58 protein-coding genes and 1 riboswitch (1 of these 59 running past the window's edge) are annotated in these 57,671 nt (G+C 44.3%); of the genes, 10 read left to right on the plus strand and 48 right to left on the minus strand.

From position 1 onward, the window contains the following. Window positions 1-22: 22 nt before the first annotated feature. From BBA02S_RS20545 to BBA02S_RS20550, 9 genes are all read right to left on the minus strand, one after another. Window positions 23-199: a hypothetical protein gene (locus BBA02S_RS20545; RefSeq protein WP_156141411.1), complete on the minus strand. Its 177-nt coding sequence runs from the start codon at window positions 197-199 to the stop codon at window positions 23-25. An 11-nt stretch (window positions 200-210) separates the two neighbouring features. Further along, a complete protein-coding gene (locus tag BBA02S_RS04525; RefSeq protein WP_041113133.1) occupies window positions 211-990 on the minus strand; it encodes an ATP-binding protein in 780 nt (259 codons plus the stop codon). Beyond that, window positions 980-2,071 carry a hypothetical protein gene (locus tag BBA02S_RS20950; RefSeq protein ID WP_052477227.1) on the minus strand — a complete coding sequence of 364 codons (1,092 nt, stop codon included), beginning with the start codon at window positions 2,069-2,071 and terminating at the stop codon, window positions 980-982. The genes BBA02S_RS04525 and BBA02S_RS20950 overlap by 11 nt, the downstream gene beginning before the upstream one ends. A gap of 186 nt (window positions 2,072-2,257) precedes the next feature. After that, a complete protein-coding gene (locus tag BBA02S_RS04535; RefSeq protein ID WP_041113132.1) occupies window positions 2,258-3,115 on the minus strand; it encodes an exodeoxyribonuclease X C-terminal domain-containing protein in 858 nt (285 codons plus the stop codon). 300 nt (window positions 3,116-3,415) lie between these two features. Next, window positions 3,416-3,583, minus strand: a complete 168-nt coding sequence (locus BBA02S_RS20170) for a YqaI family protein (RefSeq protein ID WP_082040163.1) — start codon at window positions 3,581-3,583, stop codon at window positions 3,416-3,418. Between the two features lie 307 nt (window positions 3,584-3,890). Continuing rightward, complete coding sequence (locus tag BBA02S_RS04545; protein ID WP_041113130.1) at window positions 3,891-4,127, minus strand: hypothetical protein; 237 nt, start codon at window positions 4,125-4,127, stop codon at window positions 3,891-3,893. Further along, window positions 4,124-4,633 carry a helix-turn-helix domain-containing protein gene (locus BBA02S_RS04550; RefSeq protein ID WP_041100192.1) on the minus strand — a complete coding sequence of 170 codons (510 nt, stop codon included), beginning with the start codon at window positions 4,631-4,633 and terminating at the stop codon, window positions 4,124-4,126. Before BBA02S_RS04550 ends, BBA02S_RS04545 begins: the two co-directional genes overlap by 4 nt. Next, window positions 4,630-4,920 (minus strand): group-specific protein, encoded by a 291-nt coding sequence (locus BBA02S_RS04555; protein ID WP_041100190.1) that lies wholly within the window; start codon window positions 4,918-4,920, stop codon window positions 4,630-4,632. Before BBA02S_RS04555 ends, BBA02S_RS04550 begins: the two co-directional genes overlap by 4 nt. A 67-nt stretch (window positions 4,921-4,987) precedes the next feature. Next, complete coding sequence (locus BBA02S_RS20550; protein WP_052477226.1) at window positions 4,988-5,734, minus strand: phage antirepressor N-terminal domain-containing protein; 747 nt, start codon at window positions 5,732-5,734, stop codon at window positions 4,988-4,990. A gap of 64 nt (window positions 5,735-5,798) precedes the next feature. On the opposite strand from BBA02S_RS20550, the gene BBA02S_RS04565 reads away from it, so the two are divergent. After that, entirely contained in the window at window positions 5,799-6,356 is a 558-nt protein-coding gene (locus BBA02S_RS04565) for a hypothetical protein (RefSeq protein ID WP_041113129.1), read from the plus strand. A gap of 51 nt (window positions 6,357-6,407) precedes the next feature. Here the strand turns inward: BBA02S_RS04565 and BBA02S_RS21235 are convergent, their stop codons facing one another. After that, window positions 6,408-6,542 carry a hypothetical protein gene (locus BBA02S_RS21235; RefSeq protein ID WP_255211742.1) on the minus strand — a complete coding sequence of 45 codons (135 nt, stop codon included), beginning with the start codon at window positions 6,540-6,542 and terminating at the stop codon, window positions 6,408-6,410. Between the two features lie 16 nt (window positions 6,543-6,558). Further along, window positions 6,559-6,798, minus strand: a complete 240-nt coding sequence (locus BBA02S_RS04570; RefSeq protein ID WP_041100184.1) for a helix-turn-helix domain-containing protein — start codon at window positions 6,796-6,798, stop codon at window positions 6,559-6,561. A 152-nt stretch (window positions 6,799-6,950) separates the two neighbouring features. Between BBA02S_RS04570 and BBA02S_RS20180 the strand changes: the two genes are divergently transcribed. From BBA02S_RS20180 to BBA02S_RS04600, 6 genes are all read left to right on the plus strand, one after another. Beyond that, window positions 6,951-7,295 (plus strand): helix-turn-helix domain-containing protein, encoded by a 345-nt coding sequence (locus tag BBA02S_RS20180; RefSeq protein ID WP_041100183.1) that lies wholly within the window; start codon window positions 6,951-6,953, stop codon window positions 7,293-7,295. After that, window positions 7,295-7,768 (plus strand): ImmA/IrrE family metallo-endopeptidase, encoded by a 474-nt coding sequence (locus tag BBA02S_RS04580; protein ID WP_052475272.1) that lies wholly within the window; start codon window positions 7,295-7,297, stop codon window positions 7,766-7,768. Before BBA02S_RS20180 ends, BBA02S_RS04580 begins: the two co-directional genes overlap by 1 nt. A gap of 205 nt (window positions 7,769-7,973) precedes the next feature. After that, window positions 7,974-8,246, plus strand: coding sequence for a hypothetical protein (locus BBA02S_RS04585; RefSeq protein WP_041100180.1), 273 nt, complete (start codon window positions 7,974-7,976; stop codon window positions 8,244-8,246). Between the two features lie 211 nt (window positions 8,247-8,457). Next, entirely contained in the window at window positions 8,458-9,678 is a 1,221-nt protein-coding gene (locus BBA02S_RS04590; RefSeq protein ID WP_041100178.1) for a type I restriction endonuclease, read from the plus strand. A 124-nt stretch (window positions 9,679-9,802) separates the two neighbouring features. Continuing rightward, window positions 9,803-10,009, plus strand: a complete 207-nt coding sequence (locus BBA02S_RS04595; protein ID WP_041100177.1) for a hypothetical protein — start codon at window positions 9,803-9,805, stop codon at window positions 10,007-10,009. A gap of 283 nt (window positions 10,010-10,292) precedes the next feature. Continuing rightward, on the plus strand, window positions 10,293-11,480 hold the full coding sequence (locus BBA02S_RS04600; RefSeq protein WP_041113128.1) for a tyrosine-type recombinase/integrase: 1,188 nt from the start codon (window positions 10,293-10,295) through the stop codon (window positions 11,478-11,480). Window positions 11,481-11,547: 67 nt separating this feature from the next. Here the strand turns inward: BBA02S_RS04600 and glnA are convergent, their stop codons facing one another. The 4 genes from glnA to hflX form a co-directional block, all read right to left on the minus strand. Continuing rightward, a complete protein-coding gene (gene glnA / locus BBA02S_RS04605; RefSeq protein ID WP_041100173.1) occupies window positions 11,548-12,882 on the minus strand; it encodes a type I glutamate--ammonia ligase in 1,335 nt (444 codons plus the stop codon). Window positions 12,883-12,915: 33 nt separating this feature from the next. Then, window positions 12,916-13,317 (minus strand): MerR family transcriptional regulator, encoded by a 402-nt coding sequence (locus tag BBA02S_RS04610; protein WP_041100172.1) that lies wholly within the window; start codon window positions 13,315-13,317, stop codon window positions 12,916-12,918. Window positions 13,318-13,527: 210 nt separating this feature from the next. Further along, window positions 13,528-14,790, minus strand: coding sequence for a methionine gamma-lyase family protein (locus BBA02S_RS04615; protein WP_041100170.1), 1,263 nt, complete (start codon window positions 14,788-14,790; stop codon window positions 13,528-13,530). A gap of 18 nt (window positions 14,791-14,808) precedes the next feature. Further along, a complete protein-coding gene (gene hflX / locus BBA02S_RS04620; protein ID WP_041100356.1) occupies window positions 14,809-16,050 on the minus strand; it encodes a GTPase HflX in 1,242 nt (413 codons plus the stop codon). A gap of 196 nt (window positions 16,051-16,246) precedes the next feature. Between hflX and BBA02S_RS04625 the strand changes: the two genes are divergently transcribed. Continuing rightward, complete coding sequence (locus BBA02S_RS04625) at window positions 16,247-16,855, plus strand: trimeric intracellular cation channel family protein (RefSeq protein ID WP_041113127.1); 609 nt, start codon at window positions 16,247-16,249, stop codon at window positions 16,853-16,855. A gap of 66 nt (window positions 16,856-16,921) precedes the next feature. Here the strand turns inward: BBA02S_RS04625 and BBA02S_RS04630 are convergent, their stop codons facing one another. The 18 genes from BBA02S_RS04630 to BBA02S_RS04715 form a co-directional block, all read right to left on the minus strand. Continuing rightward, window positions 16,922-17,575 carry a CoA transferase subunit B gene (locus BBA02S_RS04630; RefSeq protein ID WP_041113126.1) on the minus strand — a complete coding sequence of 218 codons (654 nt, stop codon included), beginning with the start codon at window positions 17,573-17,575 and terminating at the stop codon, window positions 16,922-16,924. A 13-nt stretch (window positions 17,576-17,588) separates the two neighbouring features. Continuing rightward, entirely contained in the window at window positions 17,589-18,278 is a 690-nt protein-coding gene (locus tag BBA02S_RS04635; RefSeq protein ID WP_041113125.1) for a CoA transferase subunit A, read from the minus strand. Window positions 18,279-18,296: 18 nt separating this feature from the next. Beyond that, entirely contained in the window at window positions 18,297-19,835 is a 1,539-nt protein-coding gene (locus BBA02S_RS04640) for an acyl-CoA carboxylase subunit beta (RefSeq protein WP_041113124.1), read from the minus strand. A 10-nt stretch (window positions 19,836-19,845) separates the two neighbouring features. After that, window positions 19,846-20,628 carry an enoyl-CoA hydratase gene (locus BBA02S_RS04645; protein WP_041113197.1) on the minus strand — a complete coding sequence of 261 codons (783 nt, stop codon included), beginning with the start codon at window positions 20,626-20,628 and terminating at the stop codon, window positions 19,846-19,848. A 5-nt stretch (window positions 20,629-20,633) separates the two neighbouring features. After that, complete coding sequence (locus tag BBA02S_RS04650; protein ID WP_041100160.1) at window positions 20,634-21,542, minus strand: hydroxymethylglutaryl-CoA lyase; 909 nt, start codon at window positions 21,540-21,542, stop codon at window positions 20,634-20,636. 12 nt (window positions 21,543-21,554) lie between these two features. After that, window positions 21,555-21,767 (minus strand): acetyl-CoA carboxylase biotin carboxyl carrier protein subunit, encoded by a 213-nt coding sequence (locus BBA02S_RS04655; protein ID WP_082028222.1) that lies wholly within the window; start codon window positions 21,765-21,767, stop codon window positions 21,555-21,557. Between the two features lie 13 nt (window positions 21,768-21,780). Next, on the minus strand, window positions 21,781-23,139 hold the full coding sequence (locus tag BBA02S_RS04660; RefSeq protein ID WP_041100158.1) for an acetyl-CoA carboxylase biotin carboxylase subunit: 1,359 nt from the start codon (window positions 23,137-23,139) through the stop codon (window positions 21,781-21,783). A gap of 19 nt (window positions 23,140-23,158) precedes the next feature. Next, window positions 23,159-24,784, minus strand: coding sequence for an AMP-binding protein (locus BBA02S_RS04665; protein WP_041100350.1), 1,626 nt, complete (start codon window positions 24,782-24,784; stop codon window positions 23,159-23,161). Window positions 24,785-24,816: 32 nt separating this feature from the next. After that, window positions 24,817-25,959, minus strand: coding sequence for an acyl-CoA dehydrogenase (locus BBA02S_RS04670; protein WP_041100156.1), 1,143 nt, complete (start codon window positions 25,957-25,959; stop codon window positions 24,817-24,819). Window positions 25,960-26,031: 72 nt separating this feature from the next. Then, window positions 26,032-26,670, minus strand: coding sequence for a TetR/AcrR family transcriptional regulator (locus tag BBA02S_RS04675; RefSeq protein ID WP_041100154.1), 639 nt, complete (start codon window positions 26,668-26,670; stop codon window positions 26,032-26,034). A 165-nt stretch (window positions 26,671-26,835) separates the two neighbouring features. Further along, on the minus strand, window positions 26,836-27,777 hold the full coding sequence (spoVK, locus tag BBA02S_RS04680; protein WP_041100348.1) for a stage V sporulation protein K: 942 nt from the start codon (window positions 27,775-27,777) through the stop codon (window positions 26,836-26,838). Between the two features lie 166 nt (window positions 27,778-27,943). Next, window positions 27,944-28,177, minus strand: coding sequence for an RNA chaperone Hfq (gene hfq / locus BBA02S_RS04685; RefSeq protein ID WP_041100152.1), 234 nt, complete (start codon window positions 28,175-28,177; stop codon window positions 27,944-27,946). 37 nt (window positions 28,178-28,214) lie between these two features. After that, a complete protein-coding gene (gene miaA / locus BBA02S_RS04690) occupies window positions 28,215-29,159 on the minus strand; it encodes a tRNA (adenosine(37)-N6)-dimethylallyltransferase MiaA (RefSeq protein ID WP_041113123.1) in 945 nt (314 codons plus the stop codon). Window positions 29,160-29,302: 143 nt separating this feature from the next. Beyond that, a complete protein-coding gene (locus BBA02S_RS04695) occupies window positions 29,303-30,961 on the minus strand; it encodes a glycerol-3-phosphate dehydrogenase/oxidase (protein ID WP_041100148.1) in 1,659 nt (552 codons plus the stop codon). Window positions 30,962-31,121: 160 nt separating this feature from the next. Next, window positions 31,122-32,615 (minus strand): glycerol kinase GlpK, encoded by a 1,494-nt coding sequence (gene glpK, locus BBA02S_RS04700; RefSeq protein WP_041113122.1) that lies wholly within the window; start codon window positions 32,613-32,615, stop codon window positions 31,122-31,124. Between the two features lie 18 nt (window positions 32,616-32,633). Beyond that, complete coding sequence (locus BBA02S_RS04705; protein WP_041113121.1) at window positions 32,634-33,452, minus strand: MIP/aquaporin family protein; 819 nt, start codon at window positions 33,450-33,452, stop codon at window positions 32,634-32,636. Window positions 33,453-33,672: 220 nt separating this feature from the next. Beyond that, window positions 33,673-34,227 carry a glycerol-3-phosphate responsive antiterminator gene (locus BBA02S_RS04710; protein WP_041100142.1) on the minus strand — a complete coding sequence of 185 codons (555 nt, stop codon included), beginning with the start codon at window positions 34,225-34,227 and terminating at the stop codon, window positions 33,673-33,675. A gap of 57 nt (window positions 34,228-34,284) precedes the next feature. Next, window positions 34,285-35,472, minus strand: a complete 1,188-nt coding sequence (locus BBA02S_RS04715; RefSeq protein ID WP_041100140.1) for an MFS transporter — start codon at window positions 35,470-35,472, stop codon at window positions 34,285-34,287. Between the two features lie 188 nt (window positions 35,473-35,660). Here BBA02S_RS04715 and BBA02S_RS04720 point away from each other — a divergent pair, with 188 nt between their 5' ends. Together BBA02S_RS04720 and BBA02S_RS04725 are read left to right on the plus strand one after the other, a co-directional pair. Further along, complete coding sequence (locus BBA02S_RS04720; RefSeq protein WP_041113120.1) at window positions 35,661-36,416, plus strand: MerR family transcriptional regulator; 756 nt, start codon at window positions 35,661-35,663, stop codon at window positions 36,414-36,416. After that, complete coding sequence (locus BBA02S_RS04725) at window positions 36,403-38,145, plus strand: ABC transporter ATP-binding protein (protein WP_041113119.1); 1,743 nt, start codon at window positions 36,403-36,405, stop codon at window positions 38,143-38,145. Before BBA02S_RS04720 ends, BBA02S_RS04725 begins: the two co-directional genes overlap by 14 nt. A 192-nt stretch (window positions 38,146-38,337) precedes the next feature. Here BBA02S_RS04725 and mutL read toward each other — a convergent pair whose 3' ends face one another. The 15 genes from mutL to pgsA all read right to left on the minus strand — a co-directional run. Beyond that, window positions 38,338-40,269, minus strand: a complete 1,932-nt coding sequence (mutL, locus tag BBA02S_RS04730; RefSeq protein WP_041113118.1) for a DNA mismatch repair endonuclease MutL — start codon at window positions 40,267-40,269, stop codon at window positions 38,338-38,340. 28 nt (window positions 40,270-40,297) lie between these two features. After that, window positions 40,298-42,895 carry a DNA mismatch repair protein MutS gene (mutS, locus tag BBA02S_RS04735; RefSeq protein ID WP_041113117.1) on the minus strand — a complete coding sequence of 866 codons (2,598 nt, stop codon included), beginning with the start codon at window positions 42,893-42,895 and terminating at the stop codon, window positions 40,298-40,300. 113 nt (window positions 42,896-43,008) lie between these two features. Further along, window positions 43,009-43,548, minus strand: a complete 540-nt coding sequence (locus BBA02S_RS04740; RefSeq protein ID WP_041100131.1) for an outer spore coat protein CotE — start codon at window positions 43,546-43,548, stop codon at window positions 43,009-43,011. A gap of 195 nt (window positions 43,549-43,743) precedes the next feature. Beyond that, window positions 43,744-44,175 (minus strand): YlbF/YmcA family competence regulator, encoded by a 432-nt coding sequence (locus BBA02S_RS04745; protein ID WP_041100129.1) that lies wholly within the window; start codon window positions 44,173-44,175, stop codon window positions 43,744-43,746. A gap of 1 nt (window position 44,176) precedes the next feature. Continuing rightward, window positions 44,177-45,721 carry a tRNA (N6-isopentenyl adenosine(37)-C2)-methylthiotransferase MiaB gene (gene miaB, locus BBA02S_RS04750; protein ID WP_041113116.1) on the minus strand — a complete coding sequence of 515 codons (1,545 nt, stop codon included), beginning with the start codon at window positions 45,719-45,721 and terminating at the stop codon, window positions 44,177-44,179. A 238-nt stretch (window positions 45,722-45,959) separates the two neighbouring features. Then, window positions 45,960-46,826, minus strand: a complete 867-nt coding sequence (locus BBA02S_RS04755; RefSeq protein ID WP_041100125.1) for a 2-oxoacid:ferredoxin oxidoreductase subunit beta — start codon at window positions 46,824-46,826, stop codon at window positions 45,960-45,962. Further along, on the minus strand, window positions 46,813-48,582 hold the full coding sequence (locus BBA02S_RS04760; RefSeq protein WP_041100123.1) for a 2-oxoacid:acceptor oxidoreductase subunit alpha: 1,770 nt from the start codon (window positions 48,580-48,582) through the stop codon (window positions 46,813-46,815). The genes BBA02S_RS04755 and BBA02S_RS04760 overlap by 14 nt, the downstream gene beginning before the upstream one ends. A 98-nt stretch (window positions 48,583-48,680) precedes the next feature. Next, a complete protein-coding gene (locus BBA02S_RS04765; protein ID WP_156141409.1) occupies window positions 48,681-49,598 on the minus strand; it encodes a dipeptidase in 918 nt (305 codons plus the stop codon). 158 nt (window positions 49,599-49,756) lie between these two features. Further along, window positions 49,757-50,017 (minus strand): stage V sporulation protein SpoVS, encoded by a 261-nt coding sequence (gene spoVS / locus BBA02S_RS04770; RefSeq protein WP_041100119.1) that lies wholly within the window; start codon window positions 50,015-50,017, stop codon window positions 49,757-49,759. Between the two features lie 197 nt (window positions 50,018-50,214). Continuing rightward, a complete protein-coding gene (locus BBA02S_RS04775) occupies window positions 50,215-51,015 on the minus strand; it encodes a TIGR00282 family metallophosphoesterase (RefSeq protein WP_041100346.1) in 801 nt (266 codons plus the stop codon). Between the two features lie 63 nt (window positions 51,016-51,078). Beyond that, the gene (rny, locus tag BBA02S_RS04780; protein WP_041100117.1) at window positions 51,079-52,638 is read right to left on the minus strand and encodes a ribonuclease Y; all 1,560 of its coding nucleotides are present in this window, start codon (window positions 52,636-52,638) and stop codon (window positions 51,079-51,081) included. A 238-nt stretch (window positions 52,639-52,876) separates the two neighbouring features. After that, window positions 52,877-53,923, minus strand: a complete 1,047-nt coding sequence (gene recA / locus BBA02S_RS04785; RefSeq protein WP_041100115.1) for a recombinase RecA — start codon at window positions 53,921-53,923, stop codon at window positions 52,877-52,879. 276 nt (window positions 53,924-54,199) lie between these two features. Next, window positions 54,200-55,498 (minus strand): O-acetylhomoserine aminocarboxypropyltransferase/cysteine synthase family protein, encoded by a 1,299-nt coding sequence (locus BBA02S_RS04790; protein ID WP_041100114.1) that lies wholly within the window; start codon window positions 55,496-55,498, stop codon window positions 54,200-54,202. 97 nt (window positions 55,499-55,595) lie between these two features. Continuing rightward, window positions 55,596-55,707, minus strand: a riboswitch (SAM riboswitch). Between the two features lie 87 nt (window positions 55,708-55,794). Continuing rightward, window positions 55,795-57,039 carry a competence/damage-inducible protein A gene (locus BBA02S_RS04795; protein ID WP_041100112.1) on the minus strand — a complete coding sequence of 415 codons (1,245 nt, stop codon included), beginning with the start codon at window positions 57,037-57,039 and terminating at the stop codon, window positions 55,795-55,797. Window positions 57,040-57,226: 187 nt separating this feature from the next. Next, on the minus strand, window positions 57,227-57,671 hold the 3' portion of the coding sequence (gene pgsA, locus BBA02S_RS04800) for a CDP-diacylglycerol--glycerol-3-phosphate 3-phosphatidyltransferase (RefSeq protein ID WP_041100110.1). It continues 134 nt past the right edge of the window; the window shows 445 of its 579 coding nt (coding positions 135-579); the start codon falls outside the window, past its right edge; it ends in the stop codon at window positions 57,227-57,229.

Here is a 57,671-nt window from a genome sequence, read left to right on the forward strand (position 1 = left end):
TTCACTTTTCTTTTAACTGCCATCAACTGACTTCCTTTCCAACCAGACGCTTAACTTCTTCAAAGCGTTTCTTGAAATCTGCCCGATGTTTCTCCCAAACCGCATCTGGCATTGGCCCACAGTTCGGACAAGGCTGAACAAACATCAAAGATCCACTGCCGCCTTTATCAACATAAGTGCCGTTGCATAATTTACACATTGCGTCTCCCCCTATTCGAGTAATAAGTCTAGTAAGCTTTCGTTTTCTTGCTTAGCTAACTTTCTCCGTATCTTTTCCTCTGGCATGTGAACCGGAAAGGTCATTTTATCGATGCGATCACTAATGCGGCCGGCAGGATAAGTGTTATCCAGCTCATCTATTTCGAGATTGCTGGTAAACAAAGTAATCTTTTTATTTTGAAGCCGGTAATCTAGAATTCTAGTAAGCGTCTCTTCCACCCAATCACTGGCCTTTTCAACGCCTATATCATCAAGCAGAAGCACCTTTACAGTCTTGGCGGCATCAATAATATCTGATGACTTCATGTTGCTATTGCCACCCATAGTGTTTTTAATTTCGCCTAACAAGTCAGCTGTAGGAGTATAAAAAACGGACAACGGATTTTCTTCTGTATCGTGTACTTGGAGCAAAGCATTTAGGATACTGCAGCCCAGTCTACTTTTGCCGCTGCCTTTCACCGAACTATAGAAGTAGAGCCCTTTTCCCTGCTGGGACAGCACATCGAACTTTTTTACAAAATTAGCAGCTATTTTCTTTGCCATGGCCGCTTTTTCTTTAGATTGCTGCTCAGAATAAAGATTAATATCAAAAGAATTAATCGTTACTTTTTGAAATTCTTCCGGTATCCGTGCCCACTTCACTTTTCTACTCAAGGCACGAATCTCTTTACATTGGCACCTTCTCATAAACTCTTTATTTTCTTGATGATCCTTAATCCATATAAGCCCTGTTCCATCACATTTCTTGTAGGGACAATCATCAGTAATCAACGTTAACGTCTCGTATCGTTCCCCCAGCAAGTCCTTTTTTTCTGGCCAATTCTTCGAGTCTTTCAGCTTCCGCGCGAGTGCTGGATTGCTCCGCTCCAACTGCTGTAGCAAGTTGCTCATCATTTCCATTCGCGATAACTCCCTTCTTATTTTTTAAGATCATTAACCCGCGTCTTGCTTCGTGTTCTTTTGTATTTCGAAGAATTCCTAACGTATACTGTTCGCGTTTATCATCATGCTGTTCAACGTGCTTCCAGAGGGCATAATGTAGTTGGTTTATACTGTACTTGCTCAACTTCTCAATGTGCTTAGCCAACAAAGCAGCTGAAATAGTGCAAGTTTGGCGGGTAAGGCGAATACATTCAAAATAAGAGATTAGTATTTTCTTAGACATACCAGCTGGCAAAGCGTTGGTTCGCAAAGCGAAATCAACAAAGATTTCCATATCGTCAGCGGAAGTTAAATTCATGCTTTTCACGTTCGCTTCGGTGATATATTCTTTTAATGTTTTATTGATGTTTATATTGCTGTTAATAATGCTGTTTATAAATGCTGTTATAGTATGTGGAATCTCATGAGGTTTCTCTTGTGTGTTCTCATGTGGATTCTCTTGTGGATTTTGATTTTTTGACATGCCTTCCTCCTTACTCCCACAAGGGTTTTCAGACTCTCCCTCATGTGGATTCTCTTGTGGTTCCTCATGTGGATCTCCTTGTGGATTCTCTTGTGGATTTTTTGACTCTTTTTTTACCTTTTCTTTCTGGTAAGTAGCCAGTGATTGAAACTCTTTATAATGGCAGACAGTGATCAGCAGCCCTCTTTTTTGTGGCAGTGTTTCCATCTGGATATAATTCATTCTTTCTAGCCGATCTAACGACCCTTTAATGATGTCTCTTGACCATCCAATTTCTTTCGATAGGTTAGTCAAGATAATGATTGTTTGACCGACTTCACAACGGGCAGAAGCAGCATAATTAGCTTCTTCCATTAGCATTTGGTAGAGCAGCTTGTCCTTTATAGTCTTAAACTGCAATCGGGGCTGGATGACGAACCCCGATGACGCTTCTATGACTTTTTCCAACCCCGATCACTCCTCAAAATTTTCTTTCACATTCAACAAATCCATTTGCAATCCTCAGAATTTTTCGATCCGGATAACTGGTACTCATATACCTTTTGATGTTTTGGAGGTACTCTGCGTTTGTAGAAGCTTTAGTTTTACACCAATCAGGAATGACTACTTTATAAAGAACATTGTTATTAAGCATCACAGGTCAAAAGGAAGATCCTCATCTCTAATTACAAAAGGCTCATTATCAAACTGCTGATTTCTCGTATTGTTGGTCATAGATTCTTTTGAATTTGCTCCTTTGGATGTGTGACTACGATCCTGTTGTTGAGGCGGCTTCTGTTGTCGCTGGTTTGAACCTTTTTCCACGACTGCAGCAAACATGATTTCAATAGCTTTCTTAATCATGGCATCTGTTCGATCCTGACCAGCTAACCACTCAAGATAGTCTTTATTTGATCGATAAATCTCCCCGAGTGTTTTTCCTTTGTGTTTACCAAATTTCAGCTTTATGGCGCCGGCATCCTGTGGTGTCATGGTTTCAATTTGTTCCTTTTGGAGATAACCTTGCATATCCTCCGCGTCCTGCGTAAACAATTCTGATAAACTGGCAATGGTTAGAGTGGCATCAATTTGCGCTCTCTTCTTGGCCATTTTCAAGCATGTATTAGCCATGGAATATGGATCTTGCTTCACATACTTTTTTTCACGAGTATTGCAATGCCCGACACCTTCCGTGATCTTCATTTCATTCTTATAAATTCGGCAGCACACAGTGAAAGCGAAAAAACCTTTATCATAATCCTGGATACGTTCAACCACTTCGTATTCGCTTGTGACACCAAAGAGCATTTGAATCTTTTCTGCTCCCGGTTTCAGCAATGTAGGCTTACTAGTACCAGGGATAATTCCATAATCATGATTTGCTTTTAATGTGTTTTGAACGACTAACTGAAATTGATTAATTTTGGCTAATGTATTCTGTACAGCACCTAAATCCACTGAATCAATCAGGGATAATGATGAATTTTGCTGGGAGGCTGCTAAGTTAGACATTCCTAGCTCGCCCCCTTTTTCAAGACATATATATTGATTAATTCTTCATACTGCTTAGATAACGTAACCAAATCATCATGCGAGCCAATGTGGGCTATTGCATGTGTTAAACCGATGTATGTCATATTTATTGCTTGACTATCGGCCATTTCTGGACAAATCTTTTTTGTATTTAAAAAAGATGATTTCAAGCAAATATTCATTATATTCACTCCCGCTTTACTGGCACTGTAGATCGTGTTACAATGACAGTAATTACATATTTGAATTTTTTTGACTCCTGCCGCTAACAGGGGTCTTTTATTTTGCTTGTTTTTCTATAGCGCCTAAGTGCGTGACCATATAATCACCTAAGTTGTGACTAAGAACGATTTCTCCGCCTGGCATGATGAAATATAAATCCTTAGTACATATTTCTTCACCAAACAAATCTTCAATCGGATGATCTGTCACCTTTTCAATATTCATCTAGTTCACCCTCTTTCTGATGGATGATGTCCATCGAGCCGACCAGGAAGGAAAATGAAGGGATGAAGGTGGATAGGAGGCCCTCCCGATCAGCTCGATGAGCACCAAAATAGTGCCCATCAGTTCAAAAGTGTGGTATACTTAAGTTGTCCAAGTACTTTCATGGCGGTAGGCTTTCCTAGAGCTTGCCGCTTTTATTTTTGATCTCTTTTGGTTTCTTCTGTTGCCAGGCACCAATAGTAGCCGAAGACGAATGATGTGAATATTCCTAACCCGATCAATATCTCTGTTTGCACGGTTCATCCTCCTAACCAATTCTGGCCACCCGTTCTGCTAAGATTCCTTGTTCTCTTAAACGCTGGACCACTTGTTCTAACTGCTGTCTGTTTTCGTTTGCTGCTTGTAACTTTTTCAGTTCTCTAATTGAATCTAGAAAGTCAAATACTGTCCGTTCAGCTTCCTCCAACTCTCCTTTAATCAAGCATTCTTCCATTCTGTAAATAAAACTGTGTGCACATCGTTTTTTTTTCGTTTCTATTGTCATTTTTCGTATTTCCTCGCTTTCAGACTGACTCTCCATTTTTGAAATGCTCGTTTCATAGAAAGTTCATTTTCCTTACAAAGAGCAGCGACTAGATTTGTCATACTGGCTGCCGCATCGAGTAATTCTCCTATTAACTCATTCATTTCTTCTTCCGGCCGTTGATCAGGCGGACTGAACCAACATGTTTTCTCCACCCGTTCAATAGCTTCGACTGTTTCTTTTTTTACTAGATGAGCCATGGCTGCGGCCCTTCTCTCAATCGCCGGTCCATCTAGAAAAGGCATACTCACGTACCCCGTTGTTTCTTGCCATGTTTCGAAATAAAACTGTGGGTCATCAAGCGCCCCCGAAATTCTTGGGTACATGTCCTTCGGAAAGTTTCGTGCACCTGTTTCATACTTAGCGATTGATTCTTTTGAAACTGGAATTTCTTCCATAGCAGCCAAGGACTTTTGAGAATGGCCTGTCCGCTGTCGGGCTTCCGCAATTTTCTGCCCAATTGTCATGCCATATTCCTCCTCTTTCCAGATTGTTTTTGTTCATCAAACCAGGAAAGCAAAAATGCTTCCGCCTGTTCAGCAGGAAAATACCATTTGCCTCCAAGCTTGAATTTTTCAAAGCGTGGATCAAAGAAGAATGTATTCTGGATTGTGTTCCAACTCATGCATGTTCGCCTTTTTAATTCTGCGGTATCCCAAAACACGAGATCCTTGCTCGCTTTCTCCAGCTTCTTTCGCACTTCTTCTCGGTAAATTTCTTGCAAAGCTTCTTCATCAACCGATACTTTAATCAAAGCGCTCCCCTCCCTTTTGTACTTGTTTATTTATTTTTGAAGTACATAAAATCTAGTAAACTTGTAATTAAGAAACACGACGAGGAATCCAGTTTTCTACATAACGAATAGCTGACTGCAGTTCCCGTTGCTTTACATCTTTATAGGAAGCAACAGCAAAGCGATCTTTGATTTCGCGGTAAATTTCACGGAATAAACTAGGCCGCTCGGCTGGATCGTCGCAAAGCTCATACACTTTTGAAGCAACTGCTTTTTGCAGACGTCTCTGTTCACCAGATGTGAGAGTGATCTGTTCTTCGACTTTTTGATCGATTTGAGTAACTAATTTTCGAATTTCATGCTGCTCTTCTTTGATTGCTTGAGTATCTTCAACCAGATCAGCAGTAGTACGAAGAACGGTAACCAACGCTTGATCTTTCGACATCGGTACAACGTTTTCGGATGGCATAAATGCTTTCGTTAAAACATCTTTTGCTTTCAACTGATAGGACACTACTTTGTTTCGAATGACTTCATCAGAGATGATGCCAGCGTTAATTTTCGCTAACCACAAGGGCATAAATTCGAGATCAATACAAAGTACATCTTGAACACCACTATTTGTAGGGAGTTGCATTTTTGCAATACCTTGAACCAGCACTGGATCGTCGCTTAGTTTCCTCGTTTGGTTTTGATATTGGCCTTCTGTTAGCTGCATTCCTTGGCAAACCCATTTAACGGCAGCATAGATTTTCTCGTTGTTCGCTTTGACGACCACAATTTCATCACCATCAAAGCGGACGGTTTTTTGTTCAACTAGTTGTAATTGATTCAATCTGATTCCTCCTTAGTGTCCCTCTCCTCCTGTGGTAATATTTTCATGGAAAGGGGGTGAGAAAATGTTAGAGACATTTAAATCTTTTTCTACAGTTGTAGTTACTTGGTTGAGTATTTTGTTGACAGTTTGGTTTGCCTACTATACTTTTCGTTATCAATCAACAACATCTGTGAAAAAGGAGCAGCTTTATAAAGTGTATTTGCCAATGTTCACTTTAATGGAACCATTTCTTTATAAAGAAACTAAAGATGTTGGCATTCACCAACTAAACAACTTGTTATCTAAATTAAATAAAATTTGTGAATCACATTATGAATTAGTTGATCCTCGAATCATTTCGTATATTAGAAAGATTAACCGTTCTATCCGTCATTCGGACTATGATGAAGTAGAGGTTAATAGAATGTATAAGAGACTTTGTTCAAAAATTGATTATGGTTTCGAATCTACAAGGAAACGGTTAGGTCTCCCAGTTAGGAATGTTTATTACAAGCTAGATGAAAATCAATACGAAGATAAATTAGACCTTGCTCATTACCTTTTTTTAATTACTTGGAAAGGACTCATCTTCATATTGATAATGCTATTCTTAACTAATTGGATAATTAATATAGCTTAATGCATTAGCATATAGATACCTGTAGCTACTATTAGAATGCCAACCCATTCTTTAAAAGACAGTCCTATAAACATAAAGTAAGGTCTCCCTTCTGAAAATATTTTTAGCCGCCGTTGCCGCGGTGGCTTTCTTTTCTAAATCTGCAACTCGTTTTTCAAGAGTGGTAATGCGTTGCTCTAAGCTCACTTGATCACTCCTTTTGTTAGCTGACTTCTTTCTTTTTCTTCGATTCGTATATTTTTTTCTCAAAAAAATTTTCAATCGGCTCCTCTAATATGTCAGCAATTTTGAAGAGCATATCAGCCTTCAGCATGCGTCTACCTAACTCATATCCATTGTAAGTTTGCACCGGAATACCTAGCTTCTCAGCAATAAACACTTGTGTAATCCCTTTAGATTTCCTAATTGTTCTTAAATTTTCATAAACTTTAATTTTTCTCACCCCCCAAAAATATACGAAATGAAGAACTTATAACTCCATATTAATTCTTCGTTTCGTATAAGTCAACCATTAAATATACTTTTCGTATAAAGATTTTATTCATATTGAAGAATATAGTACAATTTGGAATATACATAATGGAGGATAAAGCAATGACTTTAGGTGAAAGATTACGATCTTTAAGGGAGAAAGCTAACTTAACTCAAAAAGAATTAGCTTCCCGCTTAAAAGTTCCCAACCAAAACATTTCTAATTATGAGCGCGATTTTCGCCAACCTGATTATGAGACATTACAAAAGTTAGCCGACTTCTACGATGTGACTACAGATTATTTATTGGGCAGGACAAATACCCCCTCCCCACACCAAGATCTAGCTGCACACCGTTCAGATGACCATATGGATGACTTGCCAGAGGAAGCTATTCGGGCAATAGAGGAGTACAAGGACTATATCCGGCAGAAATATGGAAGAAAGAATAGGGACGGGGAGTTCTGATGCGTTCGATTGAAACATCGCAACTTCTCAAAGTTGCTCTAGATGAGGGAATAGTCATTGAATACTGGGACTTCCCCCCTCCCTTGGAAGCTGTGTATTTGTTTGAACCTGGTCTTCCTCCAAATATAGGTTTGTCAAAACGGATTTTAGAAACACCTGCTTATTTCCGGTGTGTGTTAGCTGAAGAGTTAGGTCATCACTTCACAACAGTTGGTCCTTGTATCTCTAGACAAACTATGAGTTACCACAAAAGGTTAAATGTGAGTAAAGTAGAATATAAAGCAATGAAGTGGGCGGCAGAGTTTTTAATACCTTTCAAAGACATTAAGAGAGCAGTATTGTGGGAGTGTTATTGGACTCAGCATCATCTTGCTGAATATTTCGATGTAACTTTGGAAATGATCAAATTCAGATTAGGACTTCCAGATGTAATTGAATTAGTTAAATACACAAAAGCTGCAAAATATGGATAAAAACACCCCTACACGCTATAGCGTGTCTTTATTTTAACTATTACATGGGATTATTTTCATAGTCTGTATATATTAATATTCAATGTAATAAGATGGTCGAAAGAAATTTCGATAGAGAGATCGGCGTTATATTTATATATTGCTGTTAACTAATAAGATTTACATTCTCATTTGCATATTCGACCTACATAAAAAGGTGGCTATTATGATTGATATTCTCCTAAATATAATGGTTTTGCCGATTATAGTCGTTATAGCAATTGTGTTTATAGCTCTAATATTAAAAGAAATTTTCTTATATTTTTTTAACAAATCAAATGAGTGGCGAAGAGAAAAAAGGATTAGTGAGAATCGGGGAAGATCTATTTACCGGCCGAAAGAAAAAAAGGAAACTCAGCAAGTACCCGTTTATAAAAATTGGGCAGTATGGCTATTTGTATTATTAGGGTTATTATGGATTCTTGGTACATTTGATTGAAAAAATAAACTAACTAACATAGGTATTTTTCTTCACAGCAAAAGATATTACAAAACGATTTAGTGTGAAGGAATTTAAAGTAATTTCAGTCAAGGCGGATGAAAATATCTGTATTACAACTAATACTATGCCATGCCATGCGTTTTGCTTTAACCATTGAACGATACTGGTTTCGCAGTCCGCTTGGATTAAGAAAAGGAGTGTAGGTACAATGAATCTTAAAGAAACGCTAGAAATGTTAAATAAAGTTGCTACCGATAATAAAGAACTCATAAAGAACGAAGAATCAACCAAGCAATTTTTGATCTTACCTCTGCTCAGAGGACTAGGATATGATACGTATAGCCCTCAAGAAGTGACACCAGAATTCACAGCAGATTTTCATAAAAAGAATGAGAAAGTAGATTATGCTATTTTTATAAACCGTGAACCAAAAATTTTTCTTGAGGCTAAGCCGGTAACGAGTAAAATTACTAAAAATGCTCCACAGTTAAGCAGATATTTCAGCACTTTTCCTAGTGTACGACTGGGAATCCTGACAAATGGGATAGAATATCACTTTTTCACTGATTTAAATAATGCTAACATAATGGATTCTAAGCCTTTTTTTGTTTTTAATATAACTAACTATAACGAAGAAGATTTCAGCTACTTGATTAAGTTTTCCAAAAATCTTTATGATTATGAAAGTATAAAAAATCTTGCTGAATCTATGATGTACTCCCAAGCCTTCAAATCAGTTATCAAAGAGATTTTTGAAAATCCAAATGATGATTTTATTAAGTTTGTGATAAAAGAAAGATTTAAATTTAAGGTCACTCAACAGTTTATAAATACTGCGCGTCCATTAGTTCAAAAATGCATTCAAGAATCTTTGGCTGAGATCATTAGCGAAAAATTCGATATTAACCAAGCAATGCAGGAGGCAGCTCCAGAAGTTGAAGAAGTATCACAAGTCGATAAGAAAGTCTATTATTCTATGGAAGAACTTGAATCGTTAGGTTCGTTCGAAGAATTTGGAGGCGTTAAGGTAGTACTGCCAAACTCTGAATCTTATAAAAAACTATTAAAGATACCTAAAGAAGAATATTCTGTAGAAAGAGGAAACCCTCTGAGCGACTTTTTTGTTTCATCAGTTCTTACACAAGGTAATACAATTGTTGGCTACTTGATTGGCCAATATTATAACCAACAAACTGATATTACACTATACACAGTTAAATCTAATGAAATTGCTAACTTCTTGAAAGAAAATCCGATAGTCAGAGAAACCGGATTTATTAATGCACGACTAGGCTTCCGAACAAATAAGATTACAAATGAAAAAACTTACTACTTGAAAAGTTGCCTATCCAACCTTTCGTTTAGAGACATCCCGAATCTTGTATCAAAGGTTGAAAATATCGATGAATTTTTTAATAGTATTCAATAGTTAATTTTCAGTTCTGAAAGTAATGTTGTCGCAGAGTTTCATATAAAAAGGTTATTTAGCCCTCTTTGGGCTTTTCTTTCACACATAAAAAGAACATACATTCGCACAAAAGGAGAGATTTAACATGATGTCTGAATTTGAAATGAAACGTTTAGAGAAGATGAGACGCGAAGCCTTAAAGAATCCCAGCAAGCACGAATGGATTAAAATACCGGTGTTCGAAAAAATTTATATGATCGGCGATGAATTGTATGGTGAATTTAAAGGAGACAAAACACCGAGGAGAGTAAAGGATTACACTATTGGTGCTTGCCGATCGAAGAAGGATTAACTTTTTTACCTTCTCGCAGAACGTACATTCTTTTTTATAAAACAAAGTTTAAAGCATTGGCTATGAAACTTGTATTTCTCCCAGAAGATTTCGGAAACTTCTAACCGCTATTTATGGCTATTGCCTATCTTTGAATATTAACTGTCCTTCTGACATGTAGCTATTAGTACACACTATAAAGCATATTTCTCACTGCGCATAGAAAGATCGTGACGACTGTACTTCCCCTCATCTTGAAGGTGTACAAGTTAACTACTACGCTTAAACTAAAAGGAGAATAGATATGGCGAGTTTTAAAAAGATTGGAAAAGAAAATTGGATGTTTCGCTTCAAATATAAAGATCCAATAACAGACAAACAGCGTGAAATAAAAAGACAAGGCTTTCGAACAAAACTGGAAGCCGTTAAAGCGTATGAAGAAATAAAGAGAAAGATTGACTTAGGCTTTGATTCCGCCAGCGATGAAAAGTTAGCGGAATTTCTGGACTATTGGCTAAAAGAATACAAAAGCGGAAAGGTCGCTAAAAATACGTATCGCATTCACGAGCGCAATATCAAAAATCATATTGTCCCTTACTTTCAAAATATCAAGCTGTCGGATGTAAGCCACGTCCTTTACCAGAAATTTATCAACCATTTGATCAAGCAAGGATACAGCAAGCGTACGGTTGAGATCATACATGGAACGATGTATAGCGCAATGAAAAAAGCACGGCGATTAAAGAAAATTCAAGACAACCCATGCGAGGATATTACGATCTATTCGGTAAAAGAGAAAAGAAAGAAAGATAACCCGACTGACTTAAAATTCATTCCGTATGAAAAAATCGATGACTTTTTAGAGGCAGCATTAATGGATAACCCAACTTACTATTTATTCTTTCGTTTTCTAATTGAAACCGGAATGCGTAAAGGCGAAGCGCTCGCTTTACAATGGAACTGCTTAAATCTAAATGAAAGCCGCATTAAGGTTGAACAAACACTGGATTACGAAGCAAAATCGGATGATGAACTGTTTGATGATACAAAGTCCTATCACTCTACTCGAGAGATACCTATCACAAAAAGATTGGCTGCGGAGTTAAAGACGCACAAAATACGGCAAAACGATCAAAAGCTACGTTTTAAGGATCATTACTATCACGACCTAAATTTGGTGTTTTGTCGCGAAGACGGCTCCCCTCTTTCAAAATCAACCTTGTTCAGTGCTTTTAGGAGAATCTTAAATAAATCCGGCCTTCCTAATTTAAGTATTCACAGCTTGCGGCATACACACGCAGTATTGATGCTAGAATCCAATGTAGAGATGAAATTCATCCAAGAGGCTCTTGGTCATAGCTCTATGCAAATTACTAGCGACGTATATTCTCATGTCAGCAAAAAAATTGAAACAGATGCTATTGAACGTTTTGAAAAATATACAGAAAATATTATATTGGGGGCAGAAAAGGGGCAAGAATCAAAAGGCTGACACTCCATATAATGTTTGCCCCCAAACAAAAACCCCTTAAAGCCAGATGGCTCAAGGGGTTTCACTATTAATACATTTGCATATATTGCTCGCGTTCCCACGGATGAACTTGTGTGCGGAACATATCCCATTCAATTTCTTTGGCTTCGATAAAGTGCTCGAGGATGTGTTCGCCAAGAGCAGCTTGAATCACTTCATCTTTCTTCAGCATGCGAAGAGCTTCTGCCAATGTACCCGGCAGGTCTTCTACACCCTCCCGCTCTCTTTCTTCTTCATTCATTGTGTAAATGTTGCGGTCTACTGCAGGCGGTGGCGTCATGGCGTTTTTGATGCCATCGAGACCCGCTTGCAGAAGGACAGCCATTGCCAAATATGGGTTCGCTGCCGGGTCCACGCTGCGCACTTCCACGCGCGTGCTCATGCCGCGTGCGGATGGAATACGAATCAACGGGCTGCGGTTTTGTCCGGACCAAGCAACATAACAAGGCGCTTCATATCCTGGCACAAGACGCTTATACGAATTGACCGTCGGATTAGTAATCGCTGTGAATCCTTTAGCGTGCTTGATTGTGCCCGCGATAAATTGGTAAGCTGTTTCACTCAACTGCAGCTCGCCTTTTTCATCATAGAAAGCATTTTTTCCTTCTCTAAATAACGACATATTGCAGTGCATGCCTGATCCGCTTACGCCGAACAGCGGTTTTGGCATAAAGGTTGCGTGTAAGCCATGCTTTCTCGCGATAGTTTTAACAACTAGCTTAAATGTTTGAATATCATCGCAAGCTGTTAAAGCATTGGCATATTTAAAGTCAATTTCATGTTGTCCTGGCGCCACTTCATGATGAGAAGCTTCAATTTCAAAGCCCATTTCCTCCAGCTCTAAAACAATATCGCGGCGGCAGTTTTCGCCAAGGTCCGTCGGCGCTAAGTCAAAGTACCCGCCATTATCGTTAAGTTCTAAAGTCGGCTCGCCGTTAGCATCCAGTTTAAACAAGAAGAATTCCGGTTCAGGTCCTAAGTTGAAGTTTGAAAAACCGAGTTCTTCCATTTCTTTTAACACACGCTTTAAATTGCTGCGCGGATCTCCAGCAAATGGTGTGCCATCAGGCATGTAAATATCACAAATCAAGCGGGCTACCTTGCCTTTTTCCGCTGTCCACGGAAATACAACCCATGTATCAAGGTCCGGATACAAGTTCATATCAGACTCTTCAATGCGCACGAAGCCTTCAATAGAAGAACCGTCAAACATCATTTTATTGTCCAGCGCTTTCGGCAATTGGCTCACTGGGATTTCAACGTTTTTAATCGTTCCTAAAATATCAGTGAATTGCAGGCGGATGAACTTAACATTTTCCTCTCTTGCTAAATTGATAATGTCTTCTTTTGTGTACTTGCCCATAAAAATAATTCCTCCTTATGATTTGGCACTATTTTAATGAAAATAACGAAATCGGTCTCCGGATGGGAGATCGTTTCGGTAAAAGCGACCGGCATTAATAAATTCCTTGCGCAACAACCTTCTGACTTCTTCGTCTGTAGAAACTTTTTTATCTTGCTCTAACTCGGCTTTTAACGGATTATGTACGCTCTCATCTTCCTTCAATAAGATCTTTTTGATTCCTGCCATGTTAATTCCTTCATCGAGCAGATCCTTAATTTCAAGCAAACGATCAATATCATATAAAGAAAAGAGCCGGCGATTGCCTGCAGTCCGTTCGGGACGAATCAGTTGATGTTCTTCATAGTAGCGTATTTGCCTGGCTGATAAATCGGTTAGTTTCATGACCGTTCCTATCGGGAATAGCGGCATAGAACGCCTGATTTTGCTGTTCATCAATGATTCCTCCTTTCTTCATGTCCTTTATTTTATACCCCGTCAACTTATATGTCAAACCCATGTTAGGTTTTCTTACATGAAAAATTTTCACAAAATGAATTTCGCTCCTATCTGCTTTTCTTTGCAGACAAATAAGGACAACACAAGCATTTTTCTATAACCATAAAAAAAGCTGCAAAAACATAAAGTGTTTTTGCAGCCTCGTTCTTACAATAGCTTTTTCTCAATTAAATGATTTAGCGCATAACATACAGCAATTTTTACATGTGAATAAGTGAGGCCCCCCTGCACATAGGCAGCAAACGGCGGGCGCAGCGGACCATCAGCAGAGAGCTCGATACTCGCCCCCTGAACAAATGTTCCTGCAGCCATAATGACATCGTCTTCATAGCCCGGCATGTAGCTAGGATAAGGCGTCACATGGGAATTAACCGGGGAAGCCTGCTGAATGGCCTGGCAAAAAGCAATCATCTTCTCCCGGTCGTCAAACTGAACCGCCTGGATAAGGTCTGTTCTTTTTTCATGCCATTTCGGAGTCGTATTCATGCCCATTTTTTCAAGCATCGCAGCAGTGAAAACCGCTCCCTTTAAACTTTCGCCTACAACGTGAGGGGCGAGGAAGAAGCCCTGATACATCTCTTGCAAGCTGTAGAGGCTGGCGCCCGCCTCTGCTCCAATCCCCGGGGAGGTCATCCGGTAAGAACAACTTTCCACATAATCGGCTTTTCCTGCTATGTAGCCGCCGGTTTTGGCAAGACCGCCTCCTGGGTTTTTAATTAATGAACCTGCCATCAAATCAGCGCCAACATGACAAGGCTCCTTCTCTTCTGTGAACTCCCCGTAGCAATTGTCAACAAAGACAATCACGTCACTTTTTACTTTCTTTACAAACTGAATCATTTCTTCTATATCCGTCATCGTGAATGAAGGCCGGACAGCATAGCCTTTCGAGCGCTGAATGCCGATCATCTTCGTATTCGGCTGAATGGCTGCCTCAATGGCAGCGTAATCCGGCCGGCCGCTCGCCCCCAGCGGAACACTGCGGTAGGAAATGCCAAATTCCTTGAGCGACCCCGTTCCCTTGCCGGAGATTCCGACAATTTCTTCCAGCGTATCATACGGATCACCCGTAATATAAAGCAGTTCATCACCTGGACGCAATATGCCAAATAAAGCAATGGAAATGGCATGTGTACCCGAAATAATCTGCGGGCGGACGAGGGCCGCTTCTCCGCCGAATACGTCGGCATAAATGTTTTCAAGCGTATCACGGCCGGTGTCATCATAACCGTAGCCGGTCGAAGGGGTGAAATGAAATTCGCTTACCCGATGCTTTTTGAAGCTTTCCAGCACACGGAATTGATTGAATTCAGCCGTTTTTTCGATCTTGCGATGCACTTCGGCAATTTGCGCTTCAGCCTCCTCGGCAATTGGCTGAATAGTTTGTCCTTGTGTTAATAATTCAAACATACCTGCTCTCCCTTTACATTATATGTATTTACTAATTTCCCCAGCAATCGGATGATCCTTAAAGGCAAATCCTTTCACTCGGTACACTTGCTCTTCTTCATCGAATAAGATGGAGTCTACAATCGTTTCTGTTTTTAGCTGGGCGAGCAGTTTGCCGGCAGAAGCCGGAATTCGCCCGTTATACGAAGTCATCTGCTCCCTGATCATCCTTTCGATTACTTCCTTCAGCTTTAAGCGATCCGCTTCATTCACCGCACTGATCAAGATGTTTGCAGAAGCGGAGGAAGGAACAAACTCTTCATGCTGGATATCCCTCTTATTATACACTGTCAGTTCAGGCAAATGATCCATTTCTAATTGCTCCAGCAGGCTTCGCACTGTCTCTTGATGCTGCATCAAATCAGGGTTTGCACTATCCACAACGTGCAGCAGCAAATCGGCTTCACTCACCTCTTCAAGTGTAGAGCGGAAGGCAGCGACCAGCGTTGTCGGCAAGTCTTGAATAAAACCTACCGTATCAGTTAAAATCGCTTGATAGCCGCTCGGCAAAACCAATTTGCGTGTTAAAGGATCAAGCGTGGCAAATAACTGGTTTTCCTCCAATGAATCAGCCGCCGTTAACCTGTTAAACAAGGTAGACTTTCCGGCATTTGTATAGCCGACAAGCGCAATTTGAAACGCCCGGTTCTTTTTGCGCCGGCTTCGATACCGTTCACGATGATGGACGATTGTATGCAGCTGCCGCTTAATTTCATCAATGCGCCGGCGAATATGGCGCCGGTCGCTTTCCAGCTTTGTTTCGCCCGGTCCCCTCGTTCCAATACCTCCGCCAAGACGGGAAAGGGCAGTTCCTTGTCCGGAGAGCCGCGGCAGCAAGTATTGCAGCTGGGCAAGCTCCACCTGCAGCTGTCCCTCTCTTGAACGGGCGCGCCGAGCAAAAATATCAAGGATTAATTGTGTCCGGTCAATCACTCTAGCCGAAAATTCCGCAGATAAATTTCTGATTTGGCTCGGAGACAGCTCGCCATTGAAAATAATCAGATCCGGCTCCAGCTCCTCTTCCAGCCTTTTTAACTCTTCCACTTTTCCTTTGCCGATGTAGGTGCCCGGATGAATGCGCTCTCTCTTTTGTGTGATCATCGCTAACGATTCGCCTTGCGCCGTTTCTATCAATGATTTTAATTCTTGCATGGAATATAAAAATTGTTCGGTATCATCGGTCAACTGACACCCGGCAAGGATCACTTTCTCTTTCTCCATTTTTGTCAATTAGTTTCCTTCTTTCCTTTATCATTTTCTTCCATCCATCTTACCAAAAACCAGACTAAAATACGAATTGCCGGGCATTCACTAATAAAAACAAATTTTTTTCCTCTTCTGAAAAGATAAGCTGGTTCTTTAGCCATTCCAATACTATAATAAATTGCCGGGAACACTTTCGTAAGGGGGAACTTCTGTGGAATTTACTTGGGATATTTTTACAGTTATCGGCACAATCGCATTTGCTATTTCCGGAGCGATTGTGGCAATGGAAGAAGATTACGATGTATTTGGAATATATATATTAGGCATGATTACGGCTTTTGGCGGCGGAGCTATCCGCAACTTATTAATCGGGGTACCTGTTTCCGCTTTATGGGAGCAAGGAGACTTTTTCCAGATCGCCCTCTTATCGATTACGGCGACTATTCTTTTTCCGCATAATATGCTTAAGCACTGGCCGGTATGGGGAAACTTCTTTGATGCGATCGGTTTATCCGCTTTTGCCGTGCAAGGTGCTTTGTATGCAGTCGGCATGAATCATCCGATCAGCGCCGTCATCGTAGCGGCAGTCCTGACCGGCAGCGGCGGCGGACTTGTGCGTGACCTGCTGGCGGGCAGGAAGCCTGCTCTTTTGCATAATGAAATTTACGGTCTGTGGGCTGCACTGGCAGGCCTGCTCATCGGACTGAGCATCACAACTGCACCCGTTGAGTTGATCATACTTTTTATAGCGATTACCGTTCTCCGGGTATTATCTTATAAATTAAAATGGAAGCTGCCAAAGAGGGAACTTCATCAATAAATGAGAAAAAGGGACCGTCCCGAAAAGTCATTTTTCATGACCTTTCGGAACAGCCCTTTTTCTTTATCAAAAAGCATTCAGCTGTACGCTTTCTGAAACAGTCAGTTCCGCTTCCGTGCATTCAAGAATTTCCTCTACCGAATATCCTTCGGCCACCTCCATAAGCTTCAGGCCGGCTGGCGTGACATCCATAACTGCTCTGTCTGTTATAATGCGCTGAACGACTCCTTTGCCGGTTAAAGGAAGCTGGCACTCTTTTAAAATTTTAGATTGGCCATGCTTATTCACATGATCCATAATCACAATCGTTTTTCGGGCACCATGAACAAGATCCATGGCTCCTCCCATTCCTTTGACCATTTTTCCGGGAATCATCCAGTTAGCCAAATCACCGCTTTGGGAAACCTCCATACCGCCCAAAATAGCCACATCAATATGGCCGCCGCGGATCATCGCAAAGGATTCAGAACTATCAAAGTAAGCCGCTCCGGAGATCGCTGTTACTGTCTCTTTTCCGGCGTTGATTAAATCGGCATCTACTTCTTCTTCCTTCGGATAGGGACCTATGCCAAGCAGACCGTTTTCTGACTGCAGTACGACTTCTTTGTTTTCCGAAATAAAGTTAGCAACTAATGTCGGCATTCCAATGCCTAAATTCACGTAATCGCCGCTTGCAATCTCCTTTTCTGCACGCCTTGCAATCTTCTCTCTTGTATCCATCCATATCCCTCCTTTATTGGCGAGTGGTTTTTCGTTCAATTCGTTTTTCCTGATCTCCCTGAATCAAGGCCTGCACGTAAATGCCTGGTGTATGAATATGATCCGGTTTGAGCTCTCCGGTTTCCACAATCTCCTCTGCTTCCGCGATCGTCACTTTTCCGGCAGCCGCAATCATCGGATTAAAGTTTCGGGCAGTTTTATTATAAAGAAGGTTGCCTTTCTTATCTGCCTTCCAAGCTCTCACTAAACTGAAATCGGCAGTTAAAGCTTCCTCAAGCAAATACTCTTTTCCGTTAAACTCCCGTACTTCCTTTCCTTCAGCAATAGGGGTTCTCACGCCGGCTGGTGTATAAAAAGCCGGGATGCCGGCACCGCCAGCCCGGATTTTCTCCGCCAGCGTCCCTTGAGGCGTTAATTCTACTTCTATTTCTCCTGCAAGCATTTGCCGCTCAAACTCTTTATTTTCTCCAACATAGGAACCAACGATTTTTTTAATCTGTTTATTCCTTAATAACAGCCCAAGCCCCCAGTCATCTACTCCACAGTTATTGGAAATGATCGTTAAGTCCTTCACTCCAGAGTCAGCAAGCGCTTTAATCAGGTTTTCAGGTATTCCGCATAAACCAAAGCCGCCAACCATCACCGTCATTCCGTCTTTAATGCCGGACACCGCTTCCTGAAAGCTCGTGTAGATTGTTTTCATCCCGTTTCCCTCCTTTTATTAAACAGGATTTACTCCATGTTTACGATCAGTGAACACCATATACTTAGACATATAGACATCGAGCCGGGCGGAAAGTTCCTCGCGAAGCCGGTTCGGTTCCACTACACCGTCAATGATTAACTCAGAGGCTAGGCGATAAATGTCAATGTCTTGCCGATATTCTTCTCTTTTTTCATTGATAAAGGCGGCGCGTTCTTCCTCTGGCAATGAAGCAATCTTATTTGCATAAACGGCATTAACTGCAGCTTCCGGCCCCATTACCGCAATTTGCGCTGTCGGCAGCGCCAAGCAGCAATCCGGCTCAAATGCCGGACCAGCCATGGCATACAAACCAGCCCCATAGGCCTTACGGACAATGACGGTCAGCTTAGGCACTGTCGCCTCACTCATGGCAAAAATCATTTTGGCTCCATGACGGATAATTCCGGCCTTTTCGACATTGGTGCCAATCATAAAGCCCGGCACATCGGCCAAGAATAAGAGCGGAATATGGAACGCGTCACACAAGCTAATAAACTTAGCCGCTTTATCAGCCGAATCATGAAACAGCACTCCCCCTTTTACGCGAGGCTGGTTGGCGATAATGCCGACCGGCTGTCCGTTGATCCGGCCCAGCCCGGTAATCAGTTCAGCGGCAAATAATTTCTTAATTTCACAGAAACTATCTTCGTCGACCAAGCGTTCAATCAACTGATGCATATCGAACGGGGCATTTTGATTTTTGGGAATAAGCTCTTCGATTGATTTTTCAAAAGCAGCCGGCATTTTGGGCTCTTGAGGAGACGGTTTCCCTGTGTAGTTATCAGGAAAATAAGTTAAATATTTTTTCGCATATTCAATCGCTTCTTCTTCTGTCTTAGCAAGCACATCCCCGCAGCCGGAAACTGAGCAGTGCATTTTCGCGCCGCCCATTTGTTCAAGCGTTACTTTTTCGCCAATAACCATTTCCGCCATGCGCGGCGATCCGAGATACATGGAAGCATTGCCCTCCACCATGACCACAATGTCACAAAAAGCAGGAATATAGGCTCCCCCGGCAGCGGAAGGTCCAAATAACAGACAAACTTGCGGCACTTTTCCGGATAATTTCACCTGATTATAAAAAATGCGGCCGGCTCCTCTGCGTCCCGGAAACATTTCCAGCTGATCGGTAATCCTGGCTCCCGCTGAATCGACAAGATAAAGCATCGGGCACCGCAGCTTTTCCGCTGTCTCTTGGATACGGATAATTTTTTCTACCGTTCTCTTGCCCCACGATCCTGCTTTCACTGTTGAATCATTGGCCATCACACATACTGTGCGCCCATTTATTTTTCCAACGCCCGTTACAACGCCATCTGCCGGCAAATCCCCGGCAAGCACGTTGGCAAATAATCCGTCTTCTGCCTCTAGCCCATTATCAAAAAGCAGCTGCAGACGGTTCCGGACGAACAGCTTGCCCTGCTCCTTGTTTTTCTCATGATATTTCTCCTGTCCGCCCGTTAAGACCGATTCCAGCTTTTCTTGGTAGTCTGTTTTTACTCCCGTTTCGTTCATTGCTGTCTCCTCACTTTCCTCTGTATGTTGGTGTCCGCTTCTCTGCAAATGCTTGCAGTCCTTCAAGCCTATCCTCTGTCGGAATAAGTGTGTTATACGCCAGCTTTTCAATTTGCAAACCTGTTGCAATGTCGGTCTGCATTCCGTGGTTAACTGCCGTTTTTGCCTGGAACAATGCAAGCGGCGCATTCACGGCCATCTCCTTCGCCAAATGAACAGCCGTTTCCAGCAAGCTTTCCGGAGAGGCAATATGTTCCACAAGACCAATTTGTTCCGCCTGATTAGAGGTAATCCGCCGGGCGGTAAAAATCAATTCCTTGGCTTTTCCAACTCCAATCAGCCGCGGCAGTCTTTGGGTGCCGCCGGCTCCCGGAATAATTGCGAGCGAGGTTTCGGTTAATCCCAATTTTGCATGGCTGGCTGCAATTCGGATATCACAAGCTAAGGCAAGCTCAAGCCCTCCTCCAAAAGCCGCCCCGTTGATAGCGGCGATGACTGGCTGCGGCAATGCTTCTACTTCATTGATCACTGAACCAATCAAGCCGACAATGTGCCGCACCTGCGCCTCGTCCATTCCCTTTCTTTCTTTTAAATCGGCACCTGCGCAAAACGCTTTTTCACCCGCCCCCGTCAAGATCACCACACGGATTTTCGGATCATTCTTCATATTGTAAAGAGCGTCGTGAAGGTCGTATAAAAGCTCTTTGGATAAGGAATTAGCGGCCTGTGGACGGTTGAGTGTCAAGACGGCAATCCCTTGCTCCAGCTTTTTTAATTGAACCGTTTCACCCACATGCTTCACCCTCTCTCTGCTTTGCGGTATAGTTCCAGTTGCCTGCTCGTTAACGATCTTCCAAGCAAGGATTCCATCAGCTCTCCGGCCTCAAGCAAACGCTCCATTTGAATCCCTGTTTCAATGCCCATCGCCTGGAGCATGTAGAGTAAATCCTCGGTCGCTACATTACCGGAGGCACCCTTGGCATACGGACAGCCGCCTAATCCTCCTAAAGAGCTGTCAAACGTATGAATGCCCATTTCAAGAGATTTTGAAATGTTCGCCAGAGCCGTGCCTCTTGTGTCATGAAAATGCATAGCAAGACGGTCATTAGAAAATTCAGGAATCAATACCTCCAGCAAGCGCTCTACATCCGGAGGTACAGCAACGCCAATCGTTTCGCCGAGCGACAATTCATCAATTCCCATATCAAACAACCGGGCGCTAATCTCTCTAACTTGTTCAGGCGAGATAGCACCTTCATACGGACAGGCAATAACGGTCGATAAATATCCGCGCACTGTTTTTCCAGACGCTTTCGCCTCGGTTACTACTTCTTTCAGCACCGGCAGCGTTTCGGCAATGGACTTGTTAATATTGTTTTTGTTATGTGACTCGCTGGCTGACATGAATACGCTGACTTCATCTACACCCGCGTCAAGCGCTCTTCGCAATCCGTGCCTATTCGGAACGAGGGCTGCATATGTAATGCCCGGCTTTCTCTGGATGGAAGAGAGAACCTCCGCAGCATCTGCCAGCTGCGGAATCCATTTTGGATGAACAAAAGAAGTGACTTCAATATAGGACAGCCCGCTTTCTGAAAGCCGGTCGATCCAAGCTGCCTTATTTTCTGTACTCACTTGATGCGGTTCATTTTGCAAACCATCGCGGGGCCCTACCTCTTTAATGATCACTTTTTCAGGAAGTTTCAAGGGATGTTCCTCCTATTCCACATCAACGAGGCGATCCGCTTCGTTGACAAAATCTCCTTCACTCACATGGATTTTTTGAACGGTGCCGTCTTCCTCAGCGGCAATAGGAATTTCCATTTTCATAGATTCTAAAATGACGACATCCTGGCCCGCTTTCACTTCTTCCCCTTCCGCTACAAGAACTTTCCATACGTTTCCTGCCATACTCGCTTGTACTGTTGCCACGGCTATCTCTCCTTTAATTCGTTGTTGTTAATTCCGGCAAATAATATTGGTTCACAAAATCAGTCGTTGTGATCCCTGCTAAAAACTGCTGATGGCTGATGACTTTTCTCAGCATCGGCAAATTCGTTTTAATGCCTTCAATTTTATATTCATCCAACGCTTTTTGCATGCGGCGGCACGCTTCCTCCCTTGTCGGTCCCCACGCAATCAGCTTGCCGATCATCGGATCATAAAAAGGGGTAACGGCGGAGCCTGATTCAACCGCACATTCATGGCGGATTCCTTCCCCTTCCGGCAACTCCAGCGCAGTAATTTGTCCCGGTGAAGGGAAGAACGTTTTCGGATCCTCTGCATAAATGCGCACTTCAATTGCATGCCCGCTGCGCTTTACTTCCTCGCGTGTCAATTGCAGCTTCTCGCCGGCTGCCACTTTTAGTTGCTGTTCTACAAGATCAAGGCCGGTGATTTCCTCTGTGACTGGATGTTCCACCTGCAGGCGGGTGTTCATTTCAAGAAAATAAAAGTTTTCTTCTTTATCAACTAAAAACTCAATCGTTCCTGCATTCGTATAGTCAATATGATGGGCTGCCTTTACTGCGGCATCCAGCATTTTCGTTCTCGTTTCTTCACTGATAAATGGTGAGACAGCCTCTTCTACTACTTTCTGGTTGCGGCGCTGAATCGAGCATTCCCGCTCCCAGAGAGGGATGATATGGCCATGGCTATCTGCAAGTATCTGTACTTCCACATGGTGAGGCTCTTGAATATACTTTTCCAAAAACATATCGCCGTTGCCAAAGAATGATTCTGCTCTTTTTTTGTTGCCTGCAAAAGCCTTCACCAGTTCTTCTTCGGAATGAACCAGCTGCATTCCAATACCGCCGCCGCCTGCTGACGCCTTCAGCATAAGCGGGTAGCCGACAGACTCCGCTGCTGCTTTTGCCTCCTCTTCATCCTGGAGAGCAACGTTGATCCCTTCAATAATCGGAACACCTGCCTGCTTCATTGTTTTCCGCGCTTCAATTTTGCTGCCCATCGCAGCTAGAATCGCCGGCGCAGGACCAATAAAGGCCAGCCCCTCATCCAAGCACTTTTGCGCAAAAGACGCATTCTCTGACAATAAGCCATAGCCCGGGTGAACAGCCTCTGCCCCGCTTTTCTTAGCGATGCGTATCATTTCATCAGCGTTTAAATAACTGAGATTCACCTGGGGCTTGCCGATGCAGTACGCTTCGTCTGCCTCCCGGACAAACAAAGCGTTCTCATCTGCCTCGGAATAAACCGCTACCGTTTTTACTCCCATCTGTTTACATGTACGAATAATACGCGAGGCAATTTCGCCGCGGTTAGCAATTAATATTTTAGAAAACAACTGGATCGCTCCCTCCGTTTTACTTCAATAAGCTCATCGATTGTTCACGCAATTTAAACTTTTGGATTTTTCCAGAGGCTGTCATCGGATACTCCTTTGTAAACCGAATATGTTTCGGGATTTTGTGGCGGGAAATTTTGTCCTTAAAGTAGTCTTTAATTTCATCCGCAGAAGCTGTTTCTCCCTCCTTGAGGATAATCCAGGCTATTAATTCCTCCCCGTATTTTTCATCCGGCACTCCTATGACTTGTGCATCCAATATTTTTGGGTGAGTATACAGGAATTCTTCAATCTCGCGCGGATAAATATTTTCGCCGCCGCGGATAATCATATCTTTTAAACGGCCTGTCACCCGGATATATCCATTCTCATCCATCACGGCGAGATCCCCCGTGTGAAGCCATCCTTCTTCATCAATCGCTTCTTTTGTAGCCTCGAGGTTGTTGTAATATCCCTTCATGACATGGTAGCCCCTCGTACACAGCTCCCCCTGCCTGTTGGGCGGAAGCTCCCTTGATGAACCAGGTTCTACAATTTTGACTTCCACGTCCGGCAGCGCCCTCCCCACTGTTTCGACGCGCAGCTCTACCGGATCATTCGTCCTTGTCTGTGTAATCACCGGCGAGGACTCCGTTTGGCCGTAACAAATGGTGATTTCCTCCATATTCATCATATTCATGACAGCCTTCATGACCTCTACCGGACAGTTAGAGCCTGCCATTACACCGGTACGAAGGCTCGATAAATCATAGTTTGAGAAATTCGGGTGATTAAGCTCCGCAATAAACATCGTCGGCACCCCATGCAAAGCCGTGCATTTTTCCGCTTCCACTGTTGTCAGCACTGCTTCCGGATCAAACTCCTGCACCGGCACCATCGTGGCTCCGACAGTAACGCAGGCCATTGTTCCGATCACGCATCCGAAACAATGAAAAAACGGGACAGGAATACAAAGGCGGTCTTGCTCTGTTAACTCCATGCAGCCGGCAATATGAAAAGCATTGTTAATCAAGTTGCTGTGTGTCAGCATGACGCCTTTCGGGAAACCGGTCGTTCCGGATGTATACTGCATATTAATGACTTCATCCGGTTCGAGCTCGGCTGTCCGCGCATCCAGCTGCTCCTCGGTCACTCGTTCAGCCAGTTCTAAAATATCCGCCCAATTGTAGGTGCCGCTGTATGTTTTCTCACTTAACACCACCACGTTTTTCAGCAGAGGCAGCCGTTTCGATGATAGTTTCCCAGGTTCAGATGAATAGAGCTCTGGACAAATTTCATAGATCGTATCGATATATGAATTTCCGCGGTAATCTTCAATCAAAACGAGCGTCTGGCTCTCTGACTGCTGCAGCAAATACTCAAGTTCAGCGGCTCGGTAGTTCGTATTGACCGTTACTAAAACGGCGCCCATTTTTCCCGTGGCAAATTGCAGGGTCACCCATTCAGGCACATTTGTCGCCCAAACAGCTATGTGTTCGCCTTTATCAATGTCAAGCGCCATTAAACCGCGGGCAGCTTTCCGGCATAGCCGATCAAATTCGCTGTATGTGTACCGGAGATTGCGATCTGGATAGACAAGTGCTTCATGTTGCGGAAGTTGTTTGGCTCTTTTCGCTAATAGTCCTCCGACTGTTTCTTGGATCAATTCGCTCATTGCACCCTTCCCCCTCTTATCTTTTAGCAGCCGAGATGACGCGCAATTACTAGGCGCTGAATTTCCGATGTTCCTTCCCCGATTTCCAGTAATTTCGCATCGCGCAAAAATCTTTCTACGTCATATTCCTTCATATAGCCATAACCGCCATGAATTTGGATTGCCTGGTTGCTCGCACGAAAGCTCGTTTCTGAGGCAAACAGCTTAGCCATCGCTGCTTCCTTGCCAAACGGCTTTCCTTGATCCTTCAGCCAAGCGGATTTGTGTACAAGATTCCGGGCTAATTCCACTTCTGTCGCCATGTCCGCCAGCTTGAATTGAATCGCTTGGAATTTAGAAATCGACTGGCCGAACTGCACACGTTCTTTTGCATATTGAAGAGCTTTTTCCAATGCAGCTTGTGCAATTCCCACGGCTAAGGCGGCAATAGAAATCCGTCCGCCGTCAAGGGTGTATAAAAACTGGCTGAAGCCTTTTTGACTGTCTCCAAGAAGATTTTCTTTCGGCACACGGACATTTTCTAAAACAATTTCACACGTATTCGACGCGCGGACCCCCATTTTGTCGTAGTTGCAGGAAATGGTCACTCCCGGCGCATCCGCAGGCACAATAATAGCCGAAATAATGCTTCTGCCGTTATCCTTCTTGCCCGTGACAGCGGTTACAATAATTTGCCGTGCAAAACCGGCATTTGTAATCCAGCATTTCTCGCCATTAATCACATATTCATCACCGTCCAGCACAGCTTTTGTTCTTGTACCGCCGGCATCCGATCCGGCATTCGGTTCAGTTAATCCAAAAGAACCTAATGTTTCTCCTTTCGCCATCGGCACAAGCCATTCCTGCTTTTGCTCTTCAGTTCCGAAATAAAAAATCGGGCTGGCCCCCAGGCTGATGGCCGCTGCGTAGCTGAGCCCTGTGCCGCCGCAGGCTTTGCCAATTTCCTCTACTGCAATCGCATAAGAAACCGTGTCACCGCCAGATCCTCCGTACTCTTCTGGAAAAGGAATGCCAAGAAGCCCGAGCTCCCCCATCTTTTTAAAGGCCTGTTCGTTAAAGCCTGATGTTTTATCCAGCTCCTGAGCGTATGGCTTAATCTCTTTTTCGGCAAAGCTTCTGACCATATCCTTTAACATTTGCTGCTCTTTCGTTAATTCAAAATTCATGTGAAGTCCCCCTTGTTTTCCATTGGTTTGAGACAGACTAGTCGGTCTCTATGAGCTTTTATAAAAGCCAGTTTAATTGTTAACCGGCTGGCTGTTTAGTAAATAGGCTTGAATATCTTGGTGTTCCATCCCCTGTTTTGTGACGAGCGCATGGACAAGCAGGTCGTTGAATATGCCGCCAATCTCTTCGATGGACAGCTCTCCTTCTTTCTTGAACCATTTATATGTCCAGTTTACCATGCCGATAATCGCCATTGTCGTAATCTCCGCTGACACTTCCGGCCGAAAATCGCCGCTTTTTTGCCCCTCTTGGATAATCTGTAAGATGATCTTGCGGTATTCATCTCTCTTCTCATTGATTTTCTCCTGAAAATCTCCCTTTAGATAGGTGCTTTCCTGATAGAAAACAGTAATGTGCGGCTTATATAAATCAAATACTTTTGTAAATGATAAAATAACCGCGCACAGCCGGGAAACAGGTGTGCTGTAATCAGCATATGCCTGTTTTGCACGATCAAGCACATACGAAATAAAAATATCATGAATGTGGTACAGCAGTTCGTCTTTTGACTTAAAGTTGTGGTAAAACCCCCCCTTAGAAGTACCGCATTCGGCCACAATCTGGTCGACAGTCACTCCATGGTACCCATGCTTTTCAAACATCACCAATGATGTCTCTAGAATTCTCTCTTTTAATGGTTTTTTTTTCATGTTTTATCACCTTTGCTTAGATAGTATCATAACAAAAACTGGATTGACAATTATTTTGTCAGAAAATAAAAAATAATTTATTCGATTTTTTTGTCTGAAGTCTTGTTTTATCAACAACAAAACCGCCGGAGAAAACGGCGGTTTTGCATCAGACAAATCTCTTTCTTACCGTTCGTTTAATTGAATATCCCGCGAATCAATCAGCATTAACTCTTCATATTTATAGTTGTTCTCATTCAGCAATCGGACCGCCTGGGCACGAGTGGCTTTTTCAATCAAGTTGCGTACATACCTGCCATTGGAGAAGGTCTGCTGGCTTCCTTCCCGGACATGGGCAAAGTGCTCGCGCAGTTTCATTTTTGCTTCTTTGCTGAATCTGTATTCTTTTTCCGCCGCCATTTTTTCAGCAATCGACATCAACTGCTCAGGGCGGTAATCCGGAAATTGAAAAACGAGCGGAAAGCGGGACTCCAATCCGGGATTCAGCGTAAAAAAGTGGTTCATCTCCCTCGGATATCCCGCTAATATTAAAATAAAATCATTTTGCTTGTCTTCCATATGCTTAACAAGCGTATCGATCGCTTCTTTTCCGAAGTCTTTTTCCCCTCCCCGTCCGAGTGAGTAAGCTTCATCGATAAATAAAATGCCGCCCATCGCCTTCTTAATTAAATCTCTCGTTTTTTGAGCCGTATGCCCAATATATTCACCGACGAGATCAGCGCGCTCTGCCTCTATTAGATGGCCTTTCGATAAAACTTTCATTTCAAAAAATAACTTTCCGATAATGCGGGCAGCTGTTGTTTTTCCAGTTCCCGGATTTCCTTTAAACATCATGTGCAGCACTTGTTTTCCGGCTTTCAATCCTTTTTCTTCCCTTTTTTTACTTATGAAGATCCAAGCATAAATTTCCCGGATCATTTTCTTTAATTCTTCTAGTCCTACTAACGCATCCAGTTCACTTTCTACCTTCTTCAATACCGCATGCTCAGAAGAACTGGACCACATATAAGGCCGCTCTTCAGAGACTGGCTGCTGGATGCGGTCATTTTTGGTGTGCAGCACAACATTAATTTGTCCGTTATCTTTCATACGGATCGGCTGCTTCATCTCTATCACCCCACCAAGCTTGACGGAGGCCGTCGCATATTGTCTTTTTTTGCGCTTTCCCAAGAAATAATTTCCCTCTTTACAGTCTATTCAGGCCGCAGGCAAACATACGTCTTTCTGCATATAAAAAACGCGTACAGGGGACTGTACGCGTTTAAAGAACATTTTATTCTTGATCTTCTAAAGAAATTTGTACGTTTCGTTGAGGAGCAAATGTAGAGATAGCGTGCTTATAAACGAGCTGCTGCTTTCCATCCGATTCAAACAGAACAGTAAAATTATCAAAACCTTTTATGTAGCCGCGCAATTGAAATCCATTTAATAAAAATACAGTGACGAGTGTTCCGTCTTTTCGAAGCTGATTCAGAAATTGGTCTTGGATATTAATCCCTTGTTTCATATCTTTTCCTCCTCTTTCTATCTATACTTAATTAATTCTATTTTAAATGCAGCTTTCCTGCTATAAAACCCGAAATTTCTTTTATTTTTTCCGGACGCTTCTCCTCATCTGACAAGTCAAACCAGTTGACATCCATTTTATTCCGAAACCAAGTGAGCTGCCGCTTGGCATAATTCCGCGAATTTTGTTTTAATTGCTCGACGGCGGCTTCTAATGTTTCCTCGCCTCTTAAATAACTGAACAGCTCTTTATAGCCGATAGCCTGGACGGCTTGACCGCTGCGAATCCCTTTATCCCAAAGGGTTTTCACCTCTTCAAGGAGACCCGCTGCCACCATCTGGTCCACTCTTTCATTAATTCGGCTATAAAGCATTTCCCTGTCCATCGTCAGCCCAATCAGCGCCGTGTCGTATAATAATTCATTAGGCTGGCTGCTTTGCTGCTGGGACATCTTCTTGCCAGTTGTATAAAAAATTTCAAGGGCACGAATCACTCTTCTGACGTTATTCGGATGAATGGCCGCAGCTGCTTCTGGATCAATTCGCTTTAATTGTTCATAAAGCGCTTCTTTGCCCTCATGAGCAGCCTGTTTTTCCAGCTTTTCACGCAATTCGGGGTTGCCCCCAGACTCAGAAAACTGGTAATCATAAATAACTGATTGAACATATAGGCCTGTTCCGCCGACGATAATAGGCAAAGCGCCTTTATTGGTTATTTCCGTTATTTTCTCTCTGACCAGCTGTTGAAATTCAGCAGCTGAAAATGTCTCATCGGGCTCTTTCAGATCGATTAAATGGTGAGGAACGCCTTCCATTTCTTCAAAGGTCACCTTGGCCGTGCCAATGTCCATGCCTTTATAAACCTGCATGGAATCGCCGCTGATGATTTCTCCTCCGAACCGCTTTGCTAAATAAATGCTTAGCGCCGTTTTCCCGACCGCTGTCGGCCCAATGATCACGATAAGTTTCTCCCGCTGATGCAATCTTTTCACTGCCTTTACCGATTTTCTCTTATCGTACCATACGTAGAATCAGTTATTAAAGCTAATACTCCATTCTCGCCCTTTTTTTTCTTTTTATACGTGCCAAACAAAAAATCCGGCCGCCAACCGCAGCCGGATTTCGATTAGTTTTGAATATCAATTGGGGTTTGTGCATCCCGGATTTCTTTGTCCAGTTCCGCTAAATACTGCTCCGCTGCAGGAGACGGCCAGTCAAACAAGTCCGCCATGACTGCAACCACTTGCTCTTTATACTGTTTGACTTCATCAATGCGGAAAAACAATGCCCCGGTTCGGCGAATAAAGAAATCGACCGGCTTCAATGCCATTTCCTCCGTCACAGCATATAGCAATTGGGCGTACAGCACTTTAGGAAGAAGATCAGAATCCGCCTGTTTAGCGAGCGCAAACAAACGATCAACATTCGTGCCGTACATATGAGCCAAATATTTCCCTTCCGTTTCCGAAAGTCCATAAGAGGATGCTTCTTTTGCTTTCTTTTGAGCAAACGGCTCTAGCTGGTCAGCTCCGCCGATATCTCCTCCCGAGATTGGCAAATGGCGTGTTTGGCAGCTCTTAAAGCTTCTGCCTGTTTCAGCGCTCAATTTTTTAGAGACAAGGTCTACGACGATTTCGGCCATCTTCCGGTAACCAGTCAGCTTTCCGCCGGCAATGGTAATTAGACCGCTGTCTCCTTCCCAAATCTCATCTTTCCGCGATATTTCAGAAGGGTCCTTGCCTTCTTCATAAATCAGCGGGCGTACACCAGCCCAGCTGGACTCCACATCCGCCGGTCCTACTTTCACCTCAGGGAACATGTAATGAATGGATTTCAATAAATAGTCCCTGTCTTCCTCCAGCATTTTTGGATTGGCCGTGTCCTTGTCATCTCCATAGAAGGTATCCGTTGTGCCCACATATGCTTTTCCATCGCGCGGAATCGCAAAGATCATCCGGCCATCCGGAGCGTCAAAATATACCGCTTGCTTCAACGGGAAAATTGATTGGTCAATGACAATATGGATGCCTTTGGTGAGCCGCAAATGTTTGTTATTAACAGAAAGGTCTTTCTTGCGCACCTTATCCACCCATGGACCGGCTGCGTTAACAATTTTCTTTGCTTTTACCTCAATTGTCTTTCCTGTTAATACGTCTTTAGCCTCGATACCGATCACTTTTTGATTTTCATAAATAAAATTTTCAGCTTTTACATAGTTTACAGCTGCGGCTCCTTTTTCAACCGCCTTTTTCATCACTTCTATCGTTAACCGGGCATCATCCGTCCGGTATTCAACATAGTAGCCGCCGCCGACTAATCCTTCTTTTTTTACAAGCGGCTCTTTATGAAGCGTTTCGTCAGCTGTCAGCATCGTTCTTCGCTCTGATTTTTTCACATTGGCGAGAAAATCGTAGACGCGCAAGCCGATGCCTGTCGAGAACTTGCCAAAAGTGCCGCCTTTATGCATAGGCAGAAGCATCCATTCCGGTGTAGTCACGTGCGGTCCGTTTTCATATACTACTGCACGTTCCTTGCCGACCTCGGCCACCATCTTCACCTCAAACTGCTTCAAGTAACGCAGCCCGCCGTGAACAAGTTTTGTGGAGCGGCTGGAAGTCCCTGCAGCAAAATCTTGCATTTCTACAAGAGCCACCTTCATTCCGCGCGTGGTCGCATCTAATGCAATCCCCGCTCCTGTAATCCCGCCTCCGATAACGAGAAGATCAAATTCTTCGTTTTGTAAATGGCTCAGCCATTGTTCACGCTCTACATTTGAAAATTTCATAATGTCCCCTCCAATTGTTAAATACCTCATTTTCACTAAAAGAAAACGAAAAGAGACCTGCCAAAACATAACGATGGGTCATCGCTATGAAGACAGGTCTCTCTGTTTCTCCAGACAATTTATTAACTTAATTTCATTATATCGCACAAGGCTTCAGATTTCAAACTTTAAATACTAAGGCGGCTTCTATCGCTTTTTTCCAGCCGGCGTACAAGCGTGCCTGTTCTTCATTCGCCATTTGCGGTTTAAAGACTTTTTCCACTTGCCACTTAGAAGAAATTTCTTGGCGGTCTTTCCAGAAGCCTACTGCAAGTCCAGCAAGATACGCCGCACCAAGAGCTGTGGTTTCATTGATAATCGGACGTTCCACAGGCACTTGGAGCATATCGCTTTGGAACTGCATCAGAAAATTGTTTTTAACCGCTCCGCCGTCGACACGCAGTGTTTTTAATGAAATGCCGGAGTCAGCCTCCATCGCATCCAGGACATCTTTTGTTTGATAAGCAAGCGATTCAAGCGTCGCACGGACGAAATGCTCTTTAGATGTTCCTCTTGTTAAACCGAATACAGCTCCGCGCACGTCGCTGTCCCAATAAGGCGTACCAAGCCCGACAAAGGCCGGAACAACATAGACACCTCCGGAAGAAGCCACACTGGTCGCATATTCTTCTGTATCAGCCGCATCCTTGACCATGCGCAAACCGTCACGCAGCCATTGAATAGCCGAGCCTGCAACAAAAATGCTGCCTTCAAGTGCGTATTCAACCTTTCCATCTATTCCCCAGGCAATAGTCGTTAATAAGCCGTGGCGGGAGGACACTGCTTTCTCACCCGTATTCATGAGCATAAAACAGCCGGTGCCATATGTGTTTTTTGCCATTCCTTCTTCATAACATGCCTGGCCGAACAAAGCGGCTTGCTGGTCACCAGCCGCACCGGCAATGGGCACTTCCTGGCCGAAAAAATGATAAGGGACCGTCTGGCCGTAAACTTCAGAAGAAGGCCGCACCTCGGGAAGCATCGATGTAGGAATGTTTAAGATCTTTAACAGTTCTTCATCCCACGTTAAATCGTGAATGTTGAATAATAGCGTTCTTGAGGCATTGGAGTAATCGGTCACATGCACCTTGCCGCCGGACAGCTTCCAAATAAGCCACGTATCAATCGTGCCAAATAAAAGCTCTCCCTTTTCTGCCCGTTCCCGCGCACCTTCTACATGGTCGAGAATCCACTTGATTTTCGTGCCTGAAAAATAAGCGTCAATCAGCAATCCTGTTTTCTCACGGAATAATGAATCATACCCTTGATCTTTCAGTTCATTGCAAATATCGGCCGTTTGCCGCGACTGCCACACAATGGCATTATAAACCGGCTTTCCGGTTTCTTTATCCCACACAACTGTTGTTTCCCGCTGGTTTGTAATTCCAATGCCGGCGATTTGCTCAGGGCTAATATTATTTTCAGATAATACAGTCGCAATGCAGGCCAGAATGGTTCCCCATATTTCATTGGCATTATGCTCCACCCAGCCGGGCTGCGGGAAATGCTGAGTAAACTCTTTCTGGGCTACATAAGCCGCTTCTCCTTTTTTATTAAAAAGAATCGCTCTTGAGCTTGTTGTGCCTTGATCAAGCGATAAAATAAACTGTTCCATTCCTTTCTCCTCCCTTTATCAAGCATCTGCTTCGTTTGAAGCTGTATGGTTTTTCTTCCCCATCATCAGTATAACGAGTAAAACAACAAAAGTAACAGCTAACACTCCCCAGAATGCCGGTACAATATCTCCGGTAAAGAAAGCCCGGTAAAACAAGCCGCCCAGTGAACCGCCAAGCAGCGGGCCGACAACAGGTATCCAGGCATATTGCCAATTCGAACCGCCTTTGCCGGCAATCGGGAGCAAGAAGTGAGCGATACGCGGGCCGAGATCACGCGCAGGATTAATGGCATAACCAGTCGTTCCGCCTAAAGATAAGCCGATAGCCACAATTAATAACCCTACGATAAATGGATTCAGTCCTTCTGTAAATTCATTGGCTCCAATCGATAATATTCCAACCGTCAAAATAAAAGTCCCAATGATTTCACTTAACAAGTTGGAAAAGGTATGCTTAATTGCCGGCCCGGTAGCAAACACACCCAGCTTGGCTCCCGGGTCATCCGTCGCTTTCCAATGAGGCAGAAAGTGCAAGTAAACAACGGCTGCGCCGATGATCGCCCCGATCATTTGTGCAGCAATGTAAGGAGCAACGTCTCCCCAGGCAAAATCGCCGGCAAAAGCTAAGGCCAGCGTGACGGCAGGGTTTAAATGAGCGCCGCTAAATTGGCCCACAGCATACACAGCCATCGCAACAGCCAGCCCCCATCCCCAAGCAATCACCATCCATCCGGAAGCAAAAGCAAACGACTTTTTCAAATTCACATTTGCACAAACCCCGGCTCCAAATACAATTAACAAAGCTGTTCCGAACAGCTCTCCCCAAAATGGTGTCATTCTTTTTTACTCCCTTTCTCCGTGAAATAAGTACTATCCAAGAGTGCCTTGTCAGATGAACAGAGCCCTTAAAGCAAAAAAAAACAAAAAGATCCACAACAAACAGCCGCAAAAATTGCGTGTGTTGTGAATCTCTTTGTTCTCCATCACAAATTATTAACTTATCCTTAAGATAATACGTTTTGAAAGCGCCGTCAACTAATTTACCATACATTATTTATTAATAATATAATTTCCACAGTTCCCGGTCAGAAGTTGTAATGGCACAGGCCCCGGCTTCCAGCGCCTCTTCCACTTCTTCTCTCGTTTCGATCAGCCCGCCCGCGAAAATCGGTTTTTTAGTTTTTTCATGCAGCTCTTTAATGACCTTGGGCACTACCCCCGGCAGTACCTCAATATAGTCGGGATCGGTCCGCTCAATTAATTTAATGCTGCGCTCCAGGGCGCTTGAATCGATAATAAAGGCCCGCTGTGTGGCCAGAAGCCCTTTTTGCTTTGCCCTGACGATGGCGTTTCCCTTTGTGGAAATAATCCCATACGGTTTTACATATTGTGCAATGAATTCAGCTGCATATTCATCGCTTGTCAAACCGTGGATTAAATCCAGATGCAAAAACATCTTTTTTCCATGCTGCCGGGCATAGTCAAATACACTCTTGACCATGCCGACATGCAAATCTAAAAACACTCCATACTCAAACGGAGTTTCAAGCATTTTATCAAAATCTTTCATTGTCCGAACTGCCGGCAATATTTTTTGGCCGTGAAAATTCATCGGCTGCACCCCTTTTATTCTAATTCTCTTTTTGGCTAAACGAAAAGTTGTCTGTCATTAGCTGAGCGGGAGCATTTTTTCCTTCTTTAAAGGCTTCCCTCCATATAAGAAAAAGATGATCGTTACGAGGCCGAAAATGGAGCTGATAACAGCAAAAAAGCTGACCGCCTGAAACAGCTGCAAAGCAAGCCCACCTAAGTAAGGACCAGTCAGGCTGCCGATGCTGAAGGCCATGCCGCACAAGAGATTCCCCGTTGGCAGCAAGGGTCTTGGCATCAAATCGGTCATAAAGCTAATGCCCAAGCTAAAAGTAGAACCGACCAGCATCCCTGCGAGAAATATGCACATTAATAGCAAGGGATACATCTGATCAATGAGCGCGGCACTAAAAAACAATAACGTTCCAGATAATAAGACGATGGATAATATCCTCTTTCTTCCGTATTTATCGCTCATCATGCCTAATGGAAATTGGAAGACGATACCGCCAATTGCGAATGACATTAAAATGATGGAAATTTCTTGAACAGACAAGCCGGTTCGCACACCGTAGATCGGATAAATTCCATTAAAGGACGTCTCCAAAAATCCGTAAGCAAACGTTGGCAAAAAAGCGAGCCACCCATAGCGGAAAGCTTCCCTAAACCGTTTCATTGTTTCCCACATTGAATTGGTCTCCACCTGCTGCTCCGGAAAATCATTTTTAAGGAAAAATAAAAAGACCCAGCAAACTAAACAAAGAACCGCCGAAAGGATAAACGGCAGAGCTTCACCGTAATGGATGAGCCCTGTCATCAATGGACCAGCAGCAAATCCCAAGCCGAAAAAGAGGCCGTAAAGCGAAATATTCCTCCCGCGCCGCTCAGGAGAAGAAAAAGTCGTAATCCATGTTTGCGTGCCGAAATGAAGCGCATGATCGCCGATTCCGATCAAGAGACGTAAAATAAACCAAAACCAGAATGATTTCCACAAAGGAAAAGCAAACAAAGCAGCAATCACCAGCAGGCCGCCTCCGATAATTACGGGCTTGTAGCCAAATTGCCGCAGAGGTCTTTCCATAAACGGCGAAACAAGCAATATACCGATATACAAACCAGTCGCATTTAATCCATTCAGCGAAGCTGGCATGCCTTCCTGTTCAAATAACACTGCAATCAGCGGCAGCAGCATCCCTTGGCTAAATCCAGAGATGGCCACCACACTGACAAGTACACCTAACCGAAACCGTTCTCCTGTATTAGCCATAATAACTCTTACTCACCTCTTATGTCCTTGCGCTGCATCTAAAATTTCTCTCTTTGTCTATATTAGGCTATTTCGCTTGGCTCGTATAGAGAGGAAGCGGCAAAACTGTTTTGCCTTATTTTTTTAACTTGCACATCACGTAACGTGATGTTTTAGAATGAAGCTAACGAACAAATGGAGGGAGCACAATGGAAAAACATTACACAATCGGCCAATTTAAGAAAATGAGCGGCCTGACAGCAAGAACACTGCAATACTATGATGAGATTGGCATCCTGACCGCTCAACGGACAGAAGGAGGACACCGGTACTACTTGGAAAGCCACGTGCACACACTTCAAAAAATTGTTTCCTTGAAGTTTTTAGGGTTCTCTCTTGAAGAAACGGCCGATTTTATCAATAAAGATTCCTGGAATGAAAAGGACTCTTTGATCTTTCAGCGTGATATGATGGAAAAAAAGCGTGAGCAATTAAATGACTCTATCCGGCTGCTCAATCTTGCTATTGAGCAAATCGAGACAGGCGGGGCTTTGCACACGGATATATTTATTTCCATGATTAACAATGTGCACATGGAAAAAAGCCACAAACGCTGGTTCGCCGCTTTTATGCCAGAGCCCCGCATCAATGCGCTGTTTGATAGACTGAAAAGTGAACAGGAAACGATCGAGAAAAAATCGATGCATTTATTTTCGCGCCTAAAGGAGGCTATCGGTATCGATCCGACAAGCAGCGAGGTTGGCAAATTAGTAGCTGAATTAATGGAATTTGCCATGGAAATAGTCGGTGATGAGCTGCCGCTGTTAGAACAAATCCCGGCAGCAGATCTTGAAGAAGATCCCTGGCTCTTCCCCTACCCTTTTACTCCGGAAGAGGAACAATGGCTAAAGCAAGCGGTCAATCATTATATGGAAAAGGAAGGGATACAAATTGGAAAAAACTAATCAAGCAGATTGGCAGCAATGGAAGCCGTTCATCCGCTTATTTACAAAATCAAGCTTGCCGAAGTGGATCATTGCCACAGCTATCTTACTAAGCATAATCGAGACGGTTGCCGGGCTGATTGTGCCTTTGTTTACAAAGGATCTTGTGGATCAGCTCGCTGCGAGCCAGCTGCAGCTGTCCGTCATCCTCTTTCTCGCCGGCAGCTTTCTTGCCCAAACTATCTCGGGCGGCTTTTCCTATTACTTAATGAGCTACATCGGAGAAGCAGTGGTTTCTTCCATACGCAAGCAGTTATGGGGGCAAGTACTGGCGCTTCCTGTCTCTTATTTTGATCAGCATGAATCCGGAGAAACGATGAGCCGGCTGACACAAGATACGAATACGGTCAAAACGTTGATCGTTCAGCACCTTGTTTCCTTTGTAACTGGAATCATTTCTATTGCCGGCGCGGTTGTTATTTTACTTTTCATTGACTGGAAAATGACCATTGTTATGCTGCTGGCCGCTCCTGTTTCTATTCTGATTATCATGCCGCTCGGCCGCAAAATGTACCGTATCTCCAAAGACACACAAACAGAAATGGCGGGCTTTTCAGCTGATCTTGGCAGAGTTCTTGCTGATATCCGGCTCGTGAAGGCCTACAGTGCGGAAAAAGCGGAAGGAGAAAAAGGCGGCCGGCGCATTCAGGAGCTTTTCCGGTACGGCCTGAAGGAAGCGCGGATTCAAGCCGTCATCTCTCCTTTCATGACGGTGATTATGATGATTGTTCTCGTTATCTTAATCGGTTATGGCGGCGTGCGGGTAGCAGCCGGCTCCCTCACCGCCGGCTCCCTCGTAGCCATCATTATTTACATGTTTCAAATCGTTATTCCTTTCAGCCAAATGGCGGCTTTTTTCACAGCTTTCCAAAAAGCGATGGGAGCCACTGAAAGAATTCAGTCCATTTTGTCACTTGAACAGGAATCAGAAGAAGAAGGGTCGTCTGTAGTTAATCCGGCTCAGGATCTTTTCATTCGCAATCTCACGTTTCGCTACAATGAAAACCAGGCTGTGTTGGAGGATATTAACCTCCAGATTCCGGCTGGAAAAACAACGGCCTTCGCCGGTCCGAGCGGCAGCGGCAAAACGACCCTCTTTGCCTTGCTGGAGCGCTTTTATGAACCAGCTGATGGCGACATTTATCTAGGAGAGCAATCCATCCGTGAATTTAACCTTCATTCATGGCGGACAGCCATCAGCTACGTTTCCCAGGAAAGCCCGATTATGTCGGGAACGATCCGCGATAACATTTGTTATGGAATAGACAGGACACCAACAGATGAAGAAGTGGAAGAAGCCGCTAAGCTGGCAAATGCTGCTGAATTTATCGAGAAGCTTCCCGACCGGTATGACACAGAGGTTGGCGAACGCGGAATAAAATTATCAGGCGGACAGCGGCAGCGCCTTGCTATTGCCCGAGCTTTTATGCGCAATCCGCAAATTTTGCTGCTCGACGAAGCAACCTCCAACCTGGACAGCGATTCTGAGCGGCTCGTTCAGGAGGCGCTCGAGCAATTAATGGCCGGCCGGACCACTCTTGTGATTGCCCATCGCCTGTCCACTATCGTGAACGCCGATCAGATTGTCATCATTGAAAAAGGAAAGGTGACAGGGGTTGGCACACATGAAGCCCTTTTTGCCGGTCATCCGCTCTACCAAAAATTAGCACGCCAGCAATTAACCTCCTGAATACAAAAAAGGCCGCTTTTGTAAAGAAGCAGGCCTTTTTTGTATTTTTATTATCCTCCTTCTATTCATCGGCAATTAGTTTACATAACAATATTATCTATTTCTTAAGTGCCCAAAGATGAGCTATACAAGGAATCCATTAAATAAAAAAAGAAGAACCCTTGATATCCAAAGGTTCTTCAAAACTGAAACTTACATAATTCGCTTAAACATTCTTTCGATTTGATACGTCGAATAATGAACAACGATCGGCCGGCCATGCGGGCAGGTAAATGGATCGCTGCAGCGGCGAAGGTCGTCCAGCAGCTGCTGGATTTCGTCATTGCGCAGGTGGTGGTTCGCTTTAATAGACGCTTTGCAGCTCATCATGATGGCAGCTTCCTCGCGCAATTTTTTGATGTCCACCTTTCTCATTGACAGCATTTGTTCAATAATGCCCTCAATCATCTGCTGCTCTTCCCCTTTTGGCAGCCACTGCGGATGGGAGTGGACGATAAAAGCACGCTCGCCGAACGGTTCCAAAAAGACCCCTACGCTTTTTAAATCCTCCAGGTGCTCAGAAATTTTAATGCAATCATCAGCAGAATATTCAAGTGTAATCGGCACAAGCATATCCTGCAGCTCCTTCTCTACCTGCCCCACTTTTTCCCGGAAGAACTCATATTTCAACCGCTCCTGAGCGGCATGCTGGTCAATCATATACAAGCCCTTTTCGTTTTGAGCAAAAATATACGTACCGTGCATTTGCCCGATCGGATAAAGCGGAGGAAGCCGGCTTTCCCGTTCCTCTATTTCGGCTTCCTGCCCATATCCATCATCCGCTTCGGCAGCATCTGCAGACGGTGCTGCCTGCGGAGTGAATACAGCCTCCGTAAAAACTTCCGCTGTTTCCTTCATCTCCATCGGAATGTATTCATCGGGCTGCTCGCCAGTTGCTTCATCTAGTTCTCGCGTATATAATTCCTTCCTTTGACTGACCGGCGGCAAGCTTTCACGCCGCGTCACAGAAGCAGACGAGAGGGCGGATGCCGGACGGTCCTCTTTTATGGCCTGTCTTTGGCTGTCATCAAAAGAAAATTCCTGCTGGCGGGAAGATGGCTGTGCCGGCTTGACCGCCGGCGCTGCTTCAGGAATCAATGTTTCTTTTTGAAAAGCCTCACGAATCGCCCTGGTGACAACCTCCTGAAGCTCTTGTTCTTTGCTGAAGCGAACTTCAAGCTTAGCCGGATGAACGTTCACATCCACAAGAATCGGGTCCATCGTGATGTTTACAAAAGCAATCGGGTACCTCCCGATCGGAAGAAGTGTATGATATCCCTCCTGGATTGCCTTGGCCAAGCTGTAATTTTTAATAAAACGGCCGTTGACCATAACAGAAAGGTAGTTTCTTGATGCCCTTGTCACTTCCGGCAAGGAAATCCATCCCTCCACCTGAAAGTCTAAAGAAGAAGCAGCTAGCGGAACCATCTTTTTCGCTGTATTTAATCCGTAGATCGCGGCAAGCACTTGACGAACGTCCCCATTTCCCGTTGTCTGCAGCAGCGCTCTTCCATTATGCCGCAGACGCATTGCTACCTCAGGATGGGCTAAAGCGAGCCGGTTTACCACATCGGTGATGTTGCCAAGCTCCGTGTGGATCGTTTTCATATATTTTAAGCGGGCCGGCGTGTTAAAAAACAATCCTGACACTTTAATGTCGGTTCCTTTACGGCTGGCTGCGGGTTCATGTTTTTGAACAATCCCGCCTGAGAGGACAATTTCGGTCCCCGGTCCTTCACCGGTGCCGGTAGTCAGCGACAGTTCGGATACTGAGGCAATACTCGGCAAGGCTTCCCCGCGGAAGCCGAGCGTCCGGATGCGGAACAAATCTGTTTCGTCTTTAATTTTGCTTGTCGCATGACGGGAAAAAGCTTTTAATACATCATCCGGCTCAATGCCTGTCCCATTATCAACAATGCGAATGCTTTCAAGACCCGCTTCTTCTACATCAATCTCAATGACCGTGCTTTCTGCATCAATGGCGTTCTCAACCAGCTCTTTTACAACAGAAGCGGGGCGTTCCACTACCTCACCGGCAGCAATTTTATTTGAAAGTGTATCATCCAGCTGAATAATCTTTCCCATGTGCTTCACCTGCTTTTTCTTGGTCTGACTACTTTTTCACCTTTTTCTGCAATGTATAGAGCGCGTTCATCGCATCAAGAGGCGTCATTTCTAATAAATCATAGGACGCCAGCTCATCGAGAATCTTTTTCTCCTTATTGGATAAGGGCGCAGGCGCAGCTGCCGATTCATTAAAAAACGACAATTGTCCAACAGCTTCTGCGACCGCACTCGGCTGCTCTTTTTCTCTTCTCTTCTGGATGTCAGGCTTCTCCTTCTGCTCCAGCTCTGCCAAAATTTCATTTGCCCGCTCAATTAAGTCGCTTGGCAGCTCCGCCAACTGAGCCACATGAATCCCGTAGCTTTTATCAGCTGCCCCTTCTTTGATCTTGTGAAGAAAGACGACGCGGCCGTTTTTCTCTACGGCGCTGACGTGCACGTTCTTCAGCTGAGGAAGCGATTCTTCCAGCACAGTCAGCTCATGATAGTGTGTCGAAAACAGTGTTTTGGCTTGAATATGCTCATGAATATATTCAATAATGGCTTGAGCAAGCGCCATGCCGTCATAGGTGGATGTGCCGCGGCCAATCTCGTCAAAGAGAATCAGAGATTGATTAGTTGCATGAGTAATAGCGTTTTTGGCTTCCAGCATTTCCACCATGAAGGTACTCTGTCCGGAAATTAAATCATCTGCGGCCCCAATCCTCGTAAATACCTGGTCAAAAACAGGCAGCTTGGCTTCTGCAGCTGGAACGAAGCAGCCGATCTGCGCCATAATCGCGGTTAAAGCGACTTGTCTCATGTAAGTGCTTTTCCCTGACATATTGGGACCAGTAACGAGCAGCATTTCCCGCTCCTTGTTCATCAGGCAATCATTTGGCACATATTCTTGAGAGTCCATTACTTTTTCAACGACCGGGTGACGTCCGTCTTTAATGAAGAGCTCACGGCTGTCCGTTAGTTCTGGCCTTGTGTATTTTCTTTTTTCACTTACCTCAGCGAAGCATTGGAGTACATCCAGTTCGCTGACAAGCCTGGACAGCTCCTGCAGCTCCGGGATAAAGCCTTTGACTTGCTCACGGATGTCAATAAACAGCTCATACTCAAGATCAATCATTTTTTCAGTTGCCTGTAAAATGAGCGCTTCTTTCTCTTTCAATTCCGGGGTAATAAAACGCTCGCAATTCGCTAGTGTTTGCTTGCGCTCATAGCGGCTATCATTCAGTAAATGAAGGTTGGCTTTTGTAATTTCAATATAATAGCCAAAAATGCGGTTGTAGCCGATCTTTAATGATTTAATGCCCGTTCTTTCTCTTTCTTCCTGCTGCAAATTGGCGATCCAATCCTTGCCGTTGCGGCTCGCATCGCGATATTCATCCAGTTCGGCATGAAAGCCGTCTCTAATCATGCCGCCTTCTTTTACCGATAACGGCGGGTTCTCAACAAACGCTTGTTCAAGCAGATCCATCAGCTCTTCACAAGGGTTCATTTTTCTGGATAAAGATTGGATTTCTTCATTGTGAATTCGGAGCAGCAAATCTTTCAGCATCGGAATTTGCTGCAATGATTTTTTTAATTGGATTAAATCGCGGCTGTTTACATTTCCGAAAGCGACCCGGCCGGCAAGCCGTTCAAGATCATAGACCTCTTTCAGCATCTCCCTGATTTCCTGGCGCTCAAAAAAGGCTTGAATCAGCGTTTCAACCATGGATAGCCGCTCATTGATATGACGTCGGTTGATTAACGGCCGATCAATCCATTGCTTCAGCATCCGGCCGCCCATCGCTGTCATTGTTTCATCAAGCAGCCACAGCAAAGAGCCTTTTTTATTTTTTGAACGAATCGTTTCTGTCAGTTCCAAGTTGCGTTTAGAATACAAGTCAATTTTCATAAATTGGTGGACTTCATAGACAACAACCGGCTGTAAATGAGTAAGGCTGCGCTTTTGGGTACGGTGCAAATAATGGAAAAGCAAATGAGCGGCTTGCTTCATCCCTGAATGAGTGATATTTTCTGTTAAAGCAGCAAATCCGCCCTTTTCAGCAGCCGGCTCCTCGTAGGAAAGCGTAAGATTCATCCGCTCTGTAAGCGTCTTTTGCACCTCTTCATGTAAGTCCTGCGTGATGACCGCTTCCTTGGCCCGCAAAGTAGACAATTCATTGATGACTTCATCTAAAGATGCTAGTGCAGTCGTCCGGCTTTCCCCGGTGGATAAATCGCAAAAGGCCAAGCTATATGTATGCTCTCCTTCAGAAAAAAGGGAAGCGATATAATTATTTTCTTTATCTGTGAGCCCCTTTCCCTCCATCACCGTTCCAGGAGTAATGAGCTGAACCACTTCCCGTTTCACAACGCCTTTCGCCTGTCGCGGATCTTCTACCTGTTCACAAATCGCTACCTTATGGCCAAGCTCAATTAATTGCTCAATGTAGCCGGCCGCTGAATGATAAGGCACTCCGCACATCGGTATGCGCTCAGACGAACCTCCGTCTCTGCTCGTTAACGTAATTTCAAGCAGCTGGCTCGCCTTCGTGGCGTCTTCAAAAAACATCTCGTAAAAATCACCTAAACGGAAAAACAAAAAGGCATCTTCATGTTGTGCCTTTATCGCTAAATACTGCCGGATCATCGGCGTATATTGTTCCATATATGTCCAATTCCTTTCAAATAAACCTGTCTATTTCAACTTTACATTATAGCATACTTGCGTTCTCTCTCCATTGAAAAAGCGCAGGCTGTTTATACAACCTGCACTCCACATTAATTGTCCTTTTTATGATCAATAAAGTCCGTGTCCAGCTCTCCATACTCCTCGTCATCAATTTCACAATCCCATTCCTCTTCCTCACAGCCATAAGGATGAACAGCCACACAAATTTTCGTTTCTCCGACCACTTCAACCAAGAATTCACGCTCGGCCTGAACAATGATTTTGTTATCCTTCGGCGAACAAACCGCTTCACAGCAATTCGGCTGCTGCAATACCCGCGCTATTACTTCATTATCATCAAAGCAGTTTTCATCCCGATACTTTAATTTGATAACGTCTTTGTAGCTGACTTTTTCCGTGACGACTGAAGTTTTCGTATTGTCATGGTGTGAGTACCACACGTTAATTTCATATGTCCCGTGAATCTCCACTTTTTTCCCCATCTTTTTTGCTTTATACTCATGGTTAATAATCCAGCAGCCTAAAATGCTCGATGGGTGATGCGGCGGACAAATGGTGTGGTGCGTCTGAGTAAATTTCCGGCCTTTCGCAACGACCGATTTTGTAATAATCTCTCTATATTCTGCCATTCGAGCGTCCCTCCTCGCTTATTCTCTATCTATCATATGCACCAGGAGCAAGACATGTGCCTAGAACATATAAAAAGTTCGCTTCGTTAAACAAAGCCGCCTAGTCAACAAAACGGAAGAACAACACTCCGACAGGTTTTTACCCCCAAAAAAAAGCACCAGCCGCTATGGCTGGTGCCTGATATTCACTGCTGATTAACTGCAGCTTCCCGGTGCACTGTTTTTCACTTGGGCGCCTGTTTCGCCGCGCAGCACATCGCCGCCCGTTGATTCAATGATTTGGTCTGTCACTGTATTAGAGATGGCAGATGTGACAATCTGCAAAATATCATTCACTTCTACTTGTGACTCTTTAAACTGTTGAACAACAGGGATTTCATCTAATTCCTGTTCGATTTTCATCATTTTTTCTTCAACCATTTTTAATGCTTCCGTTTTCCCATAATGCTGGAAATTGACAGCTTGCTTTTGCAAGCTTTTCATGCTGGCGATTTTTTCACGGACTTTTTGATTTTCGTGAATCTTTGCTTCCGCTTCTTTAAAAAACGCTACTTCTTCTGTTTCCGCAATCATCTTAGCAAGCTCAACCGCTTTTGCAAGAATATCATCTTTTGTATATTTTGCCATTTTACTCCACCTCAGCCAATTGATGTTCTTCAATCATTTCTCCGTTTAAGGACCAGGTTTTTGCTTCTGTGATCTTTACATTGACAATCTTGCCAATCGCTGTTTTTGGACCTTTAAAGTTAACTAACTTGTTCTTATTTGTATAGCCGGCTAAAATCTCCGGATTGTTTTTGCTTTCTCCTTCAACAAGTACCGGCACAGTTTGTCCTTGATACTTCTTCATCGCTTCAGCTGACAATTCGTTTACTACGGCGTTCAAGCGCTGTAAACGCTCTTTTTTCACTTCCATTGGAACGTTATCCTTCATTTTGGCAGCCGGTGTCCCTTCGCGTGGAGAATAAATAAATGTATAAGCAGATTCGAAGCCTACTTCCCGATATAAAGAAATTGTTTCTTCAAATTGCTCCTCTGTTTCATTCGGATAACCAACGATGATATCCGTTGTCAAAGCAACATCTGGAATCGCTGCTTTAATCTTGCGGACAAGTTCAAGAAATTGCTCGCGCGTATATTTGCGGGCCATAATCTTTAATACATCTGTAGAGCCTGACTGAACAGGCAAGTGGATATGATCCATCAGGTTTCCTTTTTTCGCCAGCACTTCAATCAAATGATCATCGAAATCACGCGGGTGGCTCGTTGTAAAGCGAACACGCGGAATGTCAATTTTTCTAATCTCGTCCATTAAGTCGCCGAGGCCGTAATTCATATCTTCAAAGTCTTTGCCATAAGCATTGACGTTCTGCCCAAGCAGCGTAATCTCTTGATAACCTTGGGCAGCCAGATGGCGCACTTCCTGGATAATGTCTTCTGGACGGCGGCTCCGCTCTTTTCCGCGCGTATAGGGAACGATACAATACGTACAGAATTTATCGCAGCCGTACATAATGTTTACCCATGCTTTGATGTTGCCTCGGCGCACCTTTGGAAGGTTTTCTACGACATCGCCTTCTTTTGACCATACTTCCACAACCATTTCTTTCGACATATAGGCATCCTTCAAAATCTCTGGAAGCCGGTGAATGTTGTGTGTACCAAAGATCATGTCCACATGGTTATAGGTTTTTAAAATTTTATTGACGACCGATTCTTCCTGTGACATACAGCCGCAGACGCCTAAAAGCAAATCCGGGCGCTGCTGTTTTAAATGCTTCAAATGACCGAGCTCGCCAAATACTTTATTTTCAGCATTTTCGCGAATGGCACACGTATTGAGTAAAATGACGTTTGCATCTTCGACTGTATCAGTTGCCTCGTAACCAAGCGCCATAAAAATACCAGCCATTACCTCTGTGTCATGTTCATTCATTTGGCAGCCATACGTCCGGATATAAAACTTCTTCCCGCTTCCCATGCCGCGCAGCTGCTCATCGATTTTAAAATCATTATGGTAAGCGACTTCTTCTTTTCCCCGTTTTTTCGCTTCCTTTAAAGAAGGCGGAAGAAATACGGTTTCAAAATATTTGCTGTAATCCTTTTCGGATTTTTTGTCCGTTGGATTTTTCTCTTTCACTTGCTGTCCCTGAAGGCGTTGTTCTTCATTCATCGGAAAAGCTCCTTTCTTCTACTGGTGAAAACGACACTAAACATATAATAAGCAAGAATGCTCTTTCGTTAGCCGGTACACATTATTTTAGTATATAGCTTTCTATTTGATTAAACAATAGATGAATGTTGACAATTTAACAATGCGGAATGCGCCTGATTCGTTCGTTTTCAACTAGCGTTTTCTCTAAAAAACTGACTTATTACAGCAATAAAAAATCCGCCAGCGGCGGATTTTTTCACATAAACTCTTTGACTAGTTCGTTAAACATGTCATCGCCGAGCTGCAAGTCTTGGCTTGCAAGCGGCTCTTCTGCATAGCCATGCACGAGCTCCTGGTAGGACGGTCTCTCTTTGTCCTGATAAATAATGCCTGTTACAAGGCCGTTATGCTGCATTAATGTATTCATAGCCATCTCGCGATCGGAAGAATCATAATCCTCAATTGCAGACAGCTTTGTCAAGTTTTCCTTGAACCAATCGTAAGTATTAATTTTATTGTAGGTCACGCATGGACTGAATACGTTAATAATAGAGAAGCCTTTATGGTTGATTCCAGCTTCAATAATAGCCGTTAAATCTTTTAAATCTGTAGAAAAGCTTTGAGCAACAAAGGTAGCGCCGCTTGTAAGCGCCAGCTCCATCGGTGAAACCGTGCCCTCAATCGCTCCTTTTGGTGTAGACTTTGTCACGAATCCTTGAGCGGAGCGAGGAGATGTTTGTCCCTTCGTCAGCCCGTAAATTTGGTTATCCATGACGATATATGTGATATCGATGTTGCGGCGCATCGCATGAATGGTATGACCCATTCCGATGGCAAATCCATCACCGTCTCCTCCGGATGCAATGACGGTTAAATCCTTGTTAGCCATTTTGACTCCCTGCGCAATTGGCAAGGAACGCCCATGAATGCCGTGAAGACCGTAAGATTTAATATACCCGGAAATCCGGCCGGAACAGCCGATCCCGGAAATCACCGCAAGCTGATCAGGAGTCAGCCCGATATTGGCGGCCGCGCGCTGAATAGCGGCCTGTACAGAGAAATCTCCGCAGCCTGGGCACCAGTTTGGTTTTACATCATTTCGAAAATCTTTAAACGTTGCCATTAGTAACCGCTCCTTGTAATTGGAAAAGTTCTTTGCTGCCCTGGTAAATATGCTGAGGCTGGAATGGGTTTCCATCATATTTCAGCAGGCTTTTCACTTTATGAACGTGGCCCACATTCATTTTAATAATACTAGCAAGCTGGCCAGTGGCATTATTTTCAACAACAAGCACCCGTTTGGCTGATTCGATCAATGGCAGCAATTCCGCAGCCGGGAACGGATGAATAAGTCTGATTTGGGCATGATTCACCTTGATTCCTTCTGATTCTAAACGTTCCATTGCCTCTTCAATCGCTCCGCGGGTTGAATTAAAACCAATCAGCAGCAAATCAGCTTCATCGTGAGGCGTATTTTTATGGACTGGCGTGTTGAAGCGGATTTGTTCAAGCTTCCTCATCCGTTTATCCATTTGTGCCTGGCGGTTTGCTGCTCCTTCGGATGGCTTGCCGGTTTCATCATGCTCCACACCTGTTACATGGTGAATGCCATTCTTCATGCCCGGAATAACCCGAGGAGAGATACCATCTTCCGTCACTTCATAACGTTTAAAGTAGCTTTTCCCATCAAGCTCTGGAAGCTCCTCTTGGACGAGCTTGCCGCGGCGGATTTCCACCTGGCTGTAATCAAGCGGCTCTACGGTTTGCTTGCCAAGAGACAATTGCAAATCGGATAGGAGAATTACCGGGCACTGATATTCTTCTGCCAGGTTAAAAGCTTCCACCGCATCGTAAAAAGCTTCTTCCGCTGTGCTCGGCGCCATAACGATTTTTGGGATTTCTCCATGAGTGCCGTAAATCATTGCCATTAAGTCTGATTGCTCCTGCTTCGTCGGCAAGCCGGTAGACGGGCCGCCCCGCTGGGTATCCACTACAACGAGCGGCGTTTCGGTCATTCCCGCAAGCCCGATGGCCTCCATCATCAGGGAAAGACCAGGACCGGCAGAAGCAGTCAACGAACGGATTCCGCCGTAATTGGCCCCGATGGCCATTGTTGCCGCTGCAATTTCATCCTCTGTCTGAATGACGGTGCCGCCGACTTTTGGCAGCTTATCAATCAAATATTCCATAATCTCAGAAGCTGGCGTAATCGGATAAGCAGCCATCAAACGGACACCGCCCGCTAAAGCTCCAAGTGCGATAGCGTCATTGCCGATCATGAACATCCGCTGGCGGCCGTCTGCCTCCTCAAGCTGCATCGCCCCCACCTTGCTGCCCAGCTGATCACACATATAGTTATATCCTTGCTGAATCGCTTCCATATTCTTTTGAACAACCGCTTCTCCTTTGCGGCCAAAAATCTCTTCTACTACACTTGTAAACACTTGCACATCTAAGTTGATAACAGCACATGTTGCTCCTACAGCCACCATGTTTTTCATTAATGAAGTGCCAAGCTCGGCAGCAATTTCGGTAAATGGAACAATATATAATTCTGCCTGTGTATGTTCTGGCTTCACTGGATTAAATTTCGCGTCTGCAATAATAATCCCGCCTGCATGAAGCTCTCCGCAGTTCACATCAATTGTCTCCTGGTCAAATGCAACGAGAATATCTAAATCGTCCGCAACCGCCCGCACCGGAGTTACGCTGACACGAATTTTATTATTAGTATGGCCGCCTTTAATACGTGATGAGAAATGGCGATAGCCATAAAGAAAGTATCCAAGCCGATTTAAAGCGGTGGAAAAGATTTCACCCGTGCTTTCAATCCCTTCCCCTTGTTGTCCTCCAACTTTCCAGGAAAGCTGATTTATCATTAAATATACAACTCCTTCAGTATATTCTGGACTTCAAAACTATTACTTTCCTAGTTTATCACTTTTATCATTGAATCACTATAGCTAAACACATTCCATTAACCAGGAAACCTGCTTGAGAAGTTGGCAAACAGGAACTTTTTTGCTTGGTTCGCCGAATAATGCCGATGAAGAAGATTCATCCACTCATCATACGCCTCATATGAGCTCCAGCCTTCAATCATTTCATCAATACCGTCAAAGTCTGAACCGAAGCCAAGGTGGTTTTCCCCGCCCAGCTCACAAATATGCTCTACGTGTGCCAATACGTCTTGGGCGTATACCTTCCCATGCTCCTTAATAAAAAAAGGAACAAAGGATAAACCGATCATCCCGTCTTTTTGGATGAGCGCCTGAATTTGTTCATCTTTAAGATTGCGGGGGTGCGGGCAAAGACGGTGACAATTGGAATGACTGGCAACCGGCAAGTCGGCCTGTTCCATTACGTCCCAAAACGCTCGTTCCGATAAATGAGAGACGTCTGTCCAAACCTTCCATTCGTTAAGCATGCGAATGACTTCACTCCCCAACTCTGTGATTCCCGCTCCTCGCTTTGCCATCACCCCATCTGCCAAAGCATTTGCATGGTTCCAGGTTAAGCCGACCGACCTTACACCAAGGCGGTAAAGGGTGGCTAATTTTAGCGGGTCCTCTTCTATCGCCTCGCCTCCTTCAAGAGTAAGAACCGCACCAATCTCTCCCTCTTTTAGTTCGTTCAGTTCTTGCTTTGTTGTGATGGCCTTCATATCAGGATAGGGGCTGATTACTTTATTGTAAAATAAATCAATTTGTTCTAATGCCGAACGGAAACGATCATGCGGCTTCACAGACGGGGACAAAAAAACCGCAAAGCATTGCACTTTCGCTTTCGTTTTCTTCAGGCGTTCATATGTAACATGCAAAGCGGGATGACTAAAGGTCTTCTCTGGATCTTTTTGTAATTGATACAATACATCACAATGCGCGTCAAAAATCATCTTTCCCACCCTTTCTAACATGACTTTTCTTCACTGTCTCTCTTTTTTCAGAAACAAGCAGCACATACAAAAAAGAAAAACCCGTCCCAAGAAAGCGAACAGAGAAGCTTCTTCTCTTTTGCTGTCAAAAGGACGGGTTTTAATCCTAATTTATTATGTTATCGAGGCTCGACAATCAACTTGATTGCTGTTCGTTCTTCCCCTTCAATCATAATATCAGTAAAAGCCGGGATGCAAATTAAATCTACCCCGCTTGGAGCCACAAATCCGCGGGCAATTGCTACTGCCTTCACCGCTTGGTTCAGTGCACCAGCCCCAATTGCCTGAATTTCAGCTGCCCCTCTTTCACGAAGAACACCGGCAAGTGCACCAGCTACAGAATTAGGATTAGATTTTGCCGAAACTTTTAATATCTCCATTTCTTGTCCCCCTTTTGTTAAACGATACCGAATGCTCATGTTAGTGAACATAGTTGTTCGCTGTCCTTCCATTCCTACTATATTCGGCACTGAGCTCCTGTATTACTGACTTCGGCTAGAAAGCCTTGAACTTTCGCCTTTCCAGCTTTATACGCAGAAGCGAACCGGCTCATCATTTAACAAAATATGAAGACCTCTTACTCGGCAATAAACGGGTGATCTTCATTAATGAGAAGACGATCGATCGCTTTCGCCTTCCCTGTCTTTTTATCCACTTCGATTATACAGGCACTGAGCTGTGTGCGGCCGCTTTTCGGCACTTCAAATCGGACAGGCAGCCCTGTAACAAACTTTTTCAAAACGGACTCTTTCTCCATCCCAAGAATGGCATCATACGGTCCTGTCATGCCGACATCAGACAAATAAGCAGTTCCTTTAGGCAGCACACGGTTGTCTGCTGTCTGCACATGCGTATGCGTTCCTACCACTGCTGTTACTTCGCCATCAAGAAACCAGCCAATGGCTTGCTTTTCGCTTGTCGCTTCCGCATGAAAGTCAACGAAAATGATAGGTGTCCGTTCACGGGCTTTCTTTACCAAAGCTTTCACCTTTTCGAAAGGACAATCCAGCGCAGGCATAAACGTACGCCCCTGCAAATTAATGACGGCCGCTTCTATGCCCGCGCGCTTCACAAATAAAAGGCCGGTTCCAGGAGTGCCATCCGGAAAGTTAGCTGGGCGGACAAGCGCTTTCGCCTCGTCAATAAATTCAAATACCTCTCTATTATCCCAAGCATGGTTGCCGAGAGTCACCGCATCGGCTCCATCGTTTAAAAACTGCCGGTAAATCTTCTCCGTAATGCCTCTTCCGGCAGCAGCATTTTCTCCATTGACAATCGTTAATTCTGGTTGGTACTTGTTTTTGAGTCTTGGTAAATACTCAGAAATCATGTCGCGGCCCGGAGACCCGACAACATCACCCACAAATAATATCTTCATATAGATTCCTTTCTTCGCCTTTGTTTTTCCCATAGGGAAAGCGGTGTGATTGATCACACCGCTTTATTTTGCATATTCCACAGCACGCGTTTCTCTTATAACTGTTACTTTAATATGACCTGGATAATCAAGCTCTCCCTCAATTCGTTTCCGGATATCACGCGCAAGTCGGTGTGCTTGCAGATCGTCCACCTGTTCTGGTTTTACGATAATCCGCACTTCACGACCAGCCTGGATAGCAAACGATTTCTCTACGCCATCATATGATTCGGAAATTTCCTCAAGTTTTTCCAGGCGGCGAATATAATTCTCCAGCGTTTCACTGCGGGCACCTGGTCTAGCAGCTGATAGAGCATCAGCAGCAGCCACGAGTACAGCAATAATAGAAGTTGGCTCAGTGTCTCCATGGTGAGAAGCAATGCTATTAATAACAACCGGATGCTCTTTATACTTTGTCGCAAGCTCTACGCCGATCTCTACATGGCTTCCTTCCACTTCGTGATCGACAGCTTTGCCGATATCATGAAGCAATCCAGCACGGCGGGCCAGGGTTTCATCCTCTCCAAGCTCCGCTGCCAGCAGGCCAGTAAGAAAGGCCACTTCCATCGAGTGTTTTAACACATTCTGACCGTAGCTTGTACGATATTTCAATCGTCCAAGAATTTTGATCAAGTCCGGATGCAAACCGTGAACACCTACCTCAAAGGTCGTTTGTTCTCCGACCTCCCGGATATGCTCATCTACCTCTCTCCGCGCTTTATCAACCATTTCTTCAATGCGCGCTGGATGGATGCGTCCATCTTGGACCAGCTTTTCAAGGGCAATCTTAGCAGTTTCCCGGCGAATCGGGTCAAATCCCGAAAGGATAACCGCTTCCGGTGTATCATCAATAATCAAATCAATACCTGTCAGCGTTTCGAGCGTTCGGATATTCCGTCCTTCCCGTCCGATGATACGGCCTTTCATTTCATCATTTGGCAATGTCACAACAGAGACCGTTGTTTCCGCCACATGATCTGCCGCACAGCGCTGAATGGCAAGAGAAAGGATTGATTTTGCTTTCTTATCTGCCTCTTCCTTTGCTCGGTTCTCTTGCTCTTTAGTCATTACAGCAATATCGTGTGCAAGCTCTTGCTCTGTCCGCTCCAGGATAATCGAGCGGGCCTCTTCCCGAGTGAGACTGGCGATTCGTTCTAGTTCCGCCTGCTGCTTTTTGATCATCTCTTCCACTTTGCTGTCCATCTCTTCAATATGTTGTTGTCTCTCAGCAAGAATCTCCTCTTTTTTCTCAAGCTGCGATTCGCGCTTATCAAGCGAATCATCTTTTCGGTCGAGGTTTTCTTCTTTTTGTAGCAAACGATTCTCTTGTTTTTGCAATTCGTTTCTTCGTTCACGAAGTTCTAATTCCGTGTCTGTACGAAGCTTATGAATTTCATCCTTTGCTTCAAGCAGGGCTTCCTTCTTTAAGGATTCCGCCTCACGCTTTGCGTCGTCAACAATTTGGTCGGCAGCGCTTTTAGCTCCTGCAATCTTAGATTCGGCAATGGATTTTCGAACAAAATAGCCAACAACTACACCGACGATTAGGCCAAGCAAAATGGAGATGATTGTAATGGGTTCCATCCTTTCACCTCCTCTTGCTATGAACTTTTGTCATGCTTTTAACATGTCGGCTGATACATTGTGTCAACATTTCAATATACAGCTTCTGACTTCCATTTTTAAGAGAAAAAAATGTAAAATATACATCTCAATTTTATAGTTGTGAAAATTTCTTGTCAAGAGTTTCATCCTGCCAGTCGCCTTCTTCCTTTGCAATAGCAAGAAAAGGAGCGATGTCCTGCGACACCGCTCCTGCTTATTACTCGTCAAGCAAGCTAAACTCTTCCGGAGCTTCTGCTTCGTCCGGTTCAATAAAGTCCGCTTCCAGCCCGTAATGCTGGCGGATCTTCATGGCAATCTCCTGGCGAATAGCCGGGTTCTCTTTCAAGAATTGCTTGGCATTTTCCCGTCCTTGGCCGAGGCGTTCTTCATTATAAGAATACCAAGCGCCGCTCTTTTGAACAATATCCACTTCCGCTCCCATGTCGATGATTTCACCTTCTCGGGAAATCCCTTCTCCATACATAATATCGACTTCTGCTACACGGAAAGGCGGAGCTACTTTATTTTTCACTACTTTGATTTTTGTTTTATTACCAACAATATCATTGCCTTGTTTCAGAGCTTCCGCACGGCGGACTTCAAGGCGGACGGAGCTGTAAAATTTCAAGGCGCGTCCTCCTGGAGTAGTTTCAGGGTTACCAAACATTACGCCGACTTTCTCGCGGATCTGGTTAATGAAAATAGCAATCGTTTTTGATTTATTAATTGCCCCTGATAGCTTTCGAAGTGCCTGTGACATTAAGCGCGCCTGCAAGCCGACATGGGAATCTCCCATTTCTCCTTCAATCTCAGCTTTTGGAACGAGAGCTGCAACCGAGTCGATAACAAGAATATCGACGGCGCCGCTGCGCACAAGAGCCTCGGCAATCTCAAGAGCCTGTTCCCCTGTATCCGGCTGGGAAAGCAGCAATTCATCAATATTTACCCCTAGCTTCTGGGCATATACCGGATCGAGTGCATGCTCCGCATCAATGAAAGCAGCCTGGCCGCCGGATGCCTGCACTTCAGCAATTGCGTGAAGAGCAACCGTTGTTTTACCTGAACTTTCTGGGCCATAAATCTCAATGATTCGGCCGCGCGGATAGCCGCCTACCCCAAGTGCTGTGTCAAGGGCGAGCGAGCCGCTTGGACTAGTGGATATTTTCCGATCAGTTTGTTCTCCTAATTTCATGATAGACCCTTTACCAAATTGCTTCTCAATTTGTTTCAAGGCCATATCTAATGCTGCTTGACGATCGTTCACTAAAATTCCTCCTTAAAATTAGCAATCTATCAAATAAATGCGTCATGACATATTGTTTCAGAACCTATACTAACTATACCTTTTTATTGAGACAATTTCAAGCAAAAAGCGAACATTTATTCGGTTTTTGTTTCCCTTGAAAAGAGTGGCTGGGGAACTAGAAAGATCGAGGAAGAAAGAGTGGAAAAAAGAAGAAAAAAAAGAACTCCTGCCTCTTTATTTTATCATAAAGAAGCAGGAGAAGGTAATTTAAAGCCGGGAAAAATTCGCTTAATTTCAGCTTTCGACAGCTACACCGGTTGCTTTTTCGATAGCCTGATTCAAGTCTGCAATCAGGTCTTCCGTTGATTCTAATCCAATAGACAGGCGGATCATTTCCTCTTTTGTGCCTGATTTTTTCAATTCTTCACTGCTTAGCTGCTGGTGTGTCGTGGAAGCCGGATGGATAATCAGAGATTTGCCGTCACCAACATTAGCTACATGCGACCACAGCTTAATATTATCAATCACTTTTTTGCCCGCTTCCCGTCCGCCTTTAATGCCGAACACGACAATCGAGCCGAACGTATGGCTTAAATATTTCTTTGCCAGCTCATGAGATGGATGGTCTTCCAGGCTTGGATGTGATACCCAGTCTACTGCCGGATGATTTTTCAAATAATCCACGATGGCAAGCGTGTTCTCATGATGGCGCTGGATGCGCAAATGCAGCGTTTCTAGCCCTTGAAGAAGCAAGAAAGCGCTGTTGGCACTTAAAGCCGGACCGAAATCCCGCAATAACTGCACACGTAATTTAATCGCAAAGGCCGGGCCTTCTAAATCTGCATATCTTAATCCGTTATAGGATTCGTCTGGCTCAGTAAAGCCAGGGAATTTTTCGCTGTTCCAATCGAATGTTCCTGCGTCTACGACTACGCCGCCGATCACCGTACCGTGGCCGCTAATCCACTTCGTTGCAGAATGAACGACAATGTCTGCTCCCCTTGTCAGCGGATTAGCCCCGTACGGAGAAGCAAACGTATTGTCGACAATCAAAGGAATGCCGTTTTCATGAGCGATGTCCGCCACTTTCTCCACATCAAGCACATTTAAGGAAGGATTGCCGATAATTTCTCCAAAAAGGGCTTTCGTCTTTGGTGTAATCGCCTTTCGGAAGTTCTCCGGATCTGTAGAATCTACAAACTTTACATTGATTCCGTATTTAGGAAGCGTGTTGGCAAACAAGTTGTATGTACCGCCATATAAGTTGGCAGCAGCTACAATTTCATCGCCGGCATGAGCCAAATTCAATATTGAAAAAGAGATAGCTGCCATTCCTGACGACAGCGCCACAGCTGCTGCTCCCTTCTCCAATAAAGCTACCCGTTTTTCAAATACGTCTACCGTCGGATTGGTAATGCGCGTATAAATATTTCCCGGCTTTTGTAAAGCGAATAAGGCGTTGGCATGATCGGTGTCTTCGAATACATAAGAAGTTGTTTCGTAAATCGGCACAGCCCGCGCGCCTGTTACCGGATCAGGCACTTGTCCTCCATGAAGTAAAATTGTTTCCTTGTTCCATTGTTCGTTTGTCATTGTCAATCCCTCCTAATCTATTGAAAAAACGTAAATAGCCCGAGAAAAATCAAAAGCCCTCTTCTTTTAAGAAGAGGGCTTTATTAACAGGGTCCTCCTCTTATCTCTCAGGCTTATCACACCTGCAGGATTTAGCACCGTTTCAGGCAAATTGCCTGAAGGTTGCCGGGCTTCATAGGGCCTAGTCCCTCCGCCGCTCTCAATAAGAGTGTTTGTATTTAATTAAGTAAGTGATAACTCTTGCTGTTTATTATATAGGAGATTGATCAGAATAGTCAATAATATTCGGAATGTTTTTATTTGTTGCGAGCAAGTGCCGCCAGCAAATAGTGGCAGCCATATTTAACTGAGCGCTTTCTGATTCCTTCCCGGCTTCCCGCCAGTTCCAGCTTGAATGCTTTTGTTTGATCATACTTAGAAGAAAGTCCGATCCATACAGTGCCCGGCGGCTGTCCCTCTGCTTCTCCTGGACCTGCCACACCTGTAAAGCTGATTCCGAAATCGGCCTTCAACAATTGGCGGGCATTCTCTGCCAGCTCAATGGCACATTCCGCGCTGATGGCTCCATGGCGAGTGAGCGTTTCCTTTTTCACTTGCACGAGCGCTTCTTTCGCTTCGTTGGAATAACAAACGATTCCGCCCTTAAAAAAGCTGCTCGCTCCCGGAATAGCTGTTATTTCACTTTGAAACAACCCGCCGGTTAAGCTTTCGGCGGCAGCTACCGTATAAGACGTTTCTTTTAAGCGCTCCGCCAGCTCGCGGGCAATCGTTGTATCATTGTAGCCATAGAAATACTCGCCTACCCGACTCAGGATTTCTTCTTCCGCCTCCTGTATCATCTGCAAGGCGGCTGATTCTGACTCATGCTTGGCAGTAATTCGGAGCGTTACCTCGCCATCCCCTGCAAGCGGAGCAATCGTCGGATTTTGCTGGGCAAGCAGCAAATCTTCCACTTCTGTTTCCAAAGCGGACTCTCCGATGCCAAAGAATCTCAGTACCCGTGATTCAATTTTTTCCACTTTCTCAAGCACATTGAGAAGAGCCGGCTTCCCGTACTCAATAAACATCGGCTGCATTTCCCGAGGCGGTCCCGGCAGCAGCATATAGAAGTGCTTCTCCCCTTTAATCATCATCCCGGGCGCCATCCCATGGTCATTCGCCAAAACAAGGCTTCCTTCCATCACGAGAGCTTGCTTTTTATTATTGGGAGTCATTGGTCGCTTCGTTCTCTTAAAGTAATTTTCAATGCTCCTCAAAGCCTCATCGTTGTAGACGAGCGGCCGGCCGATATGGGCAGCGATCGCTTCTTTCGTTAGATCATCCTTCGTGGGGCCAAGCCCTCCCGTAAATATCAGAAGATCTGCTCTTTCTTCTGCCTGCTTGACGGCATCAAGCAACCGGCTGCTGTTGTCTCCAACAACTGTATGGTAATAAACATTAATGCCAATTTCAGCCAGATGCTGGGACAGGAACTGAGCATTCGTATTTGTAATTTGCCCAAGCAGCAGCTCGGAACCGACAGCAATAATTTCTGCATTCATTCTCTTCATCTCCTCTTTTCTTCAGGCGGCAGCCAATACGACCGGATATTAGGAATGGCCGCTCTCACGAATCCAGCCCGCTTTTAAAAACAAAGCTGTTCCTTAAGTGCCGACATCTTGCTTTCTTCTCTAAGCTTTGCATAGAGAGAGAAAGCAGCAGCCTTACACCTTGGAACAGCCTTTTTGCTTATTTTGAATGTTTAAATACTCCGCGGTTCAGATAGAAATAATCCCATCCTGACCAAATAGTAAAGAATGCTGCAACCCAAAGGGCCCAATCGGCAAACGGGATGCCTAACGCTTCAAATGGGGCATTATGAAGCAATAAAGCAGCAATCGCAATAATTTGCGTCCATGTCTTGATTTTTCCAAGCATGTTAGCTGCCACTACTTCTCCCTCTCCTGCTAAGATCAGCCGCAGGCCGGTCACCGCAAATTCGCGGCTAATAATAATAATGACAATCCAGGAAGCGGCTAAACCAAAATCAACAAGGACGATCAGGGCTGCTGAGACAAGCAGTTTATCAGCCAGCGGATCTAAAAATTTCCCCAGATTAGTGACCAGGTTCAGCTTTCTTGCATAATACCCGTCAATCCAATCCGTTGTGGAGGCTACAATAAACAGCATGGCT

The organism is Bacillus badius NBRC 15713, from assembly GCF_001591605.1.
Classification (GTDB): domain Bacteria; phylum Bacillota; class Bacilli; order Bacillales; family Domibacillaceae; genus Pseudobacillus; species Pseudobacillus badius.

Excerpts from the sequence above, each read along its gene's own strand:
- BBA02S_RS04535 (WP_041113132.1), bottom strand. The coding sequence starts at position 3,115 with ATGTCTAACTTAGCAGCCTCCCAGCAAAATTCATCATTATCCCTGATT.
- BBA02S_RS04670 (WP_041100156.1), bottom strand. The coding sequence starts at position 25,959 with ATGAATTTTGAATTAACGAAAGAGCAGCAAATGTTAAAGGATATGGTC.
- BBA02S_RS04790 (WP_041100114.1), bottom strand. The coding sequence starts at position 55,498 with ATGACAAACGAACAATGGAACAAGGAAACAATTTTACTTCATGGAGGA.
- rny (WP_041100117.1), bottom strand. The coding sequence starts at position 52,638 with ATGGAACCCATTACAATCATCTCCATTTTGCTTGGCCTAATCGTCGGT.
- BBA02S_RS04545 (WP_041113130.1), bottom strand. The coding sequence starts at position 4,127 with ATGACAATAGAAACGAAAAAAAAACGATGTGCACACAGTTTTATTTAC.
- BBA02S_RS04590 (WP_041100178.1), top strand. The coding sequence starts at position 8,458 with ATGAATCTTAAAGAAACGCTAGAAATGTTAAATAAAGTTGCTACCGAT.
- BBA02S_RS04745 (WP_041100129.1), bottom strand. The coding sequence starts at position 44,175 with ATGGCAAAATATACAAAAGATGATATTCTTGCAAAAGCGGTTGAGCTT.
- BBA02S_RS04695 (WP_041100148.1), bottom strand. The coding sequence starts at position 30,961 with ATGAAATTTTCAAATGTAGAGCGTGAACAATGGCTGAGCCATTTACAA.
- BBA02S_RS04580 (WP_052475272.1), top strand. The coding sequence starts at position 7,295 with ATGCGTTCGATTGAAACATCGCAACTTCTCAAAGTTGCTCTAGATGAG.
- glnA (WP_041100173.1), bottom strand. The coding sequence starts at position 12,882 with ATGGGCAAGTACACAAAAGAAGACATTATCAATTTAGCAAGAGAGGAA.
- BBA02S_RS20545 (WP_156141411.1), bottom strand. The coding sequence starts at position 199 with ATGTGTAAATTATGCAACGGCACTTATGTTGATAAAGGCGGCAGTGGA.
- glpK (WP_041113122.1), bottom strand. The coding sequence starts at position 32,615 with ATGGAACAGTTTATTTTATCGCTTGATCAAGGCACAACAAGCTCAAGA.
- BBA02S_RS20180 (WP_041100183.1), top strand. The coding sequence starts at position 6,951 with ATGACTTTAGGTGAAAGATTACGATCTTTAAGGGAGAAAGCTAACTTA.
- BBA02S_RS04635 (WP_041113125.1), bottom strand. The coding sequence starts at position 18,278 with ATGAAAACAATCTACACGAGCTTTCAGGAAGCGGTGTCCGGCATTAAA.
- BBA02S_RS04705 (WP_041113121.1), bottom strand. The coding sequence starts at position 33,452 with ATGACACCATTTTGGGGAGAGCTGTTCGGAACAGCTTTGTTAATTGTA.
- BBA02S_RS04675 (WP_041100154.1), bottom strand. The coding sequence starts at position 26,670 with ATGAAAAAAAAACCATTAAAAGAGAGAATTCTAGAGACATCATTGGTG.
- miaB (WP_041113116.1), bottom strand. The coding sequence starts at position 45,721 with ATGAATGAAGAACAACGCCTTCAGGGACAGCAAGTGAAAGAGAAAAAT.
- BBA02S_RS20170 (WP_082040163.1), bottom strand. The coding sequence starts at position 3,583 with ATGAATATTGAAAAGGTGACAGATCATCCGATTGAAGATTTGTTTGGT.
- BBA02S_RS04740 (WP_041100131.1), bottom strand. The coding sequence starts at position 43,548 with ATGGCAGAATATAGAGAGATTATTACAAAATCGGTCGTTGCGAAAGGC.
- BBA02S_RS04795 (WP_041100112.1), bottom strand. The coding sequence starts at position 57,039 with ATGAATGCAGAAATTATTGCTGTCGGTTCCGAGCTGCTGCTTGGGCAA.
- BBA02S_RS04715 (WP_041100140.1), bottom strand. The coding sequence starts at position 35,472 with ATGGCTAATACAGGAGAACGGTTTCGGTTAGGTGTACTTGTCAGTGTG.
- BBA02S_RS04760 (WP_041100123.1), bottom strand. The coding sequence starts at position 48,582 with ATGATAAATCAGCTTTCCTGGAAAGTTGGAGGACAACAAGGGGAAGGG.
- BBA02S_RS04630 (WP_041113126.1), bottom strand. The coding sequence starts at position 17,575 with ATGGATACAAGAGAGAAGATTGCAAGGCGTGCAGAAAAGGAGATTGCA.
- hfq (WP_041100152.1), bottom strand. The coding sequence starts at position 28,177 with ATGAAACAAGGGATTAATATCCAAGACCAATTTCTGAATCAGCTTCGA.
- mutL (WP_041113118.1), bottom strand. The coding sequence starts at position 40,269 with ATGGGAAAGATTATTCAGCTGGATGATACACTTTCAAATAAAATTGCT.
- mutS (WP_041113117.1), bottom strand. The coding sequence starts at position 42,895 with ATGGAACAATATACGCCGATGATCCGGCAGTATTTAGCGATAAAGGCA.
- BBA02S_RS04610 (WP_041100172.1), bottom strand. The coding sequence starts at position 13,317 with ATGAACAGCAAAATCAGGCGTTCTATGCCGCTATTCCCGATAGGAACG.
- BBA02S_RS04595 (WP_041100177.1), top strand. The coding sequence starts at position 9,803 with ATGATGTCTGAATTTGAAATGAAACGTTTAGAGAAGATGAGACGCGAA.
- hflX (WP_041100356.1), bottom strand. The coding sequence starts at position 16,050 with ATGGAGAAAGAGAAAGTGATCCTTGCCGGGTGTCAGTTGACCGATGAT.
- spoVS (WP_041100119.1), bottom strand. The coding sequence starts at position 50,017 with ATGGAGATATTAAAAGTTTCGGCAAAATCTAATCCTAATTCTGTAGCT.
- BBA02S_RS04550 (WP_041100192.1), bottom strand. The coding sequence starts at position 4,633 with ATGACAATTGGGCAGAAAATTGCGGAAGCCCGACAGCGGACAGGCCAT.
- BBA02S_RS04765 (WP_156141409.1), bottom strand. The coding sequence starts at position 49,598 with ATGATTTTTGACGCGCATTGTGATGTATTGTATCAATTACAAAAAGAT.
- BBA02S_RS04755 (WP_041100125.1), bottom strand. The coding sequence starts at position 46,826 with ATGGCAACGTTTAAAGATTTTCGAAATGATGTAAAACCAAACTGGTGC.
- BBA02S_RS04775 (WP_041100346.1), bottom strand. The coding sequence starts at position 51,015 with ATGAAGATATTATTTGTGGGTGATGTTGTCGGGTCTCCGGGCCGCGAC.
- BBA02S_RS04640 (WP_041113124.1), bottom strand. The coding sequence starts at position 19,835 with ATGAACGAAACGGGAGTAAAAACAGACTACCAAGAAAAGCTGGAATCG.
- BBA02S_RS04565 (WP_041113129.1), top strand. The coding sequence starts at position 5,799 with ATGTTAGAGACATTTAAATCTTTTTCTACAGTTGTAGTTACTTGGTTG.
- BBA02S_RS04710 (WP_041100142.1), bottom strand. The coding sequence starts at position 34,227 with ATGAATTTTCACGGCCAAAAAATATTGCCGGCAGTTCGGACAATGAAA.
- BBA02S_RS04720 (WP_041113120.1), top strand. The coding sequence starts at position 35,661 with ATGGAAAAACATTACACAATCGGCCAATTTAAGAAAATGAGCGGCCTG.
- BBA02S_RS04615 (WP_041100170.1), bottom strand. The coding sequence starts at position 14,790 with ATGTTTGAATTATTAACACAAGGACAAACTATTCAGCCAATTGCCGAG.
- BBA02S_RS04600 (WP_041113128.1), top strand. The coding sequence starts at position 10,293 with ATGGCGAGTTTTAAAAAGATTGGAAAAGAAAATTGGATGTTTCGCTTC.
- BBA02S_RS04585 (WP_041100180.1), top strand. The coding sequence starts at position 7,974 with ATGATTGATATTCTCCTAAATATAATGGTTTTGCCGATTATAGTCGTT.
- spoVK (WP_041100348.1), bottom strand. The coding sequence starts at position 27,777 with ATGAAGCAGCCGATCCGTATGAAAGATAACGGACAAATTAATGTTGTG.